The organism is Marinimicrobium agarilyticum DSM 16975, assembly GCF_000423345.1.
GTDB classification, from domain to species: domain Bacteria; phylum Pseudomonadota; class Gammaproteobacteria; order Pseudomonadales; family Cellvibrionaceae; genus Marinimicrobium; species Marinimicrobium agarilyticum.
In genome coordinates, this window is the sequence record NZ_AUHU01000007.1 from 1 (window position 1) to 56,956 (window position 56,956).

55 protein-coding genes (1 of these 55 cut by a window edge) are annotated in these 56,956 nt (G+C 57.5%); 20 read left to right on the forward strand and 35 right to left on the reverse strand.

The window, feature by feature from the left end:
- The coding region (locus G547_RS20695) for an integrase core domain-containing protein (protein ID WP_027330490.1) at nt 1–294 on the forward strand (294 nt) is incomplete at its 5' end.
- Between the two features lie 44 nt (nt 295–338).
- On the opposite strand, the gene G547_RS0108475 is transcribed toward G547_RS20695, so the two are convergent.
- Entirely contained in the window at nt 339–1,829 is a 1,491-nt protein-coding gene (locus G547_RS0108475; protein WP_027329488.1) for a S41 family peptidase, read from the reverse strand.
- A gap of 344 nt (nt 1,830–2,173) precedes the next feature.
- On the opposite strand from G547_RS0108475, the gene G547_RS0108480 reads away from it, so the two are divergent.
- From G547_RS0108480 to G547_RS0108495, 4 genes are all read left to right on the forward strand, one after another.
- Complete coding sequence (locus G547_RS0108480; protein WP_027329489.1) at nt 2,174–3,460, forward strand: GGDEF domain-containing protein; 1,287 nt, start codon at nt 2,174–2,176, stop codon at nt 3,458–3,460.
- Between the two features lie 315 nt (nt 3,461–3,775).
- A complete protein-coding gene (gene egtB, locus G547_RS0108485) occupies nt 3,776–5,134 on the forward strand; it encodes an ergothioneine biosynthesis protein EgtB (protein ID WP_084645803.1) in 1,359 nt (452 codons plus the stop codon).
- On the forward strand, nt 5,131–6,087 hold the full coding sequence (gene egtD / locus G547_RS0108490) for an L-histidine N(alpha)-methyltransferase (RefSeq protein ID WP_027329491.1): 957 nt from the start codon (nt 5,131–5,133) through the stop codon (nt 6,085–6,087). Before egtB ends, egtD begins: the two co-directional genes overlap by 4 nt.
- 27 nt (nt 6,088–6,114) lie before the next feature.
- Nucleotides 6,115–6,891 (forward strand): PhzF family phenazine biosynthesis protein, encoded by a 777-nt coding sequence (locus G547_RS0108495; protein ID WP_027329492.1) that lies wholly within the window; start codon nt 6,115–6,117, stop codon nt 6,889–6,891.
- Between the two features lie 24 nt (nt 6,892–6,915).
- Here G547_RS0108495 and G547_RS0108500 read toward each other — a convergent pair whose 3' ends face one another.
- From G547_RS0108500 to G547_RS0108515, 4 genes are all read right to left on the reverse strand, one after another.
- Nucleotides 6,916–7,875, reverse strand: a complete 960-nt coding sequence (locus tag G547_RS0108500; protein ID WP_027329493.1) for a glycoside hydrolase family 43 protein — start codon at nt 7,873–7,875, stop codon at nt 6,916–6,918.
- 152 nt (nt 7,876–8,027) lie between these two features.
- Nucleotides 8,028–10,214: an alpha-amylase family glycosyl hydrolase gene (locus G547_RS0108505; RefSeq protein ID WP_036187806.1), complete on the reverse strand. Its 2,187-nt coding sequence runs from the start codon at nt 10,212–10,214 to the stop codon at nt 8,028–8,030.
- Between the two features lie 126 nt (nt 10,215–10,340).
- Complete coding sequence (locus G547_RS0108510; RefSeq protein WP_027329495.1) at nt 10,341–11,276, reverse strand: bile acid:sodium symporter family protein; 936 nt, start codon at nt 11,274–11,276, stop codon at nt 10,341–10,343.
- Between the two features lie 106 nt (nt 11,277–11,382).
- The gene (locus G547_RS0108515) at nt 11,383–12,858 is read right to left on the reverse strand and encodes an RICIN domain-containing protein (RefSeq protein ID WP_027329496.1); all 1,476 of its coding nucleotides are present in this window, start codon (nt 12,856–12,858) and stop codon (nt 11,383–11,385) included.
- Nucleotides 12,859–13,191: 333 nt separating this feature from the next.
- On the opposite strand from G547_RS0108515, the gene dkgB reads away from it, so the two are divergent.
- From dkgB to G547_RS0108530, 3 genes are all read left to right on the forward strand, one after another.
- Nucleotides 13,192–14,007, forward strand: coding sequence for a 2,5-didehydrogluconate reductase DkgB (gene dkgB, locus G547_RS0108520; protein WP_027329497.1), 816 nt, complete (start codon nt 13,192–13,194; stop codon nt 14,005–14,007).
- Nucleotides 14,008–14,178: 171 nt separating this feature from the next.
- Nucleotides 14,179–15,759: an enolase C-terminal domain-like protein gene (locus G547_RS0108525; protein WP_027329498.1), complete on the forward strand. Its 1,581-nt coding sequence runs from the start codon at nt 14,179–14,181 to the stop codon at nt 15,757–15,759.
- 69 nt (nt 15,760–15,828) lie between these two features.
- Nucleotides 15,829–16,512: a type 1 glutamine amidotransferase domain-containing protein gene (locus G547_RS0108530; RefSeq protein ID WP_027329499.1), complete on the forward strand. Its 684-nt coding sequence runs from the start codon at nt 15,829–15,831 to the stop codon at nt 16,510–16,512.
- Between the two features lie 26 nt (nt 16,513–16,538).
- On the opposite strand, the gene G547_RS0108535 is transcribed toward G547_RS0108530, so the two are convergent.
- Both G547_RS0108535 and G547_RS0108540 read right to left on the reverse strand, forming a co-directional pair.
- Nucleotides 16,539–17,282, reverse strand: a complete 744-nt coding sequence (locus tag G547_RS0108535; RefSeq protein WP_027329500.1) for a DUF3307 domain-containing protein — start codon at nt 17,280–17,282, stop codon at nt 16,539–16,541.
- A complete protein-coding gene (locus G547_RS0108540) occupies nt 17,275–17,898 on the reverse strand; it encodes a hypothetical protein (protein ID WP_027329501.1) in 624 nt (207 codons plus the stop codon). The genes G547_RS0108535 and G547_RS0108540 overlap by 8 nt, the downstream gene beginning before the upstream one ends.
- Before the next feature lie 294 nt (nt 17,899–18,192).
- On the opposite strand from G547_RS0108540, the gene G547_RS0108545 reads away from it, so the two are divergent.
- Nucleotides 18,193–18,471 (forward strand): high-potential iron-sulfur protein, encoded by a 279-nt coding sequence (locus tag G547_RS0108545; protein WP_027329502.1) that lies wholly within the window; start codon nt 18,193–18,195, stop codon nt 18,469–18,471.
- A gap of 111 nt (nt 18,472–18,582) precedes the next feature.
- Nucleotides 18,583–19,599, forward strand: coding sequence for an L-glyceraldehyde 3-phosphate reductase (gene mgrA, locus G547_RS0108550; protein WP_027329503.1), 1,017 nt, complete (start codon nt 18,583–18,585; stop codon nt 19,597–19,599).
- Between the two features lie 14 nt (nt 19,600–19,613).
- Here mgrA and G547_RS0108555 read toward each other — a convergent pair whose 3' ends face one another.
- Nucleotides 19,614–20,285 carry an alpha/beta hydrolase gene (locus G547_RS0108555; RefSeq protein ID WP_027329504.1) on the reverse strand — a complete coding sequence of 224 codons (672 nt, stop codon included), beginning with the start codon at nt 20,283–20,285 and terminating at the stop codon, nt 19,614–19,616.
- A gap of 160 nt (nt 20,286–20,445) precedes the next feature.
- On the opposite strand from G547_RS0108555, the gene ppnN reads away from it, so the two are divergent.
- The gene (gene ppnN / locus G547_RS0108560) at nt 20,446–21,861 is read left to right on the forward strand and encodes a nucleotide 5'-monophosphate nucleosidase PpnN (RefSeq protein ID WP_051235103.1); all 1,416 of its coding nucleotides are present in this window, start codon (nt 20,446–20,448) and stop codon (nt 21,859–21,861) included.
- 579 nt (nt 21,862–22,440) lie between these two features.
- Here ppnN and ybgF read toward each other — a convergent pair.
- The 14 genes from ybgF to G547_RS0108630 all read right to left on the reverse strand — a co-directional run bounded on the left by ybgF (nt 22,441) and on the right by G547_RS0108630 (nt 34,113).
- Nucleotides 22,441–23,205, reverse strand: a complete 765-nt coding sequence (ybgF, locus tag G547_RS0108565; RefSeq protein WP_027329506.1) for a tol-pal system protein YbgF — start codon at nt 23,203–23,205, stop codon at nt 22,441–22,443.
- Nucleotides 23,206–23,210: 5 nt separating this feature from the next.
- Nucleotides 23,211–23,738, reverse strand: a complete 528-nt coding sequence (gene pal, locus G547_RS0108570) for a peptidoglycan-associated lipoprotein Pal (protein WP_425411492.1) — start codon at nt 23,736–23,738, stop codon at nt 23,211–23,213.
- A 100-nt stretch (nt 23,739–23,838) separates the two neighbouring features.
- Nucleotides 23,839–25,140 (reverse strand): Tol-Pal system beta propeller repeat protein TolB, encoded by a 1,302-nt coding sequence (tolB, locus tag G547_RS0108575; RefSeq protein ID WP_027329508.1) that lies wholly within the window; start codon nt 25,138–25,140, stop codon nt 23,839–23,841.
- Nucleotides 25,137–25,931, reverse strand: coding sequence for a cell envelope integrity protein TolA (gene tolA / locus G547_RS0108580; RefSeq protein ID WP_027329509.1), 795 nt, complete (start codon nt 25,929–25,931; stop codon nt 25,137–25,139). The genes tolB and tolA overlap by 4 nt, the downstream gene beginning before the upstream one ends.
- A gap of 10 nt (nt 25,932–25,941) precedes the next feature.
- Nucleotides 25,942–26,370 carry a protein TolR gene (gene tolR / locus G547_RS0108585; RefSeq protein ID WP_027329510.1) on the reverse strand — a complete coding sequence of 143 codons (429 nt, stop codon included), beginning with the start codon at nt 26,368–26,370 and terminating at the stop codon, nt 25,942–25,944.
- An 18-nt stretch (nt 26,371–26,388) separates the two neighbouring features.
- Nucleotides 26,389–27,075 (reverse strand): protein TolQ, encoded by a 687-nt coding sequence (gene tolQ, locus G547_RS0108590; RefSeq protein ID WP_027329511.1) that lies wholly within the window; start codon nt 27,073–27,075, stop codon nt 26,389–26,391.
- 7 nt (nt 27,076–27,082) lie between these two features.
- On the reverse strand, nt 27,083–27,493 hold the full coding sequence (gene ybgC, locus G547_RS0108595; RefSeq protein WP_027329512.1) for a tol-pal system-associated acyl-CoA thioesterase: 411 nt from the start codon (nt 27,491–27,493) through the stop codon (nt 27,083–27,085).
- Nucleotides 27,494–27,497: 4 nt separating this feature from the next.
- A complete protein-coding gene (gene ruvB, locus G547_RS0108600) occupies nt 27,498–28,520 on the reverse strand; it encodes a Holliday junction branch migration DNA helicase RuvB (RefSeq protein ID WP_027329513.1) in 1,023 nt (340 codons plus the stop codon).
- A 153-nt stretch (nt 28,521–28,673) separates the two neighbouring features.
- A complete protein-coding gene (gene ruvA / locus G547_RS0108605) occupies nt 28,674–29,291 on the reverse strand; it encodes a Holliday junction branch migration protein RuvA (protein ID WP_027329514.1) in 618 nt (205 codons plus the stop codon).
- 486 nt (nt 29,292–29,777) lie between these two features.
- On the reverse strand, nt 29,778–30,296 hold the full coding sequence (gene ruvC, locus G547_RS0108610; RefSeq protein ID WP_027329515.1) for a crossover junction endodeoxyribonuclease RuvC: 519 nt from the start codon (nt 30,294–30,296) through the stop codon (nt 29,778–29,780).
- A 25-nt stretch (nt 30,297–30,321) separates the two neighbouring features.
- Nucleotides 30,322–31,065, reverse strand: a complete 744-nt coding sequence (locus G547_RS0108615; RefSeq protein ID WP_027329516.1) for a YebC/PmpR family DNA-binding transcriptional regulator — start codon at nt 31,063–31,065, stop codon at nt 30,322–30,324.
- A 418-nt stretch (nt 31,066–31,483) separates the two neighbouring features.
- Nucleotides 31,484–33,277 (reverse strand): aspartate--tRNA ligase, encoded by a 1,794-nt coding sequence (aspS, locus tag G547_RS0108620; protein ID WP_027329517.1) that lies wholly within the window; start codon nt 33,275–33,277, stop codon nt 31,484–31,486.
- Between the two features lie 43 nt (nt 33,278–33,320).
- Entirely contained in the window at nt 33,321–33,608 is a 288-nt protein-coding gene (locus G547_RS0108625) for an FmdB family zinc ribbon protein (RefSeq protein ID WP_027329518.1), read from the reverse strand.
- A gap of 193 nt (nt 33,609–33,801) precedes the next feature.
- Complete coding sequence (locus G547_RS0108630) at nt 33,802–34,113, reverse strand: Rieske (2Fe-2S) protein (protein ID WP_027329519.1); 312 nt, start codon at nt 34,111–34,113, stop codon at nt 33,802–33,804.
- Between the two features lie 153 nt (nt 34,114–34,266).
- On the opposite strand from G547_RS0108630, the gene G547_RS20700 reads away from it, so the two are divergent.
- Complete coding sequence (locus tag G547_RS20700) at nt 34,267–35,622, forward strand: flavohemoglobin expression-modulating QEGLA motif protein (RefSeq protein ID WP_036187822.1); 1,356 nt, start codon at nt 34,267–34,269, stop codon at nt 35,620–35,622.
- A 12-nt stretch (nt 35,623–35,634) separates the two neighbouring features.
- Complete coding sequence (locus G547_RS0108640; protein ID WP_027329520.1) at nt 35,635–35,982, forward strand: hypothetical protein; 348 nt, start codon at nt 35,635–35,637, stop codon at nt 35,980–35,982.
- 193 nt (nt 35,983–36,175) lie between these two features.
- On the opposite strand, the gene ung is transcribed toward G547_RS0108640, so the two are convergent.
- From ung to G547_RS0108660, 4 genes are all read right to left on the reverse strand, one after another.
- The gene (ung, locus tag G547_RS0108645) at nt 36,176–36,871 is read right to left on the reverse strand and encodes a uracil-DNA glycosylase (protein ID WP_027329521.1); all 696 of its coding nucleotides are present in this window, start codon (nt 36,869–36,871) and stop codon (nt 36,176–36,178) included.
- 480 nt (nt 36,872–37,351) lie between these two features.
- Nucleotides 37,352–38,524, reverse strand: coding sequence for a type III PLP-dependent enzyme (locus G547_RS0108650; RefSeq protein ID WP_027329522.1), 1,173 nt, complete (start codon nt 38,522–38,524; stop codon nt 37,352–37,354).
- Nucleotides 38,525–38,702: 178 nt separating this feature from the next.
- Nucleotides 38,703–39,977 carry a diaminobutyrate--2-oxoglutarate transaminase gene (gene ectB, locus G547_RS0108655; protein WP_027329523.1) on the reverse strand — a complete coding sequence of 425 codons (1,275 nt, stop codon included), beginning with the start codon at nt 39,975–39,977 and terminating at the stop codon, nt 38,703–38,705.
- A 292-nt stretch (nt 39,978–40,269) separates the two neighbouring features.
- Nucleotides 40,270–40,872: a peroxiredoxin gene (locus G547_RS0108660; RefSeq protein WP_027329524.1), complete on the reverse strand. Its 603-nt coding sequence runs from the start codon at nt 40,870–40,872 to the stop codon at nt 40,270–40,272.
- A 367-nt stretch (nt 40,873–41,239) separates the two neighbouring features.
- Between G547_RS0108660 and G547_RS0108665 the strand changes: the two genes are divergently transcribed.
- The gene (locus G547_RS0108665) at nt 41,240–41,452 is read left to right on the forward strand and encodes a bacterioferritin-associated ferredoxin (RefSeq protein WP_027329525.1); all 213 of its coding nucleotides are present in this window, start codon (nt 41,240–41,242) and stop codon (nt 41,450–41,452) included.
- A gap of 146 nt (nt 41,453–41,598) precedes the next feature.
- A complete protein-coding gene (gene bfr / locus G547_RS0108670) occupies nt 41,599–42,078 on the forward strand; it encodes a bacterioferritin (protein ID WP_027329526.1) in 480 nt (159 codons plus the stop codon).
- 37 nt (nt 42,079–42,115) lie between these two features.
- Here bfr and G547_RS0108675 read toward each other — a convergent pair whose 3' ends face one another.
- The 4 genes from G547_RS0108675 to G547_RS0108690 form a co-directional block, all read right to left on the reverse strand.
- The gene (locus tag G547_RS0108675) at nt 42,116–42,892 is read right to left on the reverse strand and encodes a cell division protein ZapB (RefSeq protein ID WP_245573449.1); all 777 of its coding nucleotides are present in this window, start codon (nt 42,890–42,892) and stop codon (nt 42,116–42,118) included.
- 30 nt (nt 42,893–42,922) lie between these two features.
- The gene (locus G547_RS22620; RefSeq protein ID WP_051235108.1) at nt 42,923–45,118 is read right to left on the reverse strand and encodes a protein kinase domain-containing protein; all 2,196 of its coding nucleotides are present in this window, start codon (nt 45,116–45,118) and stop codon (nt 42,923–42,925) included.
- A gap of 86 nt (nt 45,119–45,204) precedes the next feature.
- Nucleotides 45,205–45,687: an STAS domain-containing protein gene (locus G547_RS0108685; protein WP_027329528.1), complete on the reverse strand. Its 483-nt coding sequence runs from the start codon at nt 45,685–45,687 to the stop codon at nt 45,205–45,207.
- Between the two features lie 6 nt (nt 45,688–45,693).
- Nucleotides 45,694–46,878, reverse strand: coding sequence for a SpoIIE family protein phosphatase (locus G547_RS0108690; protein ID WP_027329529.1), 1,185 nt, complete (start codon nt 46,876–46,878; stop codon nt 45,694–45,696).
- Nucleotides 46,879–47,065: 187 nt separating this feature from the next.
- On the opposite strand from G547_RS0108690, the gene G547_RS0108695 reads away from it, so the two are divergent.
- Nucleotides 47,066–47,368, forward strand: coding sequence for a PilZ domain-containing protein (locus G547_RS0108695; RefSeq protein ID WP_027329530.1), 303 nt, complete (start codon nt 47,066–47,068; stop codon nt 47,366–47,368).
- 50 nt (nt 47,369–47,418) lie between these two features.
- On the opposite strand, the gene G547_RS20710 is transcribed toward G547_RS0108695, so the two are convergent.
- Both G547_RS20710 and G547_RS0108705 read right to left on the reverse strand, forming a co-directional pair.
- Nucleotides 47,419–48,138, reverse strand: coding sequence for an MlaA family lipoprotein (locus G547_RS20710; protein WP_084645805.1), 720 nt, complete (start codon nt 48,136–48,138; stop codon nt 47,419–47,421).
- Nucleotides 48,139–48,405: 267 nt separating this feature from the next.
- Nucleotides 48,406–49,329, reverse strand: coding sequence for a porin (locus tag G547_RS0108705; RefSeq protein WP_027329531.1), 924 nt, complete (start codon nt 49,327–49,329; stop codon nt 48,406–48,408).
- A 406-nt stretch (nt 49,330–49,735) separates the two neighbouring features.
- Here G547_RS0108705 and G547_RS0108710 point away from each other — a divergent pair, with 406 nt between their 5' ends.
- Nucleotides 49,736–51,847 (forward strand): putative bifunctional diguanylate cyclase/phosphodiesterase, encoded by a 2,112-nt coding sequence (locus G547_RS0108710; RefSeq protein ID WP_027329532.1) that lies wholly within the window; start codon nt 49,736–49,738, stop codon nt 51,845–51,847.
- 100 nt (nt 51,848–51,947) lie between these two features.
- Here the strand turns inward: G547_RS0108710 and G547_RS20715 are convergent, their stop codons facing one another.
- Both G547_RS20715 and G547_RS0108720 read right to left on the reverse strand, forming a co-directional pair.
- Nucleotides 51,948–52,634, reverse strand: coding sequence for an HAD family hydrolase (locus G547_RS20715; RefSeq protein ID WP_051235110.1), 687 nt, complete (start codon nt 52,632–52,634; stop codon nt 51,948–51,950).
- An 11-nt stretch (nt 52,635–52,645) separates the two neighbouring features.
- Nucleotides 52,646–53,446 (reverse strand): AfsA-related hotdog domain-containing protein, encoded by an 801-nt coding sequence (locus G547_RS0108720; protein WP_027329533.1) that lies wholly within the window; start codon nt 53,444–53,446, stop codon nt 52,646–52,648.
- Nucleotides 53,447–53,840: 394 nt separating this feature from the next.
- Here G547_RS0108720 and G547_RS0108725 point away from each other — a divergent pair, with 394 nt between their 5' ends.
- The 3 genes from G547_RS0108725 to G547_RS20725 are packed head-to-tail and all read left to right on the forward strand — an operon-like array spanning nt 53,841 to nt 56,589.
- Entirely contained in the window at nt 53,841–54,596 is a 756-nt protein-coding gene (locus G547_RS0108725) for a substrate-binding periplasmic protein (RefSeq protein WP_084645807.1), read from the forward strand.
- Nucleotides 54,597–54,602: 6 nt separating this feature from the next.
- The gene (locus G547_RS20720) at nt 54,603–56,171 is read left to right on the forward strand and encodes a sensor histidine kinase (RefSeq protein WP_036187825.1); all 1,569 of its coding nucleotides are present in this window, start codon (nt 54,603–54,605) and stop codon (nt 56,169–56,171) included.
- Nucleotides 56,137–56,589 (forward strand): response regulator, encoded by a 453-nt coding sequence (locus tag G547_RS20725; RefSeq protein ID WP_036187827.1) that lies wholly within the window; start codon nt 56,137–56,139, stop codon nt 56,587–56,589. Before G547_RS20720 ends, G547_RS20725 begins: the two co-directional genes overlap by 35 nt.
- Nucleotides 56,590–56,608: 19 nt before the next feature.
- Here G547_RS20725 and hrpA read toward each other — a convergent pair whose 3' ends face one another.
- Nucleotides 56,609–56,956, reverse strand: partial view of an ATP-dependent RNA helicase HrpA gene (gene hrpA, locus G547_RS0108740; RefSeq protein ID WP_084645812.1) — the end only. It continues 3,603 nt past the right edge of the window; 348 of the gene's 3,951 nt are visible here — the last part of the coding sequence; its start codon lies beyond the right edge, outside the window — the gene reads right to left on this strand; its stop codon occupies nt 56,609–56,611.

A 56,956-nucleotide genomic window follows, 5' to 3' on the forward strand; every position in this document is an offset into this window, starting at 1 on the left:
TATCAGCTATACTTGGCGCTGAATGAGATAGAACACACCAAAACCAAGGCTCGACACCCGCAGACCAATGGCATCTGTGAGCGATTCCATAAGACAGTGCTGCAGGAGTTTTATCAGGCCACGCTACGGCGTAAGATCTACGATACGCTGGAGGCACTTCAGTCGGACTTGGACGACTGGCTGCATGAGTACAATCATCACCGTACTCACCAGGGGAAAATGTGCTGCGGCAGGACGCCAATGGAAACCCTGGAAGATGGCAAGCGAATCTGGAAGGAAAAGTTCGTAGGCTGAACTTGACCTGACAGACACCATCGGAAAAACCGGTAACTGTCAGATCAAGTCTGGACTACTACATCTGATGCGCTTAGGGTATTATGATCGACAAGCACAAAGAGTGACCCCTCAAAACTACCTTCTTTTTTCAGGAGGGTTCTGGCTATTGTCTCCGTGCTGAAGCTTCCAGGGCGCGTCGAACTGGGGAACCGGATCGCGGCAAAGGGAACACCCTGATCAAGAAAATACTTCATTACGTCGGCATTATCAGCTTCCCAAGGGTAGCCTCGGAGATCCATAATGATATTCTGGTACTGATCAAAGCTCTTCCTATAATCGACATCACTGAAGGCGTTTAAGTGAAGATACAATGTAGCGCCTTTGTTAAAAACCTGGCCATGGCTTCTGGCAGCCCAACTCTTTTGCATTCTATGATGATCACTTCGATCTACCGTCTCAACGGTCAACTTCAGAGTTTCACCATTCCTTTCCACTTCCAGAGAAACGTTATCCTTGTTCGATATCGTTAGGTACTTTGCAATCACTTGGTTTTTGAAATGTTGGTTCGATGAGGATGCATACTGCTCAAGATAACGCTTGATGTCAGTAACGCTTTTTCCACCAACACTTTGAATGGAATCCCCGACGGCCAATTCTTCCCTGGCGCCAGAAGCTGTACGAAGAACGGCTTTCACCCAGAACTTGCCATCCACATAAGTCACCATTACCGGCGCCAGCTTGTCTCCAAATATCTTCCGACTCAAATCGTTCTCATCTTCGGATATTGCGGCGTGGCCATCCTCCATTCTCACTAAAAGCCTCTGCATGGCTTTTATGTACAGAGCATCACTGTTCGCACTCACAAAATCAAAAACCACTTCCCTCAAAACGCCGCCCCATCCTCCCGGAATGGATTCCTTGTAGGGAAAATAGTACTCCACCGCGTTCCATACCCTGAAAAGCGACAGAATTCTTAGCTCCACCGTCAAGCCTTGATTGGGGTAATGGCTTTCATTCCCGAAGTTAGACATATGTGTAGACTGATCAATTTGGTTATAGAAGCTGTTACTTTCCCGAGAATAGCCAAAAACCTCCAAAAGGCTTTTTCGTGCGGAAAGGGTAATATTTGGATCATCGTATATCCACTGAGGTATTTGGCTAGTTTCGAGATCGGCCTGTAGCCTTTGACCAGACTCACCGCCAAGGGATAACAACTGTTCCAGGCCCGATGCGGTATTGACCCTCTCATACACACTGTATCGTTGAACAAATTTATCAAAATAGCTGCTGACACCCTCAGATGCTTCTCGACAAATTTGGTTTAGCCCCTCAAACAGGAACTCGTCTACATCCAACTTTCCGCGTCTAAACCCAGGGTGATAGTACTTCAGAAATCCCCATACTTTCGCGATGGAGGCAAGTTCACCCGAGGAGCAATTCTCATATATATTCGAGTCATCTCCTTCTTCGGAAAAAGCCATCGCAGGCGAGAAAACCAACAGAAATGCCAGACTGGGAACCGTCCGGTGAAGCAAAGATCGGAGATTTTTCATGATTGCTTTCCCGCCATCCTTAATTAGGATTTAATCAATCGATAGGAGTACCGCTCTCTCTGAGATTGGCGTCTATTCACCCAAATCAGAAGTTACCTGATCGCAAGGCAGCGAAATCGATGAAAGCGCGCAGCGTCTTCGGAATCAGTGCCTGTCGCTGGTAGACAAGGTGAATCGGCCAGGGTTCCGGCGCCCATTCCTGCAAGACCGTGTCCAGCTGCTATGAATTCTTCGGAGCGACGAACTGAATTAAGAGCGCGCTATTTCTGTGGAAATGGAATTCTTGGCACTTTTGTTCACTTTAGGCTAGGCTACAGCTTATTGAATTAACGTTTTAGTAGCCCATGCAGGATTCCCGATTTTTTAGCCGAACGGCATTTGCCCTGGCGCTGGTGACCTTACTCGCCGTGGCCGGGCACTCGGTGTTGCCCGAAAAGCACTGGGAATGGCTTCCCGATCCAGACCGGGTGGCTCATATCTACGCCGACGACATGCACGGAGGCGCCAGCAGCGCCCACTGGATTGATGAAAGTGCTCATCACTTTCGTTGCGTACTGCGAGAGTCAGATCTGCCCGCTCCACCTTTTTGCGGTATTCACATCCATTTCGATACAGCCTCGAAGCCATCTGTTGATCTAAGTCGTTATCGTCGCGCTTATATTGACGTAGACTATAAAGGCGGCAATCAGAAGCTTCGCCTCTACCTCACCGAGTTTGTCCCCGGTTTCACCGACACGGAGGAACCCGTGCGGTCGGGCACTGCCAAATACTTGAGCGCCTATGTCCCCTCCACCGAAACTGACCAACAATTTGTGGTCCAGATGGGGGAGTTCCTCGTCGCCGACTGGTGGGTAAACGATCAAAATGTGCCCCGAGAGTTCTCAACCGCGAGCCGCGACAAGGTACTGACCTTCGGAATTGACATCGCCTACCCTTCAACGCTGGGCGAGCACGAACTCAAGGTCAACCGGGTCACGTTTGTCGGCGATTGGATTTCTGCGGAAAACTGGTATCTGGGAATTCTGTTCATTTGGGTGGTTGCACTGATTGCGGTTGGCCTGGGGCGAATTATTTACCTGCGCCAGGTACTCTTAAATGAACAGAAAGAGAAAGCAAAATACCAGGCGCTCTCCAGCCAGGATGCGTTGACCGGCTTAATGAACCGACCGGGGCTGATGACCGAATATCATCGGCGTATTGAAGCCGACGATAACTGCTGGCCGGTGACCGTCATGGTGATCGATATCGACCACTTCAAACCGGTGAACGACACTTACGGCCACAGCGTGGGTGACCTCATACTCCAGCGGGTCGCTCACCAAATTCTCACGCATACTCGAGAGACCGACATCGCCGCACGGTGGGGCGGTGAGGAGTTTGTGGTGGTGCTGCCCAGCACGCCCGGCCAATCCGCACTCCCACTGGCCGAACGCCTGCGCCAAGCGGTTAAGGCAGAGACCCATCCCGAAGCAGGCAGTCAAGGGGTCACCATCAGTATCGGTGTTTGCCAGGCCGAACGGAGCGACCGTTTCGAGGATGCCTTCAAGCACGCCGATACGGCGCTGTATCGGGCCAAAAACAAAGGTCGTAACTGTGTCGTGGTGAAAGGAGAAACTGCCTCGCAGGCTTAACCGCACCCAGGAGAATAGACGCTGGTAGGGTCTGGAGGGCGATACTGCAAGAACGTTAGCCGCAGGACGAAGAGTACCGCGCCTCCTGCCTGCAGGACAAACCAGTGCGCGCAGCAAGCCATGGTACAGCCACCCGGGAACCAATCGTGTTTCCTTTCACTCGGCTTTATGGCGCCAAAACCTTCAATCAGAATCCATCAAAGGGGGTCGCCGGCCGATTGAAGGGGCACTTTTGCGGTTCTCGGAACAAGAGTGATAGCATTGATGTCAAGGTTTCGAAGCAACACTGACCATTGACATGCCCGAGGACCGATTATGATCAGGGGTAGTGAGTTAGCGGCAACCGGCGGGAGCAGCACGCGAGGCCCTGCGTCACTCAACGACAGAGAGACCTGGCGGCGTCTGGAGCCGCCCAGTCAGCGCGCACTATTGGGCCGATTATACGAGGGCATTCGAGCCGCTTCGGTCGAACTGTGTCAGCCGCTGGTGGCAGAAGATTTTTGCCTACAGGCGGTTAAAGAAACCAGCCCTCCCAAATGGCATTTGGCTCACACCACCTGGTTTTTTGAAACTTTCCTCCTCCAGCCATTTCTTCCCGATTACAAAGACTTTCACCCCGCGTTTCAACATCTGTTCAACTCCTATTACAACGCCGTCGGCGAACAGTTTGCGCGGCCTATGCGGGGACTGCTGACGCGCCCCACGATCGATGAAGTGATGGCCTACCGAGCGTCAGTGGATCAGTCCATCAACCAGTTGATTGACACTTGCGATCAGGAAAATTTGCCGGCTGTGAGCAAATTGTTGGAGCTCGGGTGCAACCATGAGGAACAGCACCAGGAACTGCTTCTCACAGACCTCAAATACAGCTTCTCCCTCAACCCGATCAAACCCGTTTACCAATCAGCGCCATCAGACGTCGCCAATGATGACGCTGGCTCGACAGTCCGCTCGTCGCAGTGGTGGGAATATCAGGGCGGCCTGTGCGAGGTCGGCCATACCGGGTCAGGTTTTTCGTTTGACAACGAACACCCACGTCACAAAGTATACCTTGAGCCCTACCGGCTTTCCCCTTGGTTGGTCACCAATGGTGAGTTTCTGGCGTTTATTGAAGCCGGTGGCTATGACCGACCGGAGTTCTGGTTATCGGATGGGTTCGCCGAAGCGACGGCGCAGGGCTGGAAGCATCCGCTTTATTGGCGTCTTGTGAACGGCCGCTGGTACGAGTTCACCCTCTCGGGTGAACGTCCTGTGAACATGAATGAGCCGGTAACCCATGTGAGCTTTTATGAAGCGGATGCCTACGCCCGCTTCTGCGGTAAACGGCTTCCCACCGAAGCGGAGTGGGAACTGGCCGCTGAAACTGTACCAGTGGAGGGTAATCTGCGCGAATCCGGTCGCCTTCACCCCGCGCCGGCCGATGGCGTAAACCCCTTATTTGGCGACACTTGGGAATGGACCGCCAGCAGCTACAGCCCCTACCCTGGTTATGAACCGGAAGCCGGCGCGGTCGGGGAATACAACGGCAAGTTTATGATCAACCAGATGGTGCTTCGCGGTGGCTCCTGCGTCACTCCCGCCGGGCATATCCGGGCCAGTTACCGAAATTTTTTCTATCCGCCGGATCGGTGGCAGTTTACCGGCATTCGACTCGCAGAAGGAATCCGCCAATGAAGGCTACGCACTTTTACGACTTTTCACCCAAAGAAGACAGTTTCCGCTCCGACGTGCTCAAAGGTCTGTCACTTGAAACCAAAACCCTCTCTCCCAAGTATTTTTACGATCAACGCGGCTCCGAGCTGTTCGAACAGATCTGCCAGCAGCCGGAGTATTACCCCACGGACACGGAGATCGGCATTCTGCACGAGAACCGGACCGAGATCGCGCAGCTCTCCGGCACTGGCTGTGAACTGGTGGAGTTCGGCTGCGGTGCCAGTAAGAAAATACGCGTGTTACTGGAAGGGCTTCGACCGAAAACGTACATCGGCGTGGATATCTCACGGGAGTTTTTGATCGAGTCTACCAACAGGCTTTCCAGCGATTATCCCTGGTTGGAGGTACACGGCCTGTGTGCCGATCTGTGCGAACCGATTACCCTGGCAAAACCCTCGGACGGACAGCGAATCGGCTTCTACCCCGGGTCCAGTATTGGCAACTTCGAGCCCGACGACGCCATTGAAATGCTACGCAACTTCAAGTCTCTGCTCGGCCCGGGCGGTACGCTATTGATTGGTGTCGACCTGAAAAAGGACGACCGGATACTCACCGCCGCCTACAATGACTCCGCCGACATTACCGCCCAGTTCAATCTCAACGTTCTCGAACGCATGAAAGGCGAACTCGGCGCGGTAGTCGACACCAGTGCCTTCGAGCATCGGGCTTTCTACAATGAACGTCTCGGCCGTATAGAAATGCATCTGGTCAGCACCCAGCCCCAACGTATCGAAATTGATGGCGAAGCGTTTCTGTTTGAAGAGGGTGAGAGCATTCACACCGAAAGCTCCTATAAATATACGGTCTCTGAGTTTCAGGCGCTGTGTTGGCGAGCCGGTTACGAGGCACTCAAGTGCTGGACGGATGACGACGCTCTGTTCAGTGTTCATTTATTGCGGGTCACCGGCGGTTGAAAATGACCAGCACCAGGAGTGAGGCCCATGGCGCCTGATTATCGAGTCGCCACATTCGTCGGGCCAGGCGCATTGGGCACGGCTCACTCGGTATTCCTGCGGGAGCACCTGGAAGAGGCCCCCTTCCTCGAACAGTCTCAACACACCAGCGACACGCTCGTTCTGCTGGAGGCGCCCGGCGCGAGTAAGGGCGATACGCCACTTCGAGTACGGTTTTTCGCCAATGGCCACCCTATTCTGCGCTGCGGTTCGGGCGCTCTGGCTGCGGCCTGGGTATTGAGCGAGCACTGTGGTCAAAGCGCGCGCACGCCGGTGCACCTGCGCACCACTGAGGAAACGGTTCGAGTCTTCAGAGACGGGGAAGGCTTCGGTTATGAGAGCATGCCTCTGGGGCAGCAACCGCTGCAAGAAACGGGGGTGTGGCAACGCATTGTGGGAGCTCGGGTGCGAAGCGGCGCCCTTTGCGGCAGTGAAAGTGATTACGCGATTGTTGAGCTCGAATCCGAGGAGATGGTGCGAGCGGCCATACCGGACTTACCTGGGTTAACGCATGCGTCTGAACGCGCACTGATTCTTACCGCCCGGGAAAACCGCCATTATGTGCTTCGCTATTTCGCGCCCCAGTATGGCCAGCCCGAGGGCAGTGCCACCGGTTCGGCCAATATCCAGTTGTTGCACTACTGGTACGGGCAAGGGTGTCGGGAAGCGATGACCGCCCGACAGTGCTCCACCTCGGCTGGTGAGTTTTGGGGCATGCCGGGCGCGGACACCGTCCGCCTTTACGGACGGGTAAAGGCCACGTAGGTGGCCCCTAACCGCCGCCTTGGTTTACGGTTCCGAGACCTTCCGCTTTATTTCTTCCAAGACAGACTCCGGCACGGTGAACACCGTACCGTGGCGAGTCCCCTCGGGGAAGTCGATCCGGTCTGAAATGTTCTCCCAGGTTTCAAAATCGCGGGTGCGCATGGCTCCGTACTCGTGCTCGATATACTCGTCGTAGTAGACAATGAAGTGTTCGCCGGTGCGCAGTAACGTCGGGCCTTCGACCCATACGCCATCCGGAGTGAACGGCTCTGAGGGAGTGCTCCAGGGGCCGTAGAGGCTATCGCTACGGGCGACTCGCAGGTTTTTCTCCGCCGGGTGGCGGGTCTCATCCTTCAGGATCATGACATAGCCTTCGCCATCGCGAACAATGGTGGAGTCGATCACGTTAAAACCCGGCTCGTAAAACAGTTTGGTATCCGTGTAGCTCTCAAAATCCCGGGTGGTGGTGTAGTAAATTCGGTGGTTCAGCCCGTCGTCACCTGTGCTGGCGGTCTCCGGGAAACGCTCCGGGATAGTGGTGGCCCAGTAAATCACATACTGCTTGTTTTGCTCGTCCCAGAAAATTTCCGGTGCCCAGGTGTTGCGCGCTTCAGGTTCATGGGCCATCACCGGCACGAACTGCTGTTCGGACCAGTTCACCAAATCCTCGGAGTGGGCCACCCCCAGCCCCTGGTCTTCCCAGCCGGTGGTCCAGACCATGTGAAACGCCCCATCCGGCCCCTGGATAATACAGGGGTCACGCATCAGGCCGCCGCCGAGGGAAGGTTTGAGGAAGGACTGATCATCGCGCAGCGCGGTCCAGGTCAGCCCGTCCCGGCTGTAGGCCAGATGCAGGCCGCCTTCGCCATTGCCCCGGAATGAAGAGAACAGGTAGACCGTGTCGGCTTTTTGGGTTGGCGGGGCCTGACAGCCCGCCGACAGAACCAAGACCCACAGTAACCCCAGCGCTTTCCACCCACTCATAGGCCCTTTCATGATGTTGCCTCTCCCACTAAGCTTATTTATCAGACAAGTGCGTAGAGTACCGGTTTACGAACGGAAGGTCACCCTGGTGGACTTACAAAAAAGGGGCGCCAAAGCGCCCCTGAAAGGTCATGCCACCGGAGAGTCTGTATTTAAGGGCACTGACTGACCATCATGGTGCCACCGTCGAGGGTTTCATTGAGCTGAAAGCTGAACACATAGTCCGCAGGCTCTGAAATAGTGACCGTGGATTCGGTGCCCGGACCGGAAGCCACGGCCAAAGGCTGTTCCATCCCCAGTTGCACCGCTGCGCTGCCGGCCACGGCGAACTCGTAACTCCAGTCACTGTTGGCGAACTTGAAGCCATAGCTCGTTTCCTGGGATTCAGTGACCACGACCTGATACAGGTTGTCACCCTTGTACCCGAACTTTCGGGCCATCGGCGTTGCGTCGAAGTTGTTGCCGCCGACATAGCTTCCACGAATGTACATGGAGGTCTCCAGGGGGCCGATTCCATCGGCATCGGGCGCATCACAGGCGGCCAGCGGGCCTTCCCCGGTCGGGCCATTTCCGCCACCGCCACAACCGGGGCCGGCTTCGACGGGTTCCTCAAGCTTGAGAAAACGACCGGTGGTGGCGGGCACTTCGATGGTGTACTGGCCATCGACCGCGCTGAGGGTTTCCTCGCTCATCAAATCGGTCAGATCCCCCGCGCTACCCAGGGCACAAGCGTCGAAGGTCGCCGTCACCGGTTGGTCGCTCACGTTCAACAGATACACGATGGCCTCGCCCTCGTGAGATTTGTGGGCAGCGTAAAGGTCCGTCACCCACTCCAGCGGTACTGTAATCGGTGTGCGTTCGCCGCGATACAGTGCCGGCTCCTGCGCCCGCAAGTGCATCAACGCCGAGAGATAATCTCGCAGGTCGGCTTGCTGGGCGTTCGCGTTGAATACCTCGTTATCAACGCCGGAGGGCAGCCCTTCAACTTTGCCACTGTTGCGCGAAACGTGATCATCACACAGGCCCTGATCGGCACAGTTCGCCGTCACCGGATCGGCAAAGCCCGCCACTTCATCGCCGATCTCCTCGCCGTAATAAAGGGTAATGGGGCCGGAGTATGCGGCGAGAAAACTGTAGGCCGCTTTGTGGCGGGCCCAAAACCCGTTTTCACTCGGGTCGGCGATATCGCTCCGTTGCAATAAATCCCCAAAACGTACCAGGTCGTGGTTGCCCATAAAGCCGTTGGGGATGGCGTGGTCAGGGTATCGGGTGTGGGTAACGAAACCGGTGTTCAATCGGGCCGCCGTGGCGTTGCGGGTACCACTTTCTTCCACAGCCAGGGCTTGTACCAGGGCGTAGCGCACCGGAAAGTCGAACGCGGAGCACAGCGCTGGATCGTCTTCGGGGCCGTAGGCTTCAGCGGCGATGTCGCCCTCCCCTTTCCATATTTCCGCGACCATGTAACCCAGCGGGTGTACCTCATCGCCGGCGGCGTTGGTGTAGGTGACGGAGGCCGATGCTTCTTCCACCGCAGCCCGAATATCGACCCAGGCATCCAGAGGGACCTGATAGGCCTGGTCCAGGCGCCAGCCGTCGATTTTCAGCGTTTCAATCCAATAGGTGGCCACTTCTTTGAAGAAGTCCAGGTCATCCGGGTAGACCGCCAGCCGGCCGGTGCCCGCGACACTACCACCCTCGGTGGTCACCGTTTGCTCGCCGGGAGACGGGTATTCTTCGGCATTGTTTTTAAAATGCCCGAACACGCCATCAAAGAACACATACAAACCCATCGCATGAGCGGTTTCCACCAGCTCGCGCGCTTTTTCCATGGAACCGAAATCGGGATCAATGGCGAAGTAATTGCTCGCGTAATAACCGGTGGCATCCAGCCGGTCTGCCGCCAGGTCCTGATCCGCCAGGGGCACACTGTCAAAAATGGGGGTCAACCAAATGGCGTTAAAGCCGAGACCTTTAATGTACTCCAGGCTGTCGATGATGCCCTGAATATCACCGCGATGATGACTGGTACCGTACCCTACGCCGTGACCGATGCTGGCGTCGCCACTAATGAAAGACTCGGTCATTACCTGATAGATTCTCAGGTTCATGGCGTCGTCGTAGGTGGGGTTATCGCACGTTAGTGGACCGACCTCTTCATCGGACCCGTCGTCGTTGTCATCACCGCCATCATCGTCGTCGTTATTGCCGTCATCGACGACATCGTCGTCCGTGGGCGCAGTATCGCCGGATGAGGAGCCGCCGCAACCGATGAGCAAGCCACCGCTTAAAATCAGAGCGGCAAGAATCAGCCGACACCAGTGGTTCTTGGACGTTGTCATTATTATCACTCCTGGAAGTTTTATTTAAACATTATTCAGAGTGATGGTAGGCGTAGGTGTCAGAGGGGACAATAAGCTGCATACGTATGCATGGGTATGAATACGTATGCAGCTTTTTTCCGGCGGTTATTGGTGCTCAGATTTCTCGTCAACGGGCCGCCTTTTCCAGTAGCTGGCCAGTAGGGAGCCTGAAATATTGTGCCAGATAGAAAACAATGCGCCGGGCAAGGCCGCCGTTGCGGTAAAAAACTGATTGGCCAACGCCACGGCCAACCCCGAGTTCTGCATGCCGACTTCGATGGCGAGGGTCCGGGCGGTGCGCTGGTCAAAACCGAGGCCGCGGGCACTGGCGTAGGCGACAGTGAGCCCGAAACCGTTGTGGGCGATGACCGCAAGCGCAATGATGGGCCCGAGGCTGAGCAGTTTGTCGGCATTGAGCGCCACGACAATGGCGATGATCAGAACGATCACGGCCATGGCGAGAGACGCCAGTGCCGACTCCCAACGTTGAATCTGTCCAGCCAAAAGTGGGTGTAGCAGTATGCCGAGCACAACCGGCACCATGACCATCTTGAGAATACTGAGGAGCATTCCCCACAGATCCACACTGATGCCCGTGCCCAACAACAGCCAGGTCAGCAAGGGCGTTAGCGCGACTGACATCAATGTGGACACCAGGGTCATGGATACCGAGAGCGCCACCCGACCGCCGGCCAGCCAGGTAATCACGTTGGAGGCGGTACCCCCCGCTGTGGCGCCCACCAGCACCATGCCCGCCGTGAGCATCTCGTCAAACTGCAGTAGCATAGCGATGCCTAACGCCGCCAAGGGCATCACCGTAAACTGCAGCACCATACCGACTACGATCGGTTTCGGGGAGCGCGCCACGCGGTAGAAATCGCGATGGGAAAGAGTGAGCCCCATGGTGAACATCACCAGGGATAGGAGCCCCTGAATGGCGGGCGCCAAGGAGATAAACCAATGGGGTTGAACCATTGCCACGATAGAACAGGCAATAGCCCAGAGGGGAAACAGACGGTTGATTGATTCGAAAAACGGCATGACAGCGCAACGGTTAGTGGGAACGAAAACCGAAGTCTATCATGCCGTTTTCTGTGGGTCGGGCGTGCTCACCGGAGAGGGGGTCTGTGGTGAGCACGAGCATCACTTAGTTGACGTGATTCAGCGTCCAAAGTTGCTGGTTACCGCCGTTGAAACTCCACTGAACGATGTTGCCACCGTTCTCCGTACTGAAGTCGTACACGTCCAGAGCTTTGCCGCTGAAACGGGAAATGATGGCGTACTGATTATTTCCCTGAGGAACCAGCTCCCATTGTTGATTGTTCCCACCGGAGTAGGCCCACTGACGAATGTCACCGCCGTCTTCCTGGCTCCATTCGAACACGTCGAGTGATTTGCCGCTATGGGCGGCGCGAATGGAATAGTAGCCATTACCCAGGTCGGTAATGTCCCACTGCTGGTTGGCACTGCCATTTGGCTCCCACTGAACCACGTTGGCGCCATCGTCGTGGCTGCCGGAAGCGACTTCCAGAAGTTTACCGCTGTGTACCGAGGTAAGCGTCACGCGACCTTCAACACCATCGCCGCCAGAACCGCCATCGTTGCCGTCGCCCAGGGCAAAGTTGCGGTTGAAGGTGGGCCAGCCATTCTGGAAGTTCAGTTCCAGAATGTCCAGACGCGAAGGCCAGCCATCGGCGGTGTTGCCATCGTAATAATGGATGCTCGCCAGGTCATGACCATTGTAATTGTAGTAACCGAAGTGCCCGGGACCGATATAGCGACCAGCTGATGCCAGTACGGTAGTGCCGCCCCCGTGCCAGAGGTCCACGCCGTTGCGGTCGATGTAGGGACCGGTGGGGCTGGTGGAGCGGCCAGTGACGATGTAGTAGTCACTCTGGTTGCCCGCGCAGCACGCGCCCAAATTGACAAACATGTAGTAGTAGCCGTTGATGTATTGAACCTGGGCGGCTTCGTATTCATTCCAACCACCGCCGTTGCCGACCACGGGGTAGCGGTTGTTGTTCAGGCGCAGCCCCGTGTTCGGGTCGATCTGCGTCACGTAAATGCCGGCATAGTGCGAACCATAGGCCATCCAGACACCACCGTTGGCATCCCGGAATACACCGGCGTCGATGGCATTGACCGGCTCGCCCTGGCTGCTCTGGGGCTCGGTGCGGGTGGAGACCACCATGCCCAGGTCCTGCCAGTTGGGGTTATTGAGTGAGTCGGTTACCGCAACGCCAATAGCGGACTCCATGCCACCATTGCCACCAAAGGCCGAGTAATACAGGTAATAGCGGCCGTTCATTTCTATGACGTCCGGCGCCCAGAAATTACCGTCGAAGTTGGCGACTTGGCCGTTGATCCAGTTGGGCCAGGTACCCGGCGCAAACACTGCCGCACCACCGTGCTGCCAGTTGATCAAATCGGTCGAGTAACGGCTGACAATGCCCTGGTTGCCGTCACCAGTGCCAAAGGTCCAGTAGGTATTCCCATCACGCATGATGGTCGCGGGGTCGTGTATTTCGGTGCCTCCTGAGAGGTTCAGCGCGTTTGCGGACACACTTATCAGCATCAACAGGAGTAGAGAAGTAAAGAATTGGTAGAGATAATTCAGGCGCATAATGTCTCCGAGTTATTGTGAAACGTTATTGGTTTGGATACATCCGGCCCCATGAAGAGACGATAACTCTCCTTATTAGTCATACAATATCATCAGGCAGCGCTACCTTAATGAACTTGAAGCCCGGTTTCCACCCGGCTTCTAGACTTTATTGAAATATTATAATACTTTTAATATTCGGATTTTCGCCCTCCCGCACTACGGATGGATGGTTGGGGTTAGCTGTGGCTTATGAATCGCTAGGATAAGGCCCAGGGTTGAAAAGCGCATTGAGCGGTGCCAACTCTTAGGGCAGTTCACGTAAATTTGTCCCGGAAAACCTAGGAGCATCCTATGCCACAGAATACCGTAATTCCGCCAATTGGTCTGGGCACCTTCCGCCTGAAAGGTCAGGACGTGAAAGATTCCATCAAATCGGCCCTGGAACTGGGCTATCGGCATATCGATACCGCCCAGATGTACGAAAACGAGGTGGAAGTCGGCGAAGCGATACGAGAGAGCGGCATCCCCCGCGAGGAATTGTTCGTAACCACGAAAATATGGCACGAACAGCTGGAAGGCGATGCACCACTGACCAGCCTTGAGGAAAGCCTGAAAAAGCTCGGTCTGGATTACGTTGACCTGACCCTGATCCACTGGCCCTCTCCCAACAACGCTGTGCCCATGAAAAGCTACATCGGTAAACTGAACGAAGCCCGGGAGAAGGGGCTGACCAATCATATCGGTATCTCCAACTTCACCATGGCCCAGGTCGACAAAGCCCTATCCGTGCCCGGGGGCGAGCATATTGTGACCAACCAGATTGAGGTGCACCCGTTCCTTTCCAACAAGAAGCTCATCAAGCACTGTCAGGACAAAGGCCTGCAGGTGACCGGCTATATGCCCCTGGCGGTCGGAAAAGTCATGGAAGATCCTGTCCTGCAAGACATTGCCAAAACGCATGATGTCACCCCCGCTCAAGTCGCACTCGCCTGGGTCGCCCAGCAGGGTGTGGTGGTCATCCCCTCCTCCACCAAGCCAGAGCACCAGAAGGCCAACCTGGCGGCGATGGACCTGGAGCTGAGCGTAGAGCAGATTCAGAAGATCGACGCACTGGACGCCGGAGAGCGTATTGCCAACCCGGACTTTGCACCCGTTTGGGATGAGTAAACCCGCCTATTCCGGGAGGTCAAGGAACCACTAACTCACCAACCGTTGAGCCGCCATCCAGACGGGTGGCGGCTCGGACCCCTGCCCCAGCTTCATCTATACTGATCTCAACGTCGGCGAATACAACAACACTGCGATGCCGACTCCATCAACCAACAGGAGGCTCTCAGCATGGTTGCGATTACCGGAATTGATGTTCAACCCATCGGCGCACCCCCCACCGGTTTTGGCGGGGACGCGCGCAATATTGCCCAAGGCGGTCCGACCTATGCCAACGCCGTTCTGGAAATTCTGACCGATCATCCGGAGTTGCGTGGCACCAGTGTGATTTTCACCAACGGTCACGGGCTGAAAGAAATGTGCTCGGTCACCCGCGATGTTGCCAACCGGTTCCTGCTGCAGGAAGACGGGTTGCCCGCCCCCAACGAGCTGCACAAAAACGGCAACCTGGGCCGGTTCTGTAAGCGTATGTTGCAGGATTCGGACTACAGCTGGCTAGGAGGCGTGGGGGTTTCCCGCATGGCCATTGGCGCCGTGGCCAACGCGCTCTGGGACCTGACGGCGAAAATCCAGCAGGTGCCGGCCTGGGAGCTGATCGCCGACATGACACCCGAGGACCTGCTGGAGTTTATCGACTTCGAGCCGATTGGCGATGTCCTGAGTCCCGCCGAAGCGCTGGATTTACTCCAGCGCGCCCAGGCGGGCAAACCGGAGCGCATCCATCAGGTTTATGAACAGGGCCTTCTGGCCTACAACACCGCCGGCTGGAGCGGCATCAGCAAGGAGGGGCTGATCGATCAGACCCGCAAGATGCTGAACGCGGGCTGGCCCCAGATCAAAATCAAAGTCGGCGCCAGCTATAGCGCCGCGCGTATGAAAGCCGATGAAGAACGCCTGGCGCTGTCCCGCGAAGACATTGACCGCCTGGCGCTGGAAGCGGCGAATGACGACGCCGAACGCATGCGGCTGGTGTTCGAAACCATAGAACGGGAAGACCCTCGCCCGGAACGGATGAAGGTGGCGATTGACAGTAATCAGGTGTTCGACAGCCGTTCGGCGTTCATTTTTGCCCACCAGCTGGCACTGAAGCTGTATGAAGCCAGCCCGGAGTATCAGATCGAATGGTTTGAAGAGCCCTGCAATCAGCACAGTGCCATGGCGCACGTGGAGCTTCAGCAGGCGCTCGATCGGGCTTTCAAAGACTATCACCCGCCCTTACGTGTGCCCATTTCCACCGGCGAGCAGGGCGCCAGCCCCACCACGTTCAAAGACTTGATGCACGCGCCGGATTTAAGTGGCCAAAGCCTGCAGAAATTTTCCATTGACGTCATCCAGATGGACTACTCTCGCGTAGGGGGTATCGGCGATAACCTGGCGATTTTATTGATGGCGCAAAAGGCCCGGGAAGAAGGTCGGGATGTACGCATCTGCCCCCACACCGGCGGTATTGGGCTGTGCGAAGGCATGCGCAACGTTCAGGCCATCAAGCAGGCCCTGTTCGGCCCGGCGAACCTGGCGGGAGTGCCCGATATTCTCGAGTTCGTTGCCGAGGAAGAACGCAGTGTGCACGAAGGGGTGTTCACCAACCCTGCCATTATCAAAAACGGTTACTACCAGATGCCAAAAGAGCCCGGCGTGGGCGTTGACTACAGCGCGCGGGGCAAACAGGACTACCGCCTTCCCGCCGGTGCGGCCTGGCGAGCCAGTGATCACTTCTCCCGGTTGGCGCGTAAATTTATGCAAACCGACTGAACTCATGGGGCGACCCAGGAGCCTAACGCCACAAGCAGATCATTCCGAACAAGCAAAAGGAGAAACGCGATGAATATTTTAATGGTGCTGACCTCCCACGATACCCTGGGCAACACCGGTCAGAAAACCGGTTTCTGGCTGGAGGAATTCGCGGCGCCCTACTATCGTTTCGTGGACGCCGGAGCGACGGTAACGCTCGCCTCCCCCAAAGGCGGGCAACCTCCGTTGGATCCGAAGAGCGACGCGCCCGACGCCCAAACCCCCGATACCGACCGTTTCCGTGACGATGAAAAGGCTCAAACATTACTGGCCAACACCCACCGGCTATCGGATGTAAAGCCGACAGATTACGATGCAGTTTTTTATCCGGGCGGTCACGGCCCGTTATGGGATCTCGCTGAAGATCAGCATTCGGTCAAACTGATCGAACACTTTTACGAGCACGATAAACCCATGGGTTTTGTCTGTCATGCCCCCGGCGTGCTGCGCCATGCCAAACAGCCGGACGGCCGGCCCCTGGTCGCAGGCAAACACCTTACCGGCTTTAGCAACACCGAAGAGGAAGCCGTGCAGCTCACCGAGGTGGTTCCCTTTCTGGTGGAAGATGAATTGCGCCACCACGGCGGCCAATATACGAAGGATGACGACTTCAAAGAGCACGTCATCACCGATCACAAGCTCGTGACCGGGCAGAACCCACCGTCCTCCGCCGCCTCGGCCGAGGCGCTATTGAAGCTGTTGAAGGCCGCTTAGAGAGGGCACTTGGCGCTACCCGCTCCCTACAGCAAGGACAGCAGGTAGCGCACACCCAAGCCAATACCGATGGTCAACGAGAAGCTGAGGAAGGTGCCCATCATCATGTACTCGGCTTTGCGTCGGTCGTCGGTGTCTTTGAAGCGAAAAGCGGTTTTCAGGGCCAGGACAAAGCCAATAGCCGTGTACTGATCCAACAGCACGAAAGTCAGAATCAGTACCCGTTCCAGATACCCGATCATCGCCCCCGCCTTGGTGAGGGATTCGTTCTCGCTCTCGAGCTGTCTGATTTCCTTGATCCAGGGGGCAAGCCCCAGGCTGACCACGACAGACAAGGGCAACAACACCAGCAAGTAGGCCAGCAATACCAACAACACCGGCGCCGACCAGAAAGGTGCCAGAGAGGCTTTGACATCGGCCCCCGCCCAAAACCCCCACAGCACCACCAAAACGGCCCAGTGCAGCACCTGGTCGAGCACAAAGGCCCCCAGACTGGCGCGCGGCAGAAACGACTTGCCCCAGTCGGTCAGAAAGTGGCTGACCGACACCACCGCAAAAACACCCCCGGCCCAAAGCCAGCCCGGCCCCGCGAGGGCGGCAAAACAGGCACCCGCCCCCAGCCCGTGCAGCAGCGCATGCACATAGAGACTGGGCGCGGCGGCGTGATCTTTATACCGCGCAGCCACCCAGCGCCCGGGCTGAAAGGGGAAGTCGAGCAGAAAGTGCACCAACAACAGGGCCAATAACAGCTCATAGGCGTAATCAGGCATAGTCCGCCTCCATCAGCTGCCGGCTGTCGCGCAGGTAACGGTCGAGCAGGTTGTACCGGGCCCGCAGCAGCGCCTGGGTCACGGTGGGCCGACTCTTGTTCAGGCGACTGGCGATGGCGCTGTGCCCCCCTTCGGGCCGACACAGGTGCTCGAAGTAGACCTCGGCCTCACTCGGCGTCCACTGGCAGAGAATGTCATCGACAAAGGCGGTGACAAGATCCAGAGCCAGGGTCAGTTGCTTTCGCTCCGCGTGGAACCGGAGCGTCTCGCGCTCCATCTGGTCGAGCGCCCGACCGGAGTCGGTGTAGGCCGAGCCGAAGCCGCCCTCCGGGCCTTTGGCGGCCCCCAACGCGATCGAAATGCGGGCATCCCAGCGGTCAGAACGGCTGGGGCTGGCGCCGATAAGCCCGGCCCGTAGCCTAAGCGCCACTTCAAACGCCTCGCCAGGGCGCTCCAGGGTGACCTGAAAGCCATCGCCCCGAAAAGTCCCGGCCTCGGCACCATAATCCTGCTCCAACCCGTTCAGAAGCGTTTTTAAACGCCGTGAAAAGGCTTCGGGCTGTTGGACTCGAGTGGAATTGATCAGATCTCCGGTCAACACCGCTATCTCCGCCATTGCATGCTCCTCATTCTGCCTCTCAACAATGTAGCCTAATAGTACTACATTTTCATAACGTTGCCTTTTTAAACAACATTTTGAAATGTTGCTTTATCTCGCTACAGGGGCTCAAAAAACCGCTAAAGGGGTGCTCCCTACGCCGCGACAATACGTATTTCCAATGGCGGCGGTATCAACCGTTGCCACTCCCGCGATGAATCTCACCGCTGGAGTGAAAGCGGACTGTGCTAAAGTTTGAAAAAAATCCGTAAACCACACCGTGACTTAATGCCAGAAGCAGGAGTTGGATCCATGAAACGTAGAGACTTTTTGAAGTTGTCGGCGGCGACCGCTGGCGTCACCCTGATTCCCGCCTATACGGTTCAGGCCCAGGAGGAACAGCTCTCCCCAGACGACCCCCAGGCCAAGGCGTTGGCTTATGTAGAGGTGAGTGAAACCGAAGGCCAACAGTGCCGGAACTGCATTCACGCCAAAGGGGACCTGGAAGCCGAGTGGGTGGGCTGCAACCTCTTCCCCGGCAAACAGGTAAAGGCTGAAGGCTGGTGTAAAGTCTGGGCCGCTCGAGGCTGAGTGAAACCGGCTTGATGACCCGACCGGCGGTGCCAGGCACCGCCGGTCCACTCTCCGCTCTCATTGCGTTACCATAGGCACTCGGTCAATACCCACCATAAGAGTGACACTATGCTAACGACAGAACCCAACCCTCCGTATCGTCCCGACCCACAGCGCTACGAGCGCATGCAGTACCCGCGCTGCGGCCAGAGTGGCCTGCGCCTGCCGGCCCTGTCCCTGGGGCTGTGGCAGAACTTTGGCGGCGTCGACTCACTGAGCAATGCCCGCGATATGATGCGCAAGGCGTTCGACCTGGGCATCACTCACTTTGATCTGGCGAATAACTACGGCCCGCCCTACGGATCGGCCGAAACGACGTTCGGGCAAGTCTTCGCACAGGATCTGGCGCCTTACCGGGACGAACTGATTGTGTCCAACAAAGCCGGTTACGACATGTGGCCGGGGCCCTATGGCATTGGCGGTTCACGCAAATACCTGATCGCCAGTTGCGATCAGAGCCTGAAGCGGACCGGGCTGGAATACTTCGATATTTTCTACTCCCACTGCATGGACCCGGAGACGCCGTTGGAAGAAACCATGGGCGCACTGGATACCATCGTTCGCTCCGGTCGGGCGCTGTACGCCGGCATTTCCAACTACTCGCCGGAAAAAACGCAAGAAGCCATCGCGATTCTGAAATCCCTGGGAACGCCGCTGCTGATTCACCAACCCCGCTACAACATGTTCGACCGTTGGATTGAGGACGGCCTCACCGATGTCCTCAAACACGAAGGGGTCGGCTCCATCGTGTTCTCCCCCCTGTCCCAGGGGATGCTCACCGACAAATACCTGAAGGGGGTGCCCGAAGGTTCCCGGGCCGCGCGGAACGAACAGATTTATTTCAGCGAGAAAGACATCAGCGAGGCACAGTTGGGCAAGGTTCAGGCACTGAACGATATTGCCCAACAGCGAGGCCAATCCCTGGCACAAATGGCACTGGCCTGGGTGCTGAACAACGAGGCGGTCACTAGCGCCATCATCGGGGCCAGCCGGCCGGCACAGATCGAAAACTCCGTCGAAGCGCTGAACAACCTTGCGTTCAGCCAGGACGAGCTCGATCAGATTCGGGGCATTCTGGGCGCCTGAAACGTGCCCATCGCCTACTGACCCGAGAGCCGCTCTCCCAGCCAGCGACTGATCACGGGGATCTGCTCCGGGCAGACCCCGTGCTCTACCCGGTAGCGCTCATAGGCCATCGGGTAACCCCAGGCTTTGAGCTGCTCGCTGGCGCGCTGGCCGAGAATCTCCGGCACCACCGGGTCCTGGACGCCGTGCTGAATCAACACTGGCGTGGCTCTATTCGCGTCGCTGCGCTCAAGCTGCTCCGCTCCCGCCAGGTAAGCGGAGAGCACCAGCAAACCGGCCAGTGGACGGGTCGAACTCAACGCGGTTTGATACGCCAGTGCACCCCCTTGGGAAAACCCCGCGATCACAATACTTCGGCTATCAATGCCCCGCTCGATTTCGCGCTCAATCAGCGCATCAATCTGGGCCTGGGAGCGATGCAGGGTCTCGGTATCCACCTTGCGCTCAATGTTCATGCTGAGCTCCTGGATGTCATACCAGGCGCGCATGACCATGCCCCCATTGACGGTCACCGGAATGCGCGGCGCATGGGGGAACACAAAGCGCGTGTGACACGACGCGGGCAATTGCAGCTGGGGCACCAGCGGGGCAAAGTCGTGCCCGTCGGCACCCAGCCCGTGCAGCCAGATGACGCTGCTGTTGGCCGGTTGCGACGGCTCCACTTCGACGCAGGGCAATTCACTCATAGACTCTCCAAAACAGTGGCGGCTTGTTAAAGTGTTGCAGTATATAGGGCTACCCTTCGTCCCCCAAATGCCGCTACACTCAAAAATGGCAGGCTGTTGAAAACAACTTGCGTGGACCGCTAGCGATACTCGACATTCAAAAATGGATACGGCAACTTCTATGAACCAAGCGACTCGACCCTACACCGGATCAACCCACGACAGTCACCCCACCTCCGATACCATCGATGCGGTGGTCTCTCCGGTTGGTCCTTTGAAAGTGCTCTCCAAGGTCGAAATGGCCAAACTCCTGGATGCCAGTCAAAGTGGGCTCTACACCCTGTTTCGAAGCTGCTCGCTGGCGGTGCTCAACAGCGGCAACTACCTGGATGATGGCAAAGAGCTGCTGGAGCGCTATCGGGATTTTTCCATTCAGGTCGTGCAGGAAGAGCGCGGTATCAAGCTGGATGTGAAAGGTGCGCCCGCCAGTGCTTTTGTCGATGGCAAGATGATTCGCGGGATTACCGAACATCTGTTCGCGGTACTGCGCGACGTGCTCTACGCCAGCGCCGAAATTCAGAGCAATCCGAAATTTGACCTGAACACTCAGGAAGGCACCACGGATGCGGTCTTCCACATGCTACGCAACGCCGACACGCTGCACTCGGGCGTGGACCCGAAGCTTGTGGTCTGCTGGGGCGGCCACTCCATCAGCCGCGAGGAGTATGACTACACCAAGGATGTGGGCTATCAACTGGGGCTGCGCGGGCTGGACATCTGCACCGGCTGTGGCCCCGGCGCCATGAAGGGGCCGATGAAAGGCGCCACTATCGGCCATGCCAAACAGCGAATTCAGGGCAACCGCTATCTGGGTATCACCGAACCTGGCATCATCGCCGCCGAAGCGCCCAATCCCATCGTCAACGAGCTGGTGATCCTGCCGGATATCGAAAAACGGCTGGAAGCGTTTGTGCGGACCGGGCACGGTATTATCGTGTTTCCCGGGGGGGCCGGTACCGCGGAAGAAATTCTCTACCTGCTGGGGATTCTGTTGCACCCTGAGAACCGGGACATTCCCTTTCCACTGATTTTCACTGGCCCGGCGGACTCTGCCGCCTACTTCGAGCGCATTCACGAATTTATTGGCTTGACCCTGGGCGAAGAGGCACAACAGCGCTACCAGATCATTGTGGACGATCCCATCCAGGTCGCGCGCGAAATGCTTGAGGGCGTCAGACACGTGCGCGAATTCCGCAAACACACAGACGATGCCTACTACTACAACTGGCAACTGAAAATCGCCCCCGGCTTTCAACGGCCCTTCGCGCCCACTCATGCCAATATGCGCTCGTTGGAGCTGCACAAGAACCAGGCTTCCCACGAGTTGGCAGCGAACTTGCGACGGGTGTTCTCGGGAATTGTCGCAGGCAACGTCAAAGATGAGGGAATCCGGGCGATTGAAGAGCACGGGCTCTTTGAGATCCACGGCGACCCGGAAATCATGAAGCCGGTCGATGAGTTGCTGTCGTCATTTGTCGCCCAAAGCCGCATGAAGTTGCCCGGGCGCGCCTACAAGCCTTGCTACCGGATCATTTAGCCCTCTCTTAACACACTCACCGCGGGCTCAACCCTCCTCAGGCCCACCCCCTCTCAGGCCAATGTCGGACGATTCGTCGTTCGACTATGGTCAATCTCCTACAAAACTTGCCGACGTTCGCCACTATTTTCCCACCGCGGTTTTCGAGAGAATACGCAGTAACAGGGAGGTACACAGGAAGTGACGTCGACCAAGTAGGGTCAATGGAAGCGCCTTTTTGATCAGAGCCAGGGAGGCTCCAGAGGAATCCGGTGAATGATTCACCGCCCAGGGAGAGTGGAATCGGTAAGGACTCCGTTCCCGGGAAAAGGACAACGCAGGAAGAACGTTTAAGGCAGGGAACAGGCCCAGGGAGGAACGCAAGGCGCAAGGGATGCTGCAATCAAGGACTGATAAGGACGAGGGAAGACGGGTCAGGGAAGCGCGGGACGGCGCTCGGACCCAAGCGACAGCTCTAAGGACAGAGACTATGACAGGGATCGAAACGACACGGGGGCCAATGCATCGCATTGGCCCCCGCCCTTTTTCTGCTTGGCCCTTTTCTGCTTGACTGACCTTTAGCCTCTGAAATCCGCCCCGCTACTGGAAATTTTCCTCCAGATACTGCCGAGCCAACCGAGCGGCATCGCTGGTACCGGAGGCCACATCCTGCAACAGCTCCTGAGCCTGCTGGTTTTTCCCCTGCTGATGGTAAACACGACCGAGCTTGTACTGCGCATCGGTGCGTTTTCGATCATCGGGAAACTCGCGCAACAAACGCTCAAACCACTTCTGGGCGTCATCCAGGTTCTGATTCAACAGATAGATCTCGCCCAACCAATAATGGCTGTTGCCAGCGAAATTGCCCTTCGGATACTCATCCAGGTAGGCATTGAATGCTTGAATCGCCTTGTCTATGTCCCGGTCACGCAACAGCTCGTAGGCATTGCGGTACATTTCTGTTTCCGAGGCACGCTCACCGCCACCGCCAAGGGAACCGTCTGTATTGACCGCCGCCCCTTCAGCGCCAGCACCACCGGAAGCCCCGCCACCGATCTGACGGGTCAGCTCGCCAATCCGGCGATCAAGGTCGAGATAATCGTCCATGCGCTGCTGTTTCAGGCGCTGAATCTCATTGGCTTGCTCTTCCACCATGCCGCGCAAATCAAGCACTTCTTCCTGCAGACTCTGCAGCCGGAAGTACATCTCCGTCTGCAGATTGGTAGTGGTGCCCTCGTTGGCCGATGGCTCAACCTGAGCGCCAGAGAGCGGCTCGGATTCCTCGACCCTCGCCTGAGCGTGCAGCATGGGCGCCACAACCGTCGAGGCTGCGAGCACGGTGGTGGCAATTAATGGCTTCAACATGGCTATCAGTACACGATTTCAACACGACGGTTCTGGGACCAGGCAGACTCACTGCTACCCATGGCCAGCGGGCGTTCTTCCCCATAGCTGACCACTTCCAGATCACTGCGACGCACCCCTTGAAGCACCAGGAAGTCACGCACGGCGTTGGCGCGACGCTCGCCCAGTGCCATGTTGTACTCGCGCGAACCGCGCTCATCGGCGTGGCCTTCAAGACGAACATCGGTGGGGTTTTCTTTCAGGCGTTCGGCGTGCGCCAACAGCAGAGCGCGGGCATCGGGCTTGAGAGTGGCCTGATCAAAGTCAAAATAGACGATGGTATCCAGCTCTTGCATTTCGTCATCGCCGTCCATACCGGAGCCAGAGGTCACGCCTTCGCGGTCGGCGGTACCGGTGGTCACACCACCATTTTGCCCGTCACCAGCGCCACCCATTGTATCGCTGTCTTCGGTGGTATCGGTGCTGGAACAACCGGCCAAAAAGGCCAGAACAAATGCCAGACTCAAGCCCTGCTTTTTCATAGTGGTCATCATGTATGACTCCATCATCAGTTGTTAATCTGTTGTCCGCTCCTGAAGGAGCGGCTAATCCTTACTGCGTTAAATGCCCTCGCAGGCTGTCAATAACGGCCTGCTAGTCAAGATACGGCGACCAGGCCGGCTCGCGCACATCACCCTGCTCGGAAGGCAGGAAGTAGCGCGTACCGGCGTCAAGAGACACTACCGCCAATACGCCCTGGTCGTTGCGGCTGGTAGCGTACATCAGCATAGCACCATTGGGCGCGATACTGGGCGATTCATCCAGATAGGTCTCTGTCAGTATACGCAGAGTACCCGTTTTCAAGTCTTGAGCAGCGATGTGAAACACGCCATCGCGCTGATGGACCATCACCATGGTCCGGCCATCGGGCGATATCTGGCCCCTGGCGTTGTAATCACCATCAAAGGTTAAGCGCTCCACCCGCCCGTTGGCAAGTGTTACCTGGTAGATTTGGGGTTTACCCCCACGATTGGAGGTAAAAACAATGCCCTCCCCGTCCGGCGTCCAGCTCGGCTCGGTGTCGATCGCGAAATGCTGGGTCAGACGGGTGAATTGGCCACTGGACAGGTCCAGCGTATAAATCTCCGGATTGCCGTCCTTCGACAGCACCAGAGCCAGTTTATCGCCGTCCGGCGACCAGGAGGGTGCGCCATTGAGACCTTTGAAATCTGTCACCTGGCGACGCTCACCGGACGCCAGATCCTGGATGAAAATCGCCGGCCGGGAGGTTTCAAAAGAAACGTAGGCCACTTTGTTGCCATCCGGAGACCAGTCCGGAGACAGAATCGGGTCTCCCGACTCGAGCAACATGGTCGGCCGTGCGCCGTCGGCATCGGCCAGAATCAGCCGGAAGGTGTCGTAAATTTCGGCATCGCTTTCTTCACCCCTCAGGGCCTCCACATACACAATTTTCGTGGAAAATACGCCGGGAATACCCGTCAGGGTCTCGTAGACGCGATCGCTGATGGCGTGGGCAATATCGCGCAGCTGGCGCGGACCACCCTCAACAGTCTGATCGCTCAGCACCGGGCGCTCATTCAGCACGTCGTACAGGTCGTAGTGCACCCGGTAGCGACCATCGACCTCTTCCACGCGACCGCTGAGCAGGTATTCCGAACCCAGCACTCGCCAATCGCGGAAAAACACTTCTTTCTGCCGTTTAGGGAAGGACAACATGTCTCCCCGTTCAATCGGCGCGAAAAAGCCGCTGCGCCGCAGGTCCGCCTCGACAATCCGGCTGATGTCCTGATCCAGGGACCCGGCGCCGACCAATTCCAGCGGGACCACAGCAATTTTGGTGGGGTCATCCACCCCACGGGTAATTTCAATCGTCAGTTGCGCCTGTGTCCCCAGGCTGACAATCAAAAGACAGACTAACGCCAGACAATGTCTCACAGTCTCAGATCCTCTGGTTTGAATTCCAGCCGAAGCTGGCGAAAATGGCTTTCAAAAACATGAGAGGGCATGTCCTGCACCTCTTCAAATCGATCAATGCGCTTGACCGCCTGCACGGCGGAACGGTCAAAGGCGCTGTTGCCACTGCTCTCCACCACGGCTACATCAACCACCTGGCCGGTGGGGACCAGTTGAATGGCCAATACCACCGTCATCCCCGCTCGAGCGGAGGGCGGGCGGCTCCAGTTGTTCTCAATGCGTTCGGCAATTACGTTGACGTAGCTCTGGGCCACTTCTTGGGCCTGCTGAGCTTCAAAAAATTCCGCTTCTTCGCTCAGAGCCTGTTCGAGCTGCTGCTGACGTTCAATGCGCTGCTGCTCCGCCTGCAATTCCTGTTGTCGGCGGCGCTCGGCCGCCTCTTGCTCCTGCTTCTTGCGTTCCGCTTCCTGACGCTCGCGCTCCGCCTTGGCCTTGGCCTCACGCTCGCGTTGCTCTTTTTCTTTCTGTGCCTTGATACGCTGTGATTCTTGCTGCTGCCGGCGGCGCTCGGCCTCCTGGCGTTCGCGCTCCTGCTGGCGCTGGCGCATATCAATGACTTTCTGCTGCGCGGCCTGCTCGGCCTGACGCTGGCTTTTCGGTGTGAACTCCACGATTTTGGCCTGAATCGCCTGGGGCCGCTGAACCTCTCGCGGTTCGTGCCGAGCGCTCCAGTTGGCAAACATCAGCCCAAACACCAACGCATGGAGAGACAGGCTGATTACCAGTGGGAGAGTATAGGCCTTCAAGGTCATAAGTCTGTGATCACTGTGGCGGTTCGGTCACCAGACCGACCGAGGGTGCGCCCGCGCTTTGTAGCTCGGTCATCAACTGCACCACGACGCCGTAGTCGACGTCCCGGTCACCCCACACCAATACCGGTGTTTGCGGCTCCTGGCGCAGTACTTTGCTGACAGTCTCCTTGATCTCGGACAGTGGCCGTTGGGTTTCCTGATCGCCGCCCAGGTTGATGTAATAGCTTCCGTCCTTTTTGATCGAGACAATGAGCGGCTCGGTATCGTCATCCTCTACCGCTTCGGAGGGCGCCTGGGGAAGATCCACCTTGACGCCCTGCATCAGCAGCGGCGCGGTGATCATGAAGATCACCAACAGCACCAACATCACGTCGATATAGGGAACGACGTTGATCTCGGCCATGGGTTTCTTTTTGACTTTGCGCCCGAACGGGGACATGTCGTGAACCTCACTCTATCAGGAAGAGACCTGCTTGCTATGCACCTGACGGTGCAGAATCGCGGAGAATTCCTCGGCAAACGTCTGGTAATAACTGAGCATGGATTCCGCCCGGGCGGAATAGCGGTTGTAGGCCAGTACGGCGGGAATCGCGGCGAACAGGCCCATGGCGGTCGCCACCAGTGCCTCGGCAATGCCCGGCGCCACCGTGGCCAGGGTAGCCTGTTGAACGTTCGCCAGCCCACGGAAGGAATTCATAATGCCCCACACGGTACCGAACAGGCCGATATAGGGGCTGACCGACGCCACGCTCGCCAAAAACGGCAGGTGCAGCTCCAACTTTTCCTCTTCTCGCGTGAGCGCCACGCGCATCGCCCGCTGGCTGCCTTCCATCACGGCTTCGGAACTGGCGCCGCTTTGCTGGCGCAGCCGGGTGAACTCCTTGAAGCCCGCTCGAAAAATGCTCTCCGCGCCCTCGGCGGCCTTGCCATTGCCCTGGCGGTAGAGCTGATTGAGGTCAATGCCCGACCAGAACTGCCGCTCAAAGCCGTGAAACAAAGCCTTGGCCTTGCGCAGATACAGCCCCCGTTGAATGATCATGACCCAGGAGATCACAGAGGCGAGAAACAGGAGCAACATCACGAACTGAACCAAAAGGCTCGCTTCGGCGATCAGGCTCCATATGGACATGGTTTCTTGAGGCATAGGATCGTCAGCTCTCGATTGTGGATGCGATTTTTTGTTGCATTGGCGCTGGGATAGCGCGCGGTTTGAAGCTCTGGCCATCGACGCAGGCGATGCGGATTAGACCGTCACAGAGCTTTTCGTTCCCTCGCCATACACTTTGATGAAATGTCACGTTAGTACGGGCCAGTTTGTCGATGCGCGCGGTGACCGTGAGTTTGTCGTCCAGCCGGGCGGAACGGTGGTATTGAATTTCGGCTTTGTGCACCACCAACAGCAGGCCATCGTCCAGAATAGCCGGCTTATCATACCCTAACTGGCGCAAAAATTCGGTCCGGCACCGCTCCATGAATTTCAAATAGTTGACGTAGTACACAATTCCGCCAGCATCGGTGTCCTCGATGTACACCCGAACCGGAATGGAGAATTCACCAACCATCGCTCTAAGAGTCCTCCCGCAGGCGCTTGGGCAGGTCCACACCAAAGTGCAGGTAGGCGTTGGCCGTCAGAATACGGCCTCGCGGAGTACGGGCCATAAAGCCCTGCTGAATCAGGTAGGGCTCAATCACGTCCTCGATCGTGCCGCGCTCCTCGCTGATGGCCGCCGCCAGGCTCTCAATGCCCACCGGCCCGCCATCAAAGTTGTCCAACAAAGCCAACAACAACCTGCGGTCCATATGATCGAACCCGCGCTCATCCACTTTGAGCATATTGAGCGCCTGGTCGGCCATATCGGAAGTAACGACCCCATCGCCCTTCATCTCGGCATAGTCCCGTACCCGACGCAGCAGTCGGTTGGCCACGCGCGGTGTACCCCGCGCCCGCTTGGCCACTTCGACCGCCCCCGACTCCTCCAGGCGAACGCCAATCAGCTCGGCCGCCCGAAGCACGATTCGGGTCAGATCCGCCACAGAGTAAAATTCCAGACGCTGCACGATGCCGAAGCGATCGCGTAGCGGAGAGGTCAACAGGCCCGCGCGAGTGGTCGCGCCCACCAGGGTGAAGGGCGGCAGATCGAGCTTGATGGACCGGGCGGCGGGGCCTTCGCCGATCATGATATCGAGCTGAAAGTCCTCCATGGCCGGATAGAGAATTTCCTCTACTACAGGGCTCAGACGGTGGATTTCATCGATAAACAACACATCGCCGGGCTCCAGGTTGGTCATGAGCGCCGCGAGGTCACCGGCCTTTTCCAGGACGGGGCCGGAGGTGCTCTTGAGCGCTACACCCATCTCAGTGGCGATAATATTGGCCAGGGTGGTTTTGCCCAGCCCGGGCGGGCCGAACACGAGGGTATGATCCAGCGCCTCGCCCCGCTTCTGGGCAGCGCCGATAAAAATTTCCATCTGCTCGCGCACGGCGGGCTGGCCGATGTAATCCGCCAGCGCCTTGGGGCGCACCGCGCGGTCAATCACATCTTCGCGCTCGCGGGGGGCCGGATCGATCAGGCGATCTGTCTCAATCATGGGGCGTTACTCAGTAGGTCGCAAACCGGGGCACAGTCTACCAGACTTGAGTCTCTATCAGCCTTGGCTGAGGGCTTTCAGTCACACTTGGCTGAGGGCTCTCTATAAGATCTGGCTGAGGGCTCTCTACCAGACCTGGCTGAGGGCTCCAAATCAGACCTGGCTGAGGGCTCTCAAGGCCAAGCGGATAAGTTCCTGGCTACCGGCAGCCGGCGTCTGGCGCGCGGCGGCGGAGATCATGCGGGCCGCTTCGGTGGGTTTGTAGCCCAGTGCGATGAGGGCGCTTTCGGCTTCCTCCTGGTGGTCTTCGCGCCCGGGAGCGGGTTCCGGCAGCAGGTCGCCGGCGAGGTCTTCCCGGGGCGTTTCCCAGCCTTTGAGCCGGTCACGCAGTTCGATGACGAGCCGTTCGGCGGTTTTTTTGCCGACTCCGGGGACTTTGGTGAGGGCGTTGACTTTGTCTTCGCGCACGCACCGGGCGACGTCGTCGGCTTCCATTCCAGAGAGGATGGCGATGGCCATTTTGGGGCCGACGCCGCTGACTTTGATGAGGGTGCGAAACAATCTGCGGTCGCGTTCTTGGGCGAAGCCGAACAGTTGGTGTGCGGTTTCGCTGACGGCAAGGTGGGTGTGGAGGGTGACTTCGTCGCCGCGCTCGGGGAGCCGGTAGAAGGTGGTCATGGGGGCCTGGACTTCGTACCCGACGCCACCGACGTCGATGAGCAGGTATGGCGGTTGTTTTTCCAGCAGTGTGCCTCTGAGCCGTCCGATCATAGTATCCGTAACCCCGGGTTTTTGTATGTTTGCGTCGATCGACGCCTGCTACTGTGTGTCGAGTCCGGCCCGCTGCCGGGCATAGCCTTTGGGGACCGCGATCATTCTATTTTGGGAGGCTCCATCAAGTCCGGCCCGCTACGGGGTACACCCTTCGTGAACCCGCCGTGAACCCATCCATGGGGGCTTCTCATCGGCATCCATGCCTCAGAGAGTTCACGAAGGGTGTACCCCGCATCGGTCCTCAGTGCCACCAATTTGTCTTCGGCGCCACCACCTGACTTACCCAAGCGTCTGGGAAGGAACCTGCCATTCACTTTCTACAACGCTCGGAGGTCAGGTGTGGGGTAGAGGTTCCCCAGACCGTGGAGCGGGGGACCCGCGATTCGAGCCCCCAGGGATGGGTTTACGGCGTGTCTGGGGAACCTCTACCCCACACATGACCGGCCCATCAGCAACCACCAAAGGAACTGTAGAGCGATTTTCCTAGACCACCCTGCCCCGCCGAAAGCTTCGTTTGCCGGCCAGCGCGATTAATTGATCTTGGGTATTCGCATGACAGAGCGCCACCGCCAGGGCATCCGCCGCGTCCTCTTGGGGAGTGCCCGCCAGACGCAGCAACGCCTTGACCATATGTTGGACCTGAGTCTTGTCCGCCGCGCCAGTGCCCACCACCGACTGCTTGACCTTGCGGGCCTCGTACTCGTAAACCGGTAAGTCCTGCACCACGGCGGCAGTGATAGCCGCGCCGCGGGCCTGGCCCAGTTTCAGGGCCGAGCTGGCATTTTTGGCCATGAACACCTGCTCAATGGCCACTACATCCGGACTCTGCTGCTGCACAATCTGGGTGATGGCGTCGAATATTACTTTGAGCCGGGACGGCAGGTCGCCGTCCGGGATTCGGATGACGCCGCTGGTGACGTAGGCCACTTTGCCGCCCAGGCGTTCGATCACCCCGAAGCCGGTTTTGCGCGAGCCGGGGTCGATCCCCAGTATGCGGGTCATGGCCACCTCTGGGGGCGTCGGCCCCCTATGCGTTCAACTCTTCCATCACCGCGTCGGGGATGTCGCCGTTGGTGTAGACGTTCTGCACGTCGTCCAGGTCTTCGAGCATGTCGACCAGGGCCAGCAGTTTTTCGGCGCCGTCCTTGTCGAGTTCGATGGTGGTGGACGGCAGCATGATGATTTCGCTGTTGATGGGCTCGAAGCCGGCTTCAATGAGCGCTTCTTTGACGGCGAAGTATTCTTCAAAGGGTGTGCGCACGTCGAGGGTGCCATCGTTGTTGGTGACGATGTCTTCCGCGCCGGCTTCCAGGGCGGTTTCCATGATGTCTTCTTCGGTGATGCCTTCGAAGCTGATCTGCCCCATACGGGTGAAGAGGTAAGCTACGGAGCCGTCGGTACCGAGGTTGCCGCCGCGTTTGCTGAAGGCGTGGCGCACTTCGGAGACGGTGCGGTTTTTGTTGTCGGTCATGCACTCTACGAGCACGGCGACGCCGTTGTTGCCGTAGCCTTCGTAGGTGACGTCTTCGTAGTTGTCGCCTTCACCAGCCCCGGCACCGCGCGCGATGGCTTTGTCGATGGTGTCTTTTTTCATGTTGGCGCCGAGCGCTTTGTCCATTGCGGTGCGCAGGCGGGGGTTGTCTTCAGGCGCGGCTCCGCCTTTGGCGGCGACGGTGAGTTCGCGAATGATTTTGGTGAAGACTTTACCGCGTTTGGCGTCTTGGGCGGCCTTGCGGTGTTTGATGTTTGCCCATTTACTGTGGCCAGCCATCGAGGGCCTCCGTCTTGTTCTGGTTTGATCGAGTTTGTTTACAGCGAGAGTCTAGCCCGGCCGGCACAGGGGAGAATGGGTCTTCAAGACACGCAGCAAGTACATCCCTGTATGCTCGAGAGCGCGCATCCCTGCGACTCACGGTCTTGAAGACCCATTCTCCCCTGCACCGGCCTCCGCACGTTGTCACAACCAACCTGTCTAATTTTTCGTCCGGTCAGTCGTAGAGTGAGCTGATCTTCTTAGCGCGCACACCCCAACACTATACAAAGTGCCTGAGTGAGCGCCAGGAGGGGGTACATGCTTCCGGGACCGTGAGCCGCAGGGATGCGCGCTCTCGAGCTTACAGGGACGTATTTACAGCGTGTCCCGGAAGCATGTACCCCCTCCTGGTGCGTCGGCTTAATGCCTGACCTGCTTAGTCCGCTTTTGCTTCAGCGGCCGGCTTTTCTTTCTTGCGCAGGCGGATGTTCAGTTCTTTCAGTTGAATCTCGTCCACCGCGCCCGGGGCGTCGGTCATGACACAGGCGGCGCTCTGGGTTTTCGGGAAAGCGATCACATCCCGGATTGAGCTGGCGCCAACCATCAACATCACCAGACGGTCGAGACCGAACGCCAGGCCGCCGTGGGGTGGAGCGCCGTACTTCAGGGCGTCGAGCAGGAAGCCGAATTTCTCGCGCTGCTCTTCTTCGCCAATACCCAAGGCACGGAAAACGGCCTGCTGCATGTTCTGGTTGTGGATACGAATCGAACCGCCACCCAATTCGGTGCCGTTGAGCACCATGTCGTAGGCGCGGGACAGCGCTTCCGCCGGGTTCTTTGCGAGCTCTTCCGGGCTGCAGGACGGCGCAGTGAACGGGTGGTGCAGGCTGTTCAGGGAGCCATCGTCTTCCTCTTCGAACATCGGGAAGTCGACAACCCACAGGGGCGCCCACTCACGGGTGTAGAGATCGAGGTCTTCGCCCAGCTTGCAGCGCAACGCGCCCAGGGCTTCGCTGACCACGGTGGCTTTGTCGGCGCCGAAGAAGATCAGGTCGCCGTTTTCCGCTTCCACCCGCTCCAGAATGCCTTTACGGGCCTCGGTGGGCAGGAATTTGACGATGGGCGACTGGAGGCCTTCTTCCAGGTCGTTTTTGTCATTGACCTTGATGTAGGCCAGGCCCTTGGCACCGTAGATGCTGACGAATTTGGTGTAGTCATCAATCTGCTTGCGGGTGAGCTTTTCGTTGCCGCCGGGGACTTTCAGGGCGGTGACGCGGCCTTTGGGGTCTTTGGCCGGGCCGGAGAAGACTTTGAAGTCCACCTCGCCCATCAGATCTTTCACGTCGACCAGCTCCAGCGGGATGCGCAGGTCCGGTTTGTCGGAACCGTATTTCTGCATGGCTTCGGCGTAGGTCATGCGCGGGAAGTCACCCAGGTCGACGTCTTTCAACTGGGTAAACAGCTGGCGCACCATGCCTTCGGTGACGGACATGATGCCTTCTTCGTCCATGAAGGAGGTTTCGATATCGATCTGGGTGAATTCCGGCTGGCGGTCGGCCCGCAGGTCTTCATCCCGGAAGCACTTGGCGATCTGGTAGTAGCGATCGAAGCCGGAGACCATCAGCAGCTGCTTGAACAGCTGGGGCGACTGGGGCAGCGCGAAAAATTTGCTCTCGTGGGTGCGCGAGGGCACCAGGTAGTCCCGGGCGCCTTCGGGGGTTGCGCGGGTCAAAATCGGGGTTTCAATGTCCAGAAAGCCCTGTTCGTCCAGATAATTGCGCACCACGTTGGTCAGCTTGGAGCGAAACCGCAGGCTTTTCTGCATTTCCGCCCGACGCAGGTCCAGGTAGCGGAATTTCAGCCGCACGTCCTCACCCACGGAGGAATGGGAGTCCAGGGGGAAGGGCGTGGTCTCCGCCTCGTTCAGGATGCTCAGCGCGGTGCCGTAGATCTCTACCTCACCGGTGGCCATATTCGGGTTCACCGTGGCGGCGTCGCGAGCGCGCACTTTGCCGGTGACCTGCAGCACGTATTCGCCCCGGACACGGTCGGCCAGATTGAAGTGTTCGCCGGTATCCGGGTCGAATACCACCTGAACAATACCCTCGCGGTCTCGCAAGTCGATAAAAATCACACCACCGTGATCCCGGCGGCGGTCGACCCACCCACAAAGGGTAACTTCCCGATCAATGTCTTTGGCTGTCAGTGTGCCACAGTAATCACTGCGCATAGTGCTTTCCCGTTATCGTTGCGATCTCAATGACCGGCCGGCATCAGCCGGCCGCGGTGCTGGAGGGTGACGGTGTGGTGGCTTTACTCTCGCCACCGCTTGAGGCTTTTTTATCGCTCGCCTTATCACCCGCGAGGTTTTTCTGATTGGACTTTTTGAAGTCCGTCTCATACCAACCGCTCCCTTTCAGACGGAAGCCGGCGGCCGAGATTTTCTTTTTCAGGCTGGCCTGGCCACAGGCCGGACAGTCTACCAGGGGCTCGTCGCTGAGCTTTTGCAGCGCTTCCATTTTGTGCGCACAGGCTTGGCACTGATATTCATAGATGGGCATTGTGGTGTTCCTCAATTAAACGCTCGTCTGAGCGATCAACGTCTTCGGTGACGCGGGCAATGCCGCACAGGGCCAAAAAACGCGCGATTATAACCCAATGGGGCGCCAGCGAGAACCGGGTCTGCCGTTTTCCGCTGGGAAGCGGAGGCTTTCCCTATTTAGGGGCACGCTGGCGAATTTAAAGGGGCGGGCCTCAAAGATCGATACCCAGGGTGTTGCCTTCATAGACGACGGGAACAAAGCTCAGGGGGCCGACGCAACCGTCAGGCGCATTAACGGCCTGCCCCGAAAGCAGGTCGAACTCGATACCGTGAACCGGACAGCGAAGCTGGCCCCCAGTCACACTGGCCTTGTGCAGCGGCGCGTCCATATGGGGGCAACGATTGGTCAGCAGGTAGGTGCGCCCCTCCTCCTGAAGTAGCAGCAGCTCGCGCCCGGCGACCCGGAATACTCGGCGGTAACCGTCATGGAGCTGATGCAGGGTTTCCAGCGCCTGATAGGCCATGGTTGTTCTCCTGAAGCGATTCCGGCTCCCAAAAACGCCGCCGCAACGCTAGCGTAGGTAGTTTTGAAACAGGCTGCTAGACTAGCACACTGACACTCACCTGAGGGCCCGTTCAACGCTGTTCGCTGGCCCCAAACAATGCGAGCCCCTCGAATGAGTACCCAGCCCTACCTGGACACCCTCAAAACCCTTTCCAACCGGCTGGTCAACCTGCAAAAACCCATCCGCATCCTGGATGCCATCAAGTGGACGCCGGACATTGAGCAGGCTTTCCGGGCCAGTGGCGGACGTGCCCTGCCCCGTGTCGACGCCGACTACTATCAGCGCCAGCCCCTGGGTTTTGACCCCGAGCAACTGGACCGCGAGCTTTTGGAGTTGGACCGGGACATTCGGCGCCAACTGGGCCGGGGCGATGCTCTGGGCAAGATTCTGCAGGCCACCGTTGAGCAATACCAACTGGTGGTACAGCTGTTGCGCCACCGGGGCCGCCCCGAGTTCGGTGACTTCAGCCGGCAGCTCTACGGGTCGGCCAGCGACCGGATTCGCGGTGATCGCAAGACGCTTCGCACTTTGGGGGAGCGCTTGTGCGAGGTTTTCTCTCTGCCGGCGGTGGAACATCTCAACCGCCCCTACCGAAATGATATCGATGCCGAAACGGCCGTGAGCATGCTGCGCCAACGCATGGACCGCTATTTCGGTCGGGGTCAGGTCCGGGTGGCGATCAGCGATGACATCGTCTCTGACGCCGCGGCCGGGGGTGACGGCATCAAAGTGAACCGCCGGGCACATTTTTCCGAGCTGGATATTCAGGTACTGGAGGTGCACGAGGGCTGGGTTCATATCGGCACGACGCTCAATGGTCGGGAACAGCCCTGGGCGACCTGGCTGAGCGTGGGCTCGCCACGAATTACGGCCATCCAGGAGGGCATGGCGGTCTTGATGGAAACGCTGACGTTCAGCTCTTTCCCCCAGCGCGCACGCCGTGTCAGTGACCGGGTGGTGGCGGTGGACCTGGCGGAACAGGGGGCGGATTTCTGTGAGGTGTACCGCCACTTTCTGGACAGGGGCGTCAGCGAGCACGACAGTTACCGGGTGACCCAGCGGGTTTTTCGCGGCGGGCAGGTGGCCGGAGACCAGGGCTCGGTGTTTACCAAGGATATTTCTTATGTGAAGGGCTTTGTGGAGAATGTGAATTTTATCCGCAGCGCCATTCAGTCGGGGGTGCCGGAGATCATTCCGATGTTGTTTGTGGGAAAAGTGACTTTGGACGACCTTCCGCTACTGTACGAACGCTACCTGGAAGGTGTAATCTCCGCTCCCCGGCATGTGCCGCCCATGTTCCGCGATTTGAACGGCCTTTATGTGTGGTTCGGGTTTTCCAGCAGTCTGTCGCTGATGAACATCGCCCGCATACAGCAGCATTTCAGCAAGTTGTTTGACTCGATGCCCGCCACAGCGCCGCTGTACGCCGGTTCGAGCGACACCAAGCGGGATGCCGAACTGGATTAATGCTTTCGACTTATGATGCACTACAAAATTGTTCTGACGGGCAGTGGAATTATGGTGGACCATTACGGCAGCCCGGAGCCGGTAATGGGGTTTGTGACGTGCCGTTTGCTGAAGGCGGATTCTGAGAAGCTGGCGGTGGCGACGGTGAAGCGGGATATTCTGGTTCAGTGGAATCAGAGTTTTAACGCGGATCGTAAGGCGGGCCTACCGAAGCTCTCGGTGGAGCAGATCAAGCCGGTGAATCCGTTGTTGAGCCGCAAACCGAAGCACGATTTCTATTTTTATGTGTCGGAGGAGCAGCGCGAGGAGCACCTCCAGGAGCTGACTCAACCCAAACGGCGCTGGTTCAAGAAGAAATAGTCCGGCGGCTACCATGGAGTCCGGTGCGAGAAGGGAGGGTGTGCCGAAGACCCGCCGTAAACCCTTCCCTGGGGGCTTCTCATCGGCATCCATGCCTCAGAGAGTCTTCGGCACACCCTCCCTTCTCGCACCTCAGTGCCATCCCAACCCTATTAAAGGTGTAGGTCGGGTAAGTGAAACGCCACCCGACAAATCAACCCTCCGGCAAACACCAATCAACCGGCTTCTCCCCCCGACTCACCAGGTACTGGTTCGCCTGGGAAAAGTGCCCACACCCGATAAACCCCCGATGCGCCGACAGCGGCGAGGGATGCGGTGCGCGCAACACGAGGTGTTTCTGCCGGTCCACGAACTGGGCTTTTTTCTGGGCGTAGCTGCCCCAGAGCAGGAATACCACTCCTTCCCTTTCGCGGTTGATGATGTCGATGGCTTTGTCGGTGAATTGCTCCCAGCCCTGGCGCTGGTGGGAGCCGGCTTTGGCCTGTTCGACGGTGAGGGTGGCGTTGAGCAGCAGCACTCCCTGGTCGGCCCAGCTTTGGAGGGAGCCGTGGTTGGGTCGGGGGCAGTTCTGGTCTCGCTCGAGTTCTTTGAAGATGTTTTGCAACGAGGGTGGCGCGGGTACTCCGGGCTGGACGGAGAAGCAGAGGCCGTGGGCCTGGTTCGGGCCGTGGTAGGGGTCTTGCCCCAGGATGACGACTTTGACCTGGTCGAGCGGTGTGGAGTTGAAGGCGTTGAAGATGTTTTTGGACGGCGGGAAGATGGTTTTGCCCTGTTGCTTTTCCTGGAGTAGGAATTGTTTGAGGTTTTGCATGTAGGGCTGTTGGAATTCGGGCTCGAGGTGGCTGAGCCAGCTGGGTTCCAAGTCGATTTTCTTTTGCGCGTCCGCCATAACCTTTCCCAAGCTGTTTGCGTTTAGCGGGTCAATTTAGCATTGATTGTCCAGAACGAAAACCTGCGGGAAGTGCATTGGGTCCGGCTCGGGATGGGGTATACCGGTTATAGACCCGCCGTGAACCCATCCATGGGGGCTTCTCATCGGCATCCATGCCTCAGAGAGTCTATAACCGGTATACCCCACCCCGAGCCTCAGTGCGAACATCAACCTTCAACACATCACCGTGGATGCTAATGGCACTGAGGGCCGCTGTCGGGTGCACTGTTCCCAGACCGTGGAGCGAGGGACTCGCGATTCGAGCCCCCAGGGATGGGTTTACGGCGTGTCTGGGAACAGTGCACCCGACAGCGGACCGGACCAGACGCCACTTGCCAAAGTTGTTGCGATGGTAGCATCGCGTGTAATTATGGCGGGTGCGCTTCGCTTACCGCGCCCTACGTGTGGATCTTGGTGTAGAGCGCGGATTACGCAACGCTAGATGCAGTACTCTTTCAGGGGCGGGAAGCCGTTGAACTCCACAGCACTGTAAGAGGTAGTGTAGGCACCGGTAGAGAGCCAGTAGAGGCGGTCACCGATGGCCAGGTTCAGCGGCATCGGGTACTTGTGGTGCTCGTACATAATATCCGCACTGTCACAGGTCGGGCCCGCGATCACCGAATCCTCCAGCTCGCCCCGCTTCTCCGTGTAGATCGGGAACTTGATCGACTCGTCCATCGTCTCGATCAGGCCCGAAAACTTGCCCACGTCGGTAAACACCCAGCGGTGCAACGCTGTGCGGGACTTGCGGGAAATCAACACCACCTCACTGACCAGAATACCGGCATTGGCGATCAGCGAGCGACCGGGCTCGATGATGATCTCGGGGAAGTCCTTGCCGAAATCCTCCTCCAGAAAACGGGTGATTTCCTGAGCGTAAGTCTCCAGATCGTTGGTGCGGGTCATATAATTGGCCGGGAAGCCACCGCCCATGTTGATCATCTTCAGCTCAATGCCATCTTCCTCTTTGAGCCGCTCGAAGATGACCTTCACCTTGCCCAGGGCCGCGTCCCAACTGCTGATTTCCCGCTGCTGGGAACCGACGTGGAACGAAACGCCGTAGGGCACCAGGCCCAGGTCGCGCGCGAGGATCAACAAGTCCATCGCCATGTCGATCTCACAACCGAACTTGCGGGACAGGGGCCAGTCGGCCGTCAAGGTGCCTTCGGTGAGAATCCGGACATAAATTTTCGCGCCGGGGGCCGCCCGGGCGATGTTGCGCAGGTCCGCCTCCGAGTCGGTGGCGAACATACGTACGCCCTTCTCGTAGAAGTAACGAATGTCCCGGCTTTTCTTGATGGTATTGCCATAACTGATGCGCTCCGGGCTCACCCCGAACGGCAACACCTTGTCCAACTCATAGATGGAGGCGATGTCGAAATTTGCGCCACGATCGGCCAGCATCTGGAGGATGGCCGGTGCCGGATTCGCTTTTACCGCATAGAAGATATTGGCGTAAGGGAAGTTGTCCTCCAACGCCTGATAGTGCTGCGCGATCATTTCCGTATCGATGACCACGAACGGTGTCTCTTTGGTGTCGGCGAATTGCTTCAGCCGTGCAAAGGTCACATCGTCGTAGTAATCCTTAAGCTGAATCGGCGAGTCGGTCATGGCACCCCCTGGGAGTATCGAATTAGCGTCAACGTGCACTGTGCGGTCGATCGCGGGCGGCGATTGAATACAAGTTTTCAGTGCTTGGCAAGCATTATTTTAGACGCTTTGGGGAGGTCTTGCTGAGGAAGGGAACGGGTCCGCGCCACGCAAGGCGCGGACCCGTTTCAGGTGAGTCTTAGTGCCCCTCACCCGTGATCATTTTGCGCTGTTTCTCCACCAGTGCCGCGAGCGAATCGCGCACGACCTGAAGGCCTTCCCGCAGGATCTCCTCCTCGATCAGCAATGAGGGCAGGAACTTCAGCACCTGATCGTCGGCACCGGCGGTTTCCATCACCAGACCGCGGGAAAAGGCTTCCTGGGAGGCTTCGCTGGCCAGGCCGGTGGCCATTTCAACCCCCCAGACCATACCGACGCCGCGCACTTGGGGCTCGAGCTCGGGGAAGTCGGCCGCCATTTTCTTCAGCTCTTCCTCGATGATCTGACCTTTGTATTCGACCACCTTGCCCATGTCGTCGTTATCCCAGTAACTCAGGGCCTGGGTGGATGCGACGAAGGCCAGGTTGTTGCCCCGGAAGGTGCCGGTGTGCTCACCGGGAGACCACTGGTCCAGCTCCGGGCGCATCAACAGCAGCGCCATGGGCAGGCCGCCACCGATAGACTTGGACAGGCACACCATGTCGGGATGGATACCCGCGCGCTCGAAGCTGAAGAAGGTACCGGTCCGGCCGTTACCGACCTGGATGTCATCAATGATCAACAGAATATCGAACTCGCGGCAGAGCTCTTCGAGCTTCTTCAACCATTCGACGCTGGCGACGTTGATACCACCTTCGCCCTGAACGGTTTCCACAATGATGGCGGCGGGCAGGTCCACACCGCTGCTGCCGTCAGAGAGGAATTTGCGCATGTATTCAATGGAGTCCACGCCTTCGCCCAGGAAGCCGTCAAACGGCATGAAAGCGGTGTTGGCGCGCGAGCCATAGGACTCGTCCTTATAGAAGTAGTTGCCGGTCACACCCAGCGCACCCATGGTCAAGCCGTGGTAGCCATTGGTAAACGCGATGATATTGGAGCGGCGCTTGATCATCCGGGCCAGCTTGAGGGCGGTTTCAACGGCGTTTGTGCCGGTCGGGCCGGTGAACTGCATTTTGTACTGCAGGCCACGTGGTGCCAGGATGGTGTCGCGGAACTTGGTCATGAAATCGCGCTTGGCGATAGTCGCTTTGTCCAGACCGTGGACAATGCCTTTGTGCTGGAGGTATTCGATCAGCGCTTCGGTGATTTTCGGGTTGTTGTGTCCGTAGTTCAGGGTGCCCGCACCGGCAAAGAAGTCGATGAAGCGGTTGCCGTTCTCGTCAAACAGTTCCGAACCCTCGGCTTTGTCAAAAACGACGGGGAAGGAACGCACATAGCCACGAACCTCGGACTCCATCTCTTCGAAAATTCTCATTGAAAATTCCTCGTTGTGATCAAAAGGTGAATGGCTTCATCCGGCCTACCCGCGAGCGGCGCCCAGACCCCGGGCCGCCGCCATCGTATCGTGCTTCACCACCCTCCAGGGTGGCAGGACAGCACCGAATGGACCAAAAACGGCCAATTACTATAGAGAAACTTAGAGTTCAAAGCAAGTTTGAGCAACCCGCAAAATGCCCTGGAGCCCTGCTTTGGCGGGGGTTTGGCGAGTTTTGGGCATAAAAAAACCCGGCTGCAAAGCGCCGGGTTTCCTTCGTGCTGAAAGCGATTTACAGCTTGCCGCTGTTCTCGCCCAGGTACTTCGCAACACCTTCCGGAGACGCGTCCATACCTTTATCGCCCTGCTTCCAGCCAGCCGGGCAGACTTCGCCGTGCTCCTGGTGGAACGCCAGCGCGTCAACCATGCGCAGCATCTCGTCAACGTTGCGACCCAGCGGCAGATCGTTGACCACTTGGTGGCGAACCACGCCGTCTTCGTCGATCAGGAAGGAGCCGCGGAAAGCCACGCCACCTTCGGACTCAACGTCGTAGGCCTGGCAGATTTCGTGCTTAACATCCGCCGCCAGGGTGTACTTGACCTGGCCAATGCCGCCTTCGTCGACCGGGGTGTTACGCCAAGCGTTGTGGGTGAACTGAGAGTCGATAGACACACCGATCACTTCCACGTTGCGCTTTTTGAACTCCTCGACGCGATGATCGAACGCAATCAGCTCAGAGGGGCACACGAAGGTGAAGTCCAGCGGATAGAAGAAGACCACAGCCTTCTTGCCCTTGATCGCCGAGTGCAGGTTGAATTCATCAACGATCTCGCCGCTACCCAGTACCGCGGCAACGGTAAAATCGGGTGCGGATTTGCCTACTAATACGCCCATGTTCAATCTCCTGATTTAGTGGACATTTAACGGTGAAAAAAGCCCGTATGCCTACTGCCCGAGGTCTCACCGAGAACGACGAAACAGGCAATAAACATTTGGCTAAACAAAGACTTAGTCACCACCGCGGAGGGTTCCGGGTCATGACTTCAATGCATTAAATAACAGCCGGGTATCATACAGCCCGAAAGGTTTCGGTTCTATTGAATTTCTAAATCATCCTGACAGCCAGAAACTATATAAATCAAACCTATCGACTCCGCCAACAAGATAGCTACGCAAATGTTAATTGTTCTCAGATATTATTGACATAAATTCTCATTACTATTACATTGTTCATATCTTGAGCATATCCGGAGTTTTTCGCATGTACGTTTGCGTGTGCAAGGGCATCACTGACCACCAGATCAAAGACGCTGTTTACGCTGGCGCCACTACGGTTGGCAAGCTGCGCAAGGCTCTCGGGGTCGCCAGCCAGTGCGGCAAGTGCACCTGCCTGACACGGGAGCTGATTGATGAAACGCTCCAGACTACTCAGCACGCCGACGCAGAGCCGCTCTACTACGCCGTCGCGGTCTGAACCGCACTGAAAATCAGTAGTATTACTATTAAATTTTCTTTATATATCAAGCACTTAGAAAGAAGTCCTGCTTGACACTCCTGCCTTCTACGCCCACACTTTAGCGTTGTATCAATTCAATCGCCCACCCATCGACGGAGACGGTTATGAAAGGCGACGCTAAAGTCATTGAAATTCTGAACAAATGCCTCGGGAACGAACTGGTGGCCATTAACCAGTACTTCCTCCACGCCCGCATGTATAAAGATTGGGGGCTGAAAGAACTCGCCGATCACGAATACGAAGAGTCCATCGACGAGATGAAGCACGCGGATATGCTGATCGAACGTATCCTGTTTCTGGAGGGGCTCCCCAACCTTCAGGATCTGGGCAAACTGCTGATCGGTGAGAACACCGAGGAAATGCTGGCCTCAGACCTGAAACTTGAGCTGGCCGCCATTCCCGACCTGCGCGACGGCATTGAGTACTGTGAGTCGGTACGGGACTACGGCAGTCGCGATCTGCTGAAATCCATTCTTGAGTCCGAAGAGGAACATGTCGACTGGCTGGAAACCCAGCTGTCACTGATCGACAAGGTCGGTATCCAGAATTACCTGCAGTCCAAAATGGGTGGCGGCGAAGAATAACCGCCGCGATAGCTCGGGGCGCCGTTCCGTTGGCCTGCTAGTTCAGCAGGCCAAACACTCCCAGTGAGTATGAGCGACGCTCTTCCGCCCCCTTAAGCTCATCGGGGTCAATGGTGGAGCCGACGGTGAGATTGGCCCGCCGAAAACGGGTATTCCCGGTCCCACGGTCAAACCCGACGGGCACCGGACCGGAGAATTCGTACGCCAACAGGTCCCCGGGCTCTACACCCACGGTGACCGGAAAGCTCACGCGCACCTCCCCACTCTGCTCAATCACGACGGCGGGGCTCTGCCAGACCACGACCAGCTGTTCTCCGACCGGGCGAAGCACGCTCACCGCAACCTCTCCCGAGGCTTCAAAGTACCCGGCCACACCCGTCAGGGTGCCCGAGTTGGGAATGGGGTGAGCCAGATCCACCAGGGTCAACGCCTCATCACCCCGCTGGGAGCGGCTGACAAGCTCGCCGCCGACGTAATCCAGCAGATCCGCCTGAAACAGAAACCCCCGATAACTGTCAATCTGATTCTGAACGAACTCTCGCACCAGACCCCGAAGCTCAGTGGACTCTTCCACCCGGGAGGACTTCTCGGTTCTGAGCACGCCGATTATCCGCTCGCGCTCCTCTAGCTCTGTCCGAAGCTGTTCCTCACGCACGCGAAGCTCGCTGATCTGATCGCTTGCCTGTTCCACTTCCCGCTCCAGTTCGGCGTTCTCCTGCCGCAACTGCTGAACATCCGGCTGAGTCACACAAGCCGTCAGCAACAGGGGGGTGAACACCATCAGCGAGCGTCTGAGTATCGTCCTGTTCATCATGGAAACTCCTCACGTAAAGCCGGGTTGCGATCAATCACTGATTTGAAAAGAAACCGAACTTAAGGTCCGATTACCGGCTACCAGGTCGAGGTGGTAGCCACCTTCCGCAAAACCATTCACCGGCCGCTCTATCCGGAAAAAAGCCTCGCCCTGGGGGCCCTGAACTATCACCGGCACTTGGGCAATCTGTATCTGACGGGAACCATCGTAGAGCATAGCCTGTATGACCGCGCTTGTCGCCGCGAAGTTTCGGTAGCTGAAGCCCACGTGCAGAACACGCCCGGCGCGCAGGACATCGGCCTGCTCGTCCGGCAGAACGTTGAATGACTCGGCACTGACTCGGGCTCGGGGTATCTCGGGTTGCTGCTCAGCTTCTCGTCGGTCCCGCCACTCAACTTCCAGCGCCAGCAACTCGGCGCTCCCGGGGTTGCGGTCACGGGCTTGCATCAAGCGCTCTCCGGCTTCTTCCAGGCGCCCTGCGGCCAGATCCTCTTCAATCGCAGAAACTGTCGCAGCCAGAGGGGAAACCCGCTCCGCCTCCGCCCGTTCGGCGGTCACCTCCTGTGATCGCTGATCCAGTCGCGCCCGCAGACGCTCACTCTGCATCAGCAACCGCGGGCTCTCGGGGTAGCTTTCCAGCCCCGACTCAAGCAGGGCCAGGGCACCCGTGAGATCGCCATGACTGGCGATATCGTCGGCCGTGCGGCTCAACTCAGCAACGGCCTCGTTCCTGGCATTGTCAGCGGCGACCGCCGGCGACGGCTCAGGCGCTGAACGCTCAGCTTCAGCCTGCGCCTCTTCTGTTGGGGGCAGCGGAAGGGGTTCGGCGAGGGCCGGCTCAAAGGAGGGGCGCTCCGTCTCCACTGGGGGCCTGGTCACAGGCTCCGCGGGCGAGTCTTTCGGCGCCGGACTCAGCTCGGGCTTCGACGTCGGTATTGCTGTCGTTCCGGTGGACGATTCGATCGCTTCAACCGCCTCGGCCTCGCCCATGGATTCCTGCACCGTCTCGGGATTTCCTGCACGCGGAACCTCCCGGGGAGTCTCGGCCTCTTCGCCGCTTTGGGATACCTCCCCGGAAACCACCGTCGGTAGCTCCTCGGACATCCGCTCCACCCACGGCATGACCCGTGCCTGCCACAGTGCCCGAAGGGGAGCCTCCCATTGGTACAGGGCCACCAGGCCCAGCGTGCAAAACAGAATAAGGCTTAACAGCCAGACCCGGCGATGGCCCTCCGCCGGTTTAGCTGGCTGGTGAGACACCCGGTCCTCATCCTCAATGGACATTGGCTCCCCTTCGGCGACCTCGGGTTCTGCCAACTCATCATCGTGCCGGGCGACTACCGCCTGGGGCTGATGCAGGGTCGGGGACTCGCCGTCGCTGCCACCGAGTTTTTCAAATAGGGCACGATCGCCTTCCTGCTGGATCGCCACCAACATTTCCGGCGTCAGTTGCTCCAGCGCATCGATGAACTCAGCGCCGGTCTGATACCGCTCGTCGGGGTCCTTTGCCAGGATACGGTCAATAATGGGCTGAAAAGCCACCAGATGGCGCGGTAGCAAGGGAATCTGCTCAGAAATGTGCTTAACCCCAATGGAAACCGCCGAATCCGAGTCATAGGGGAGATGCCCACAGAGCAACAAAAACAGTACCACGCCCAGACTGTACAGGTCCGAACGACTGTCCACCGGCGCGCCGCGTGCATGCTCCGGGCTCATGTAATGAGGCGTACCAACGGTGGTACCGGTTTGGGTCATGGAGGAGGTCTGATCGACGACGCGGGCGATACCGAAGTCCATCAGAACGGCCCGCCCGTCGTCATCATGCAGCATGATGTTATCGGGCTTCACATCCCGGTGGACACACCCCTTACGCCCGGCGTAGTCGAGTGCCCGCGCGACTTCTTTGACCACCGTGACACACTCGGGCAAGCTCAGCTCAAACCGCCGGTGTTTCAAGTCCCGGCCGGGCACGTACTCCATGGACAGGTAGTGATAGTCACGGTGCACCCCCATGTCGTAAACCGTGACAATATTGGGATGCACAAGGCGACTCACAATTCGCGCCTCGCTCAGAAAACGCTCGCCGAAGGTGGGGTCTTTGGATAGATACGGGTCGAGGACTTTGAGCGCAACTTCCCGCTCAACACTTTCCTGAATGGCTAGGTACACTCGGGCCATACCGCCTTCGCCCAGAGTATCAATGATCTTGTAGCCGGGTATCTGCATGCAATGCCACAGTGATTGGACTGAATTCGATCGCTCTTCCTTCCAAGGACCGAGCGCCAAGAGAGCCCAAAGCCTACCGCAAACCGTTAGCGCTCTTCGAGCATTTTCACCAGATTGCGAAAGGTTTCACGGTTTTCACGGTTCAGCCCCATAAGAATTTTATGAGCTTCGATGACTTTTTCCTTGACCTGTTGCTCTTCGGGGGTATCAGCTTCCAGTGGTTGTTCCGGGGTGACCGGCGCCTCCAGGTCGTTCACTATGGTGAAAATTTCCTGAAACCCCATGGTGTAAAGCAGTCGATTAATGCTGTCATTGTTGGAGTAGACCACCGGCGTAATGTCTTTCTGCTCTCGCCCCTGAAGGGCAATTTTAGCCATAAGACCAAGGGTGGTGCTGTCGATAGCCTCTGCCTCAGACAAATCGAACATGACCTCGCAAAAATCGTTCTGACTGAACATCGTATCGATAAACTGATCGAACGAGATACACAGCGTGAGGCGCACATCACCGACCATTTTGATGACGTAAACGCCGCCATGATCGGCTACCAGAATCTGACCGGGACGCATGTGGTATTACCTCTTGATAATCGTCAGAATCGCGATGTCATCCGGTGTTTCGCTTACGCTCTCCACCCCCAGGGCGGAGCACACCGAAGCCATACTCGAGCCATTCTCGCCCACCAATGACAGTAATTGCGCCTCCTTGTCTTTCAGCGCCTTGGGAGGGAGCACCTCCAGCACCCCGTCTGAGAAGCAGACCAGAGAAAATGTCTCGGGCAAAACGCGGCGGTATATCTGCCACTCGGGATCGGCAAAAATGCCCACAGGTTTCCCCGTCCCTTCCAGAAAGTCCGCCCCGTCCGGGGTCACCAAAATCGGCATCGGCAGATGCCCGGCAACCACGTAGTGCATCTGCCGGGTATGCGTATCTATTACTCCGACAAAGAACGTCAAGTGGTGGTTCAAACGGGTTTCTTTCAGTTCTTGGTTTATCTGCCGCAGCATCTGCGCCGGGCCGTTTTCAAAAGACTCGGCATCACAGAATAGCCCCTCTTCCCGCACCATGCGACTGACCAGGTGCTTGAGCCAGATGGTCACGAACGCCGAGGAGGAGCCGTGGCCCGAGACATCGGCCAAATAGAACGCCACGTAGCGCTGTCTGAGGTAGGCGTAATCGACAAAATCGCCACTCAGGTAAAGGGAGGGCGCAATGTGGTGCGATATGGAATATCCCTCCGGAGTCTCCAGCGGCGCCGGCAACAGGCGTTGTTGCACCCTGCGGCCGGCCTGCTGATCCCGCTCCAGTACGCGGAGATTTTCACGCAGGCCCCGGTTGGCAAATTCGAGCTTGTCGCGATAACGCTGGTTCTGCACCAAGAGATCGCACCGTTCCAGAGCGCGGCGCACCGAGTGGATCAGCATTTCCATATCGACAATCGGCTTGATCAGATAGTCGCTGGCGCCAAGTCTCAGGGCAGACACCACATCTCCCATAACACCGGCACCGGAGATCACAATCACCGGCAGATCGGGAGATTCTTCATGAATGGTTTTAAGGACCTGAAGACCGTCGAGCCCAGGCATTCTCAGGTCGGTGATCACCAGCTCGGGCGCCCCTTCCCGGAACGCCGCCAGGCCCGACGGGCCATCCGCCGCTTCCAGAACCTCGAAACCGCTGTCCTCGAGGTAGGCCACTATGCTCTGGCGAACCGGCGCGTCGTCGTCGATGATCAGCAGTTTTCTGCTCGCGTCGGTCATCTTTGGGTCGGTCCGGGTACCGGGAAAGTCGTGGGTTGCATAAGGCGCAATACACTACTCCCTTCTCTGAGAGCGCGCAAGCTGTTCAAAGCGCGTTTTTTGGACTAACTTTAGTCCTAGAAACCGGGCGAAGCTGGTCTTGAGACAGACGGCCCAGCCCTCCCCATAACCACTCGGAGAGCCCGACATGACCGTCGATAGAGCGCAGCAGGAGAAGAGAGACTTCATCCGGATGAAAATTGATACGCCGCTACGGGCGCAGATCACCGGTGATGGCATCGCCGCAGAAGGGCTGTGCCACGAACTGAGCGGTGGCGGTATGCAGATTGCTACCGAGCACTACCTGGAGCCCGGCACCGAGCTGGAGGTCACCATTTCCTCCGAGCATGGCCACAGCCCGACCTTACGGGCCAAAACCCATGTGGTCCGGACGGAATCAGAGGGAAATATTCATCGCGTGGGGATGGAGATCCTGGAGATCCTGCATTAGGCGTATACCGCCTGCCCTGCCTGGGCCTTTATTGTTGCAAGAGAGGCGACTCAGAAAGGGTCGCTCTCTTCTTCTCCGAAGTCGCCGTACTCGGACATATCCATGTCTGTTCCAAAATCATCTTCCACTTCCCCGTCCTTGATCAGAAACTCCCGGCGCTGCAAATAGGCGTCCCGGATAAAGGTGTAGTGGTCCCCCGTCAACTGCTCTTCCAGTTCCATCAGTTGGGAGCGACGATTGATGTAGTACATCACCAGAGTGCTGTTTTGGGTGCGAGTGTGATCAATGTGGTAGATGGGAGACATGACCGACTGCACCGGCAGCCCAACGGTGTCTCGGACGGTACTGGAGCCAAAGAACGGCAGAACCACGTACGGGCCCCGATCAAAACCCCAAACCCCTAACGTCTGGCCGAAATCTTCCTGGCCAACGCTTTCCAGTCCAATACGGGACGCGACGTCAAACAGGCCCGCGACCCCCACCGTTGAATTCACCAGGAAACGGCCGGAGTCGCGCAAGGCGGAGCCCGGTTTACCCTGGAGCACCCCGTTCAAGACGCTGGGTACTTCGGCAATATTACTGAAGGCATTGTTGACCCCGGTCTCGACGATATCGGGGGTCACGAACCGGTAGGCCTGGGTGACCGGCTTGAGAAAAAAGCGGTCCACCGTCATATTGAAGCTGTACACCTTGCGATTGAAGTCCTCCCACGGGTCCTCAAACTCCTCCGCAAGCGCGGTGCCCGAAGCCATCAAAAAGGCCAGAAGCATCGCAACCTTTGTCCATGGTCTCTCAACCAGGCGGATGATGATCACTAACACTACCTCGATTTAAGCCGGCGGCCGCTGGGCACACCTGTGAGACATTGATGGGGGAGGGCCGGTTTCCGTCATCCTTTAATCGGCGGTGACTAAGGCTCAACTCCTGTACGCCAGTGTAACGGGGGATAATAGCATCGGTCTGTTAAAAAGTGTTAGTCCCGGGGCGCCGCATCAGGCGCCCCGGGGCTGGTTTGTCTGAACAGCGAGCCCCGGAGACTAGAACTTGAGCTCCATCCCTACACCGAGATACTCATCGTCGCAGCCTACGCCGCCACACCCCAGGTCGTTGGTCTCACTGGTGTAATAGCCGAACAGCTTGGTGCTGTCGCTCAAGCGGTAGTCGGCACCAAGGCTAACGGACTCCCCGCCGCCGTTATTAATATCGGAACTGCCCGCCTGTGCCTTCAGGTTCCAGCGCTCGTTCAGGTTCCACAGAACCGAGGCCAGCGCGCCGTCTTCGTCGACCAGACCATCATCGTACGTTTCAAGCAAAGCCCCGATGTGAATGACGCCCAATGAATAGCGCGCCACCAAGCGCACAACATCAGCGTCGGGGCCCGCAACGTCCTGGTCCATACCAACCGCCAGGTACAAAGGGCCCTGAGTGTAACCGGCCGCCGCCGAGATGCCAGGGTCAACACCATCCTCTTCATAGGTGATATAGGCGACTGAACCGGAAAAATACTCCCCAATCACCGGGCTGCGGTACTGAACCTGGTTACTTCTGCGGTTTTCACCGGCCAGAAGATAGGCAATATCGCCCTCCAGATCATTAAACAGGTCAACCTTGCCCTGAGCGTTCTTCAGCGGCGTGTTCATACGCCCCACCAGCAACGCTCCGGCGTTGCCTCGGAGCCCTACGAAAATATCACGCTGGCTGAAGGTTTGGCCGCCATCATCCCCATCATCGATGCTGGTCTCGTACTCGAACTGGAAAAAGGCTTCCAGCCCCTCGGTCAGAGCCTCAGAGCCCTTCACACCGATACGGGAGTTGTTGCTGACCAACTCCACCTTGCTGTCGCCGGTTTCATCGGCGTGCTGGAGGGAAACGTTACCCTTGCCGTAGACTTGAACGTCAGCGGCTGAAACCACGCAGGGCAAGCCGGCCGCCAGAACCAAAGGCGCCAAAAATTTTTTCATGAAAGCTCCTATCTCCTATACAGTAAAGCCCTATCGTGCCGAAAGCCGATAAGGAACCAGGATGCGACGCTTGTGCTGCGTCAGCGTCGGGCTGGGCGCATTCTACCCAAGTCCGATCAAATATGTCATTTTGATGTCTTATTTATGTCCAGAACGTGAACATTGTATGTCCTTTAAATGACACTTTTGTTACAGGGCCTGCTTATTTGAGCCCTCGGTCCCCCCTCCTGAAGCCGCGGGTAGACTTTCGCGTTTTACCGGCGAACCAGCTACAGTAATATCCAGGGGGCTGCATAGAAGCCTTTCGGGTTAGACTCTCACACTCGACTCAAGAGTCGACCCGTGTAAAATGAATAGCTCAAGCTTGGGCAAATTACCAGTCTCCGTCGACACTTACGGACCATGCATGGCTAAACCGTTGAAAGTACTGTTCATTGAAGATTCAGAGGCCGATGCTGAATTGACCACAGCCGAACTCGTGAGGGGGGGCTTCGATCCTCATGCCTTGCGGGTGGAGACTGCCGGTGAGTTGCAGGAAGCGCTTAGAGAGCCCTGGGACCTGATCATCTGCGACTACCGGCTGCCTCGCTTCAGCGCAGAAGATGCCCTCAGCACCCTCAAGCGAAGCGGACATGACATCCCCTTCATTATCATGTCCGGCGCTGTTCAGGCAGAAGATACCGTCGCGTTGCTCAAGCAGGGCGCCCACGACTTCATGGACAAGTATGCCCTCGCCCGACTGCTGCCCGCCGTGGAGCGGGAACTGCGCGAAGCGGAGATCCGGCGCAAGCGCCGGCGCGCAGAAGAGCGCGTACGGGTGCTTTCTCGCGCCGTCGAGCAAAGCCCGGTCTCCGTGGTCATTACCGACCCGGACGGTCAGATCGAGTACGTCAACCCGCGGTTTGAGCAACTGACCGGCTACAGTGCCGGAGAGGCGACCGGCCGCAACCTCGGTTTTACCCTGCTCGACCAGGACAGCGCCAGTGCACTCTCCGAGTTATGGTCGACAGTCAGCAGCGGCCGGGAGTGGACCGGTGAATTTTGCAGTGCCCGGCGCGACGGCCAATTGCTCTGGGAGCAGGTCAGCGTTTCCCCCCTGACCGACTCGGACGAACGCGTCACTCACTACGTGGTCATCAAAGAAGACATTACGGTGCGCCGTAGCTACGAGGAGCAGCTGCTACGCCAGGCTCACTACGACCAGCTCACCGGGCTCGCCAACCGGGTTCTGATGATCGACCGACTCAATGTGGCCCTGGAGAGCGCCAACCGGAACGGCCACAAATGCGCCCTGCTGGTGATTGACCTGGACCACTTCAAAAACGTCAACGACAGTCTCGGTCACAGTATCGGCGACAACCTGCTGAAAGAATCGGCCGGTCGGCTGAGTGGCTGCATCGGAGGAGGCGACACTCTGGTCCGCATGGGGGGTGATGAATTCGTGGTTATCCTCCCCAAGGTGGCGTCCGCCCGGGACGCCCAGAGGGTGGCCGAAGCCATTGTGCATCAGTTCGAACGCCCGTTCACCATCATCGGCAAGCAGTATCGTGTCACCGCCAGCATCGGGATCGCGTTCTACCCCGAAGACGGCAAGAACCCCCATCTGGTCTTACGAAATGCCGATCTGGCCATGTATAAAGCCAAGGACCTGGGACGCAACCAGTATCACTTCTTTACCGAAGACATCAATCAGCAGTTGATTGAACGCCTTGAGCTTGAAGAGCGACTCCGCGCCGTACTGGAGCGCAACGAGTTGATGCTTTACTACCAGCCTATCTATTCTTTGCAGAACGGTTTTATCACCGGGCTCGAAGCTCTGGTTCGCTGGCGCCAACCCGATGGCAGCGTGTGGGCCCCCAACCGGTTCATCCCCCTGGCGGAGGAAATCGGTATGATTCGGCCCATCGACAACTGGGTCCTGAGGACCGCACTGCGCAGCATGGCACCTTGGCTGGCCAATGGTGAAAGCAACCTGCACCTGTCGTTGAATATTTCCTCGCAGCAACTGCAAGTGCCCGAGTTCCACCAGTACGTGAATGAAGAGTTGACCGCCAACGGCGTTTCACCTCGCCAACTGGAACTGGAGATTACCGAGCGCATGCTGGTGGACAATTCTGATGCGACCAAGCAAAACATCGAGGCGCTTTGTCAGATGGGTGTACGCCTGTCCATTGACGATTTCGGTACCGGCTACTCCTCCCTGGGGTACCTGCAGAACTATCCTTTCCATACACTGAAAATCGACCGCAGCTTCGTGTGCAATATCGGAGTCAACGCCAATACCGCCCGATTGATCGATACGATTATTACCATGGGCCATGGGTTGGGAATGGAGATTGTCGCGGAGGGCATAGAGTCGGACCTGGAGCGGCAGTTTCTGAGCGCTCACGGTTGTGATCAGGCCCAAGGGTATCTGTTCAGTCACCCCCTGCCCATGGAGCGCCTACGGCCGTTGTTGGAGCAGTCCCTCGGCGCGGCACCCATCACGACCTCGAGCCATCATTCCGACGAAGGCTGAACGGGACTACCGAAACGCGGCCGGATAAAAAAACTCCCGCTTCAGCGGGAGCTAAAGGGTCGCTTTAGCGACGAGGTTGGATACTTATAAGATTCACACCTCATACCGGCGCAATCACTCGCCAGCCCATCGCGCGAGCTCTCGCCTCCAACTCCCGACCGCCGCTGACCACCGTGGGGCGCCCCACCGCTTGCAGCATAGGCAAGTCGGAAATGTCGTCACCGTAGGCGAAACAGCTTTCGGGCGAACACTGCCTCAGTGCCAGAAACTCACCGATAGCCTCAGCTTTGCCGGCTCCGATGGTCTGCGGAGGGAGAATTTCCCCGGTATAACGTCCCTGTTCCACCGCCAAGCGGGTGGCCAGGATATGGGCGACTCCCAACTCACGCGCAATGGGTTCGAGCAACGCGGGAAATGAGCCGGAGACAAAGACAACCTCGCACCCTTGGCGCTGGTGCATTTCCAACTCCGCCAGCGGCCGAGCATGATAGAACGGCGACTCTGATTTCCGCTGCTGCTCAAACCAGGCCTGGCCCAAAGCTTCAACCCGCTTTGCGTCCCGACCCGCAAAGTGCCGGTAGTAAAGACGGTTAAGAAACTCCCAGGACGCACCCGGGTGTAAGTGTCGGCGCAGGTCTTGCTCATAGCGCGCTCGCCCCAACTCATCACCTGTCTGGTCATACCAGAAGGCCTGAAAGCTGAACATGCTTTTGACGGAAATCAGCGTATCGTCCACATCAAAGAACGCGTAAGCACCATCGGCCATCATTTTCTGTTCACATTCCATGGCTCGACTCCTTAAAGGTTCTCGACTTTCTGGACATACAGCTCCTGACTTTCCAGGTTTGCCGCCACCTCACGCATAAAGTGGGCTTGAGTCTTCGTCGCCATCATGCCCTCGCGTTTGCTGATCCGGGAGCGCTCCATCGCCGCGAAGGACATTGTGAACTCAGAAACGGTTTGCCCACATTGTTTCACAATGGTTTCAGCCGCGAAGTGAAGGCGCTTGGGATTGTCAACGGCACACTCGGTAATATTCGCTTCAATCACGGCGCCAAGTGGGAACGTATAATGGCTGTATTGAACCGACAACGCCTCGAACACAAACGAATAGTCGATGCCGTTCTCCGGAATGAGATACGCTTCAGTGACGGCGAGCATGCCTTGACGCGCGGCTTCAATCAGCACCATGCCCTGAACGTGCTGACCGCTGAGGTGATCCTTCATCAACTCGCAGTCCTCATCCACCATCAAGTGCATCTGGAATTGGTTGGCATTCATTCGCACGGGCTTCGACACCAGGACATTCTCCGGGCGGTGCTTGTGCGTGAGCGATATGGACGCCCGCTGCGGCATGTCATGCCAGAGACTGAAATCAAACTGGGAAATATTGGGAGACTGCGCCGCTTCTTCCAACAGCTGCTTCACCACCTCTTCATTCAACCCCTGCCCGGGCACCAATACGGTGCGGCCCTGATGGGGCAACAGGGGTATGGAAAGGGTCAGAAGACCCCGCAAGTTGGACACTGTGATAACGTCTTTTCCGCGGGCATACGCCGCGAACTTGTCCCCTACAACCAGCAAAATTCGATTAGACATGTGACACCTCAACAATTAACAAGAGTGGAACGATCAAGACAGCGTCAAAACACTGTCACGCATGGTCACCCTTGCAAAAAAGCGTCCTTCGGTGCCGGTAAATTGAACGCCCGCCCTTGTAACAAGCGCCTCTCAGGCGTCAACCCCATGCCTAACTCTATGATGTAATTAGCTTTTTCCCCGCCGAAAGTGGACAAAAATTAATCAGAAAAAAACGTTTAAAGGGGTGTTAGCAGGAAAGTCTTTTAGGCCGTATACTGTTCAAGGTGTTGATTGGTTAAGAATTAGCCAAAAAACCGACGGAATAAACTGTAAAAAATATCGGCACACTCAGTAAGCAGCGGAACATAAAAAATGCAGAAGAAATACACCTATTCGAGAGCGGAGCGCGTCAATGCAACTTTGTAATACATATTGGCGAACGTTCCTGTTGGCGCTTCCTCTTGTCGCCGTCTCGGGTTTCGGTCACACCGAGACGACCGCCTCGTCAACAGCGCAAACCGTGACATTTGTAACCATCGATGCGGTTCCCTGGGCCGCCACGGACCCGGAAACAGGAGAGCCTTTTGGCGCTTTTGTTGAAATCGTGGACGCACTGGAAGAGAAAACAGGACTGAATATTCAAACGGCATTGACGCCCTTTGCCCGCATCGACCGGGAGATGGAAACGGGCAGCCACGACTGTACTATCTCCATCCCCAGAGACGAGAGTATCGTCGTTCACGGAGAAACTCTGGTCACCCATGACATAGGCTTGGTATCGCTCAAAGAGGCTCCCCTCGACCACCTCGGAGCACTTCGTGACAAACGTCTGTCGATACCGCGGGGCTCTTCCCTTTCCGAGGTTCTGGAAGGCGATTTCAACCTGACAGTGGAAGAGGACACCGACTACCTGATTGCGCTACACAAACTCCAGCGGGGCCGGGTCGATGGCGTCGCGGGGGCCGTGCCCACCATTTTTTACATTGCCAAGCAAAATGACCTGTATGACCTATTGGCAGAGCCTTTGAAACTCTCCGATGTTCCCTTGATGCTCCAGTGTTCCCGAAATTCGGAAAACCTCGATTTGCTGCCGGTACTGAATAAAGCGATTCGCTCCATGAGAGAGGACGGATCTCTTGAGGCGATCACCGACAAGTATGACTTCTAGCACAGAATGATGTGGCATTTTTTCCGCTATCTATCTTTTTCCGCCTATCGGGGGCTGGGGATCGGACGGCGACTGCTGTTCCTGATCATTTTTTTCAGCTCCCTCATTACTCTGGTCGCGACGGCTATTCAGCTATACACCGACTACCGCCGTGACCTCAGTATTATCAAAACCCGGCTCCATGATATCGAAAGCAGCTACTTGGGCAGTATCAGCGCCAGTTTATGGAACCTGGACATCCAACAGTTGCGGTTGCAACTGGAGGGGATCAGCCAACTGCCCGACATTCAGGCGGCTTCTGTTCAGGAAAATCCCGAAAATGTGTCGGATCCGCTACAGATAAGCCGAGGCGAGGTTCGCGGGAACAACGTCATCACGCGTCAGTATCCAATTGTGCACATACTCGCCGATGGGCCAAGGCAAATTGGTACACTGACCGTTCAGGCCTCGCTGTCAGAAGTCTACACACGGCTTCGACAGAAAGCCGTAGTGATTCTGTTAAGCCAGGGGGTCAAGACCTTTATTGTCTCTCTGTTCATTCTTTTCATCGTTCACCGGCTGATCACCTCCCACCTCATCCATATTTCGGAACGGGTGAGCCAATTCGAGATCAGTCAGAAGCAACCCCCCCTGTCGCTTCAACGGACACCGCCACCGGAACCGGATGAACTCGACCAGGTGGTCAATGCCTTCAACACCCTCAGTCGGAACCTGCGCCAGGCCTATGAACACATGCATGAGGTCAATAATGCCCTGGCCAAAGACATCATTGCCCGGCGTCAGGCCGAGGAAGAAGTGAAACGGCTCAATGCCGTACTCGAGCAACGAGTTCGACAGCGGACCGCTGAACTTGAGGCGGCCAACCAGGAGCTCGCCAGCTTCTGTTACTCGGTCTCCCATGACCTGCGCGCGCCGTTGCGTCGAATAGAGGGCTTCCGGCGGATTCTGAATGATCGCTACCACGACCGGGTGGATGAGCAAGGCCAACACTACCTCAACCGTATCGCCGCGGGCACCCACGAAATGGCGGAAATGATCGACAGCTTCCTCCGTCTGTCCCGGGCCACTCAGGGCGAGCTGAAGGTCGAGATCGTCGACCTGTCTTCTCTGCTGAAACGCATGGCGTCCGAATATCGCGAAAGGGAGCCTGACCGAGTCGCCGAAATTAACATACAGGATGAAGTGCGTGCCCCGGTTGATAGGCACTTCTTCACTATGCTATTAAGTAACCTGTTCGATAACGCGTGGAAGTACTCCAGCCGCAAAGATATCACCCGTCTTAGCTTCGGGTTTGAGGAGAAAGAAGGCGAAAGAATCTATTTCGTCAGGGACAATGGCGACGGCTTCGATATGCAGTACGCCGACCGTCTGTTCGCCCCCTTCAGCCGTTTGCATAAAAGTGAAGAATTTGAAGGCGTCGGTATCGGGCTGGCCACGGTACAGCGTATCATTACTCGGCACGGTGGCCGGATTTGGGCGGAATCGCGCCCCGGAGAGGGGGCCACTTTTTATTTCACATTGTGGGAAAGGAACACGGAGCGTGAAGAAGGAAACCATACTGTTAGTAGAGGATGATCCGGACGAGGCAGAACTGGCACTGTTCGGGTTCGGCAAGGTGGGCGGGGATTACGATATCCAGCTCACCCGCAATGGCGAAGAGGCACTGGATTTTCTGTTTGCCCGCGGTTGCCATGCCGAACGCCCCGACAGTCGAAAACCCAACCTGGTCATACTGGATCTGGACCTGCCGCGGGTCAACGGGTTCGAGGTGCTCAAGCAGCTTCGACAGTCCACCGATTACCGCTACACGCCGGTAGTCATACTGACTACATCGGACGAGCAATCAGACATCCTGCAGGGCTACCAACTGGGTGTGAACAGCTACCTGTGCAAACCCGTGGATTTCGAAAGCTTTGCCGATCTGCTGCAGCAGGTGAGTCATTACTGGCTGCGCAACAACGCCATACCGGACCACCACAAGCAGGCCCGTTAGAGCAGCATCCCCCTTTCCGTCAGAAGGACGCCTTCTCCAACGCCTGCCACTGTTTTTCTAGGCGTTTGGCGGAAACCGGTACCCGGGTTTTCAGGGTTTGCGCGAACAGTGACACGCGAAACTCCTCCAGGCTCCAACGATAACTTTGAAGCTCCGGGTTGAGTGCCAGCGCCCGGCCTCCTTTGTCTTGCCACAACGGCTCCAGCCGCTCCCAGTGCGGCGCCAGCTCCTCCAGCATGCGCCGGTCTTTCAGCGGGTCCAGGGGCGCCTTCTCCAGGCGCACTTCAATGGCCTGCAGATAACGGGGATACTGACGCAACCACTCCTCCGGTGTTCGGTACACCATGCCGGGGTAAAACAGGTGGGT

Coding starts and splice junctions, on each gene's coding strand:
- G547_RS0108475 (WP_027329488.1), bottom strand. CDS start 1,829: ATGAAAAATCTCCGATCTTTGCTTCACCGGACGGTTCCCAGTCTGGCA.
- G547_RS0108480 (WP_027329489.1), top strand. CDS start 2,174: ATGCAGGATTCCCGATTTTTTAGCCGAACGGCATTTGCCCTGGCGCTG.
- egtB (WP_084645803.1), top strand. CDS start 3,776: ATGATCAGGGGTAGTGAGTTAGCGGCAACCGGCGGGAGCAGCACGCGA.
- egtD (WP_027329491.1), top strand. CDS start 5,131: ATGAAGGCTACGCACTTTTACGACTTTTCACCCAAAGAAGACAGTTTC.
- G547_RS0108495 (WP_027329492.1), top strand. CDS start 6,115: ATGGCGCCTGATTATCGAGTCGCCACATTCGTCGGGCCAGGCGCATTG.
- G547_RS0108500 (WP_027329493.1), bottom strand. CDS start 7,875: ATGAGTGGGTGGAAAGCGCTGGGGTTACTGTGGGTCTTGGTTCTGTCG.
- G547_RS0108505 (WP_036187806.1), bottom strand. CDS start 10,214: ATGACAACGTCCAAGAACCACTGGTGTCGGCTGATTCTTGCCGCTCTG.
- G547_RS0108510 (WP_027329495.1), bottom strand. CDS start 11,276: ATGCCGTTTTTCGAATCAATCAACCGTCTGTTTCCCCTCTGGGCTATT.
- G547_RS0108515 (WP_027329496.1), bottom strand. CDS start 12,858: ATGCGCCTGAATTATCTCTACCAATTCTTTACTTCTCTACTCCTGTTG.
- dkgB (WP_027329497.1), top strand. CDS start 13,192: ATGCCACAGAATACCGTAATTCCGCCAATTGGTCTGGGCACCTTCCGC.
- G547_RS0108525 (WP_027329498.1), top strand. CDS start 14,179: ATGGTTGCGATTACCGGAATTGATGTTCAACCCATCGGCGCACCCCCC.
- G547_RS0108530 (WP_027329499.1), top strand. CDS start 15,829: ATGAATATTTTAATGGTGCTGACCTCCCACGATACCCTGGGCAACACC.
- G547_RS0108535 (WP_027329500.1), bottom strand. CDS start 17,282: ATGCCTGATTACGCCTATGAGCTGTTATTGGCCCTGTTGTTGGTGCAC.
- G547_RS0108540 (WP_027329501.1), bottom strand. CDS start 17,898: ATGGCGGAGATAGCGGTGTTGACCGGAGATCTGATCAATTCCACTCGA.
- G547_RS0108545 (WP_027329502.1), top strand. CDS start 18,193: ATGAAACGTAGAGACTTTTTGAAGTTGTCGGCGGCGACCGCTGGCGTC.
- mgrA (WP_027329503.1), top strand. CDS start 18,583: ATGCTAACGACAGAACCCAACCCTCCGTATCGTCCCGACCCACAGCGC.
- G547_RS0108555 (WP_027329504.1), bottom strand. CDS start 20,285: ATGAGTGAATTGCCCTGCGTCGAAGTGGAGCCGTCGCAACCGGCCAAC.
- ppnN (WP_051235103.1), top strand. CDS start 20,446: ATGAACCAAGCGACTCGACCCTACACCGGATCAACCCACGACAGTCAC.
- ybgF (WP_027329506.1), bottom strand. CDS start 23,205: ATGTTGAAGCCATTAATTGCCACCACCGTGCTCGCAGCCTCGACGGTT.
- pal (WP_425411492.1), bottom strand. CDS start 23,738: ATGATGACCACTATGAAAAAGCAGGGCTTGAGTCTGGCATTTGTTCTG.
- tolA (WP_027329509.1), bottom strand. CDS start 25,931: ATGACCTTGAAGGCCTATACTCTCCCACTGGTAATCAGCCTGTCTCTC.
- tolR (WP_027329510.1), bottom strand. CDS start 26,370: ATGTCCCCGTTCGGGCGCAAAGTCAAAAAGAAACCCATGGCCGAGATC.
- tolQ (WP_027329511.1), bottom strand. CDS start 27,075: ATGCCTCAAGAAACCATGTCCATATGGAGCCTGATCGCCGAAGCGAGC.
- ybgC (WP_027329512.1), bottom strand. CDS start 27,493: ATGGTTGGTGAATTCTCCATTCCGGTTCGGGTGTACATCGAGGACACC.
- ruvB (WP_027329513.1), bottom strand. CDS start 28,520: ATGATTGAGACAGATCGCCTGATCGATCCGGCCCCCCGCGAGCGCGAA.
- ruvA (WP_027329514.1), bottom strand. CDS start 29,291: ATGATCGGACGGCTCAGAGGCACACTGCTGGAAAAACAACCGCCATAC.
- ruvC (WP_027329515.1), bottom strand. CDS start 30,296: ATGACCCGCATACTGGGGATCGACCCCGGCTCGCGCAAAACCGGCTTC.
- G547_RS0108615 (WP_027329516.1), bottom strand. CDS start 31,065: ATGGCTGGCCACAGTAAATGGGCAAACATCAAACACCGCAAGGCCGCC.
- aspS (WP_027329517.1), bottom strand. CDS start 33,277: ATGCGCAGTGATTACTGTGGCACACTGACAGCCAAAGACATTGATCGG.
- G547_RS0108625 (WP_027329518.1), bottom strand. CDS start 33,608: ATGCCCATCTATGAATATCAGTGCCAAGCCTGTGCGCACAAAATGGAA.
- G547_RS0108630 (WP_027329519.1), bottom strand. CDS start 34,113: ATGGCCTATCAGGCGCTGGAAACCCTGCATCAGCTCCATGACGGTTAC.
- G547_RS20700 (WP_036187822.1), top strand. CDS start 34,267: ATGAGTACCCAGCCCTACCTGGACACCCTCAAAACCCTTTCCAACCGG.
- G547_RS0108640 (WP_027329520.1), top strand. CDS start 35,635: ATGATGCACTACAAAATTGTTCTGACGGGCAGTGGAATTATGGTGGAC.
- ung (WP_027329521.1), bottom strand. CDS start 36,871: ATGGCGGACGCGCAAAAGAAAATCGACTTGGAACCCAGCTGGCTCAGC.
- G547_RS0108650 (WP_027329522.1), bottom strand. CDS start 38,524: ATGACCGACTCGCCGATTCAGCTTAAGGATTACTACGACGATGTGACC.
- ectB (WP_027329523.1), bottom strand. CDS start 39,977: ATGAGAATTTTCGAAGAGATGGAGTCCGAGGTTCGTGGCTATGTGCGT.
- G547_RS0108660 (WP_027329524.1), bottom strand. CDS start 40,872: ATGGGCGTATTAGTAGGCAAATCCGCACCCGATTTTACCGTTGCCGCG.
- G547_RS0108665 (WP_027329525.1), top strand. CDS start 41,240: ATGTACGTTTGCGTGTGCAAGGGCATCACTGACCACCAGATCAAAGAC.
- bfr (WP_027329526.1), top strand. CDS start 41,599: ATGAAAGGCGACGCTAAAGTCATTGAAATTCTGAACAAATGCCTCGGG.
- G547_RS0108675 (WP_245573449.1), bottom strand. CDS start 42,892: ATGATGAACAGGACGATACTCAGACGCTCGCTGATGGTGTTCACCCCC.
- G547_RS22620 (WP_051235108.1), bottom strand. CDS start 45,118: ATGCAGATACCCGGCTACAAGATCATTGATACTCTGGGCGAAGGCGGT.
- G547_RS0108685 (WP_027329528.1), bottom strand. CDS start 45,687: ATGCGTCCCGGTCAGATTCTGGTAGCCGATCATGGCGGCGTTTACGTC.
- G547_RS0108690 (WP_027329529.1), bottom strand. CDS start 46,878: ATGACCGACGCGAGCAGAAAACTGCTGATCATCGACGACGACGCGCCG.
- G547_RS0108695 (WP_027329530.1), top strand. CDS start 47,066: ATGACCGTCGATAGAGCGCAGCAGGAGAAGAGAGACTTCATCCGGATG.
- G547_RS20710 (WP_084645805.1), bottom strand. CDS start 48,138: ATGCTTCTGGCCTTTTTGATGGCTTCGGGCACCGCGCTTGCGGAGGAG.
- G547_RS0108705 (WP_027329531.1), bottom strand. CDS start 49,329: ATGAAAAAATTTTTGGCGCCTTTGGTTCTGGCGGCCGGCTTGCCCTGC.
- G547_RS0108710 (WP_027329532.1), top strand. CDS start 49,736: ATGGCTAAACCGTTGAAAGTACTGTTCATTGAAGATTCAGAGGCCGAT.
- G547_RS20715 (WP_051235110.1), bottom strand. CDS start 52,634: ATGGAATGTGAACAGAAAATGATGGCCGATGGTGCTTACGCGTTCTTT.
- G547_RS0108720 (WP_027329533.1), bottom strand. CDS start 53,446: ATGTCTAATCGAATTTTGCTGGTTGTAGGGGACAAGTTCGCGGCGTAT.
- G547_RS0108725 (WP_084645807.1), top strand. CDS start 53,841: ATGCAACTTTGTAATACATATTGGCGAACGTTCCTGTTGGCGCTTCCT.
- G547_RS20720 (WP_036187825.1), top strand. CDS start 54,603: ATGATGTGGCATTTTTTCCGCTATCTATCTTTTTCCGCCTATCGGGGG.